58 protein-coding genes and 1 other annotated feature (2 of these 59 only partly in view) are annotated in these 57,671 nt (G+C 41.6%); of the genes, 14 read left to right on the top strand and 44 right to left on the bottom strand.

Features of this window, described 5'->3' with window-relative positions; all coding sequences use genetic code 11:
• From rph to BMZ22_RS03760, 4 genes are all read right to left on the bottom strand, one after another.
• Window positions 1–713, bottom strand: partial view of a ribonuclease PH gene (rph, locus tag BMZ22_RS03745; protein ID WP_090081612.1) — the 5' portion only. 55 nt of this gene lie to the left of the window's left edge; only the first 713 of its 768 coding nucleotides appear in the window; the start codon lies at window positions 711–713; its stop codon lies beyond the left edge, outside the window.
• Between the two features lie 191 nt (window positions 714–904).
• Window positions 905–2,005 (bottom strand): GerMN domain-containing protein, encoded by a 1,101-nt coding sequence (locus BMZ22_RS03750; RefSeq protein ID WP_090081616.1) that lies wholly within the window; start codon window positions 2,003–2,005, stop codon window positions 905–907.
• A gap of 115 nt (window positions 2,006–2,120) precedes the next feature.
• A complete protein-coding gene (gene racE, locus BMZ22_RS03755; protein WP_090081622.1) occupies window positions 2,121–2,945 on the bottom strand; it encodes a glutamate racemase in 825 nt (274 codons plus the stop codon).
• A 19-nt stretch (window positions 2,946–2,964) separates the two neighbouring features.
• Window positions 2,965–3,348 (bottom strand): MarR family winged helix-turn-helix transcriptional regulator, encoded by a 384-nt coding sequence (locus tag BMZ22_RS03760; RefSeq protein WP_090082088.1) that lies wholly within the window; start codon window positions 3,346–3,348, stop codon window positions 2,965–2,967.
• A 418-nt stretch (window positions 3,349–3,766) separates the two neighbouring features.
• Between BMZ22_RS03760 and BMZ22_RS03765 the strand changes: the two genes are divergently transcribed.
• Window positions 3,767–3,991: a helix-turn-helix domain-containing protein gene (locus tag BMZ22_RS03765; RefSeq protein WP_090081623.1), complete on the top strand. Its 225-nt coding sequence runs from the start codon at window positions 3,767–3,769 to the stop codon at window positions 3,989–3,991.
• A gap of 36 nt (window positions 3,992–4,027) precedes the next feature.
• Here the strand turns inward: BMZ22_RS03765 and BMZ22_RS03770 are convergent, their stop codons facing one another.
• The 4 genes from BMZ22_RS03770 to BMZ22_RS03785 all read right to left on the bottom strand — a co-directional run bounded on the left by BMZ22_RS03770 (window position 4,028) and on the right by BMZ22_RS03785 (window position 7,809).
• Window positions 4,028–4,471, bottom strand: a complete 444-nt coding sequence (locus BMZ22_RS03770; protein ID WP_090081627.1) for an acyl-CoA thioesterase — start codon at window positions 4,469–4,471, stop codon at window positions 4,028–4,030.
• An 82-nt stretch (window positions 4,472–4,553) separates the two neighbouring features.
• Window positions 4,554–5,318, bottom strand: coding sequence for a succinate dehydrogenase iron-sulfur subunit (sdhB, locus tag BMZ22_RS03775; RefSeq protein WP_090081630.1), 765 nt, complete (start codon window positions 5,316–5,318; stop codon window positions 4,554–4,556).
• A 2-nt stretch (window positions 5,319–5,320) separates the two neighbouring features.
• Window positions 5,321–7,084: a succinate dehydrogenase flavoprotein subunit gene (sdhA, locus tag BMZ22_RS03780; protein ID WP_090081633.1), complete on the bottom strand. Its 1,764-nt coding sequence runs from the start codon at window positions 7,082–7,084 to the stop codon at window positions 5,321–5,323.
• 104 nt (window positions 7,085–7,188) lie between these two features.
• Window positions 7,189–7,809 (bottom strand): succinate dehydrogenase cytochrome b558 subunit, encoded by a 621-nt coding sequence (locus tag BMZ22_RS03785; RefSeq protein ID WP_090081636.1) that lies wholly within the window; start codon window positions 7,807–7,809, stop codon window positions 7,189–7,191.
• Between the two features lie 271 nt (window positions 7,810–8,080).
• Here BMZ22_RS03785 and BMZ22_RS03790 point away from each other — a divergent pair, with 271 nt between their 5' ends.
• A complete protein-coding gene (locus tag BMZ22_RS03790; RefSeq protein ID WP_090081638.1) occupies window positions 8,081–8,518 on the top strand; it encodes a YslB family protein in 438 nt (145 codons plus the stop codon).
• A 36-nt stretch (window positions 8,519–8,554) separates the two neighbouring features.
• Here BMZ22_RS03790 and uvrC read toward each other — a convergent pair whose 3' ends face one another.
• From uvrC to zapA, 12 genes are all read right to left on the bottom strand, one after another.
• A complete protein-coding gene (gene uvrC / locus BMZ22_RS03795) occupies window positions 8,555–10,348 on the bottom strand; it encodes an excinuclease ABC subunit UvrC (RefSeq protein WP_090081642.1) in 1,794 nt (597 codons plus the stop codon).
• Between the two features lie 101 nt (window positions 10,349–10,449).
• On the bottom strand, window positions 10,450–10,767 hold the full coding sequence (gene trxA, locus BMZ22_RS03800) for a thioredoxin (RefSeq protein ID WP_090081648.1): 318 nt from the start codon (window positions 10,765–10,767) through the stop codon (window positions 10,450–10,452).
• Window positions 10,768–10,909: 142 nt separating this feature from the next.
• On the bottom strand, window positions 10,910–11,881 hold the full coding sequence (locus tag BMZ22_RS03805; RefSeq protein ID WP_090081652.1) for an electron transfer flavoprotein subunit alpha/FixB family protein: 972 nt from the start codon (window positions 11,879–11,881) through the stop codon (window positions 10,910–10,912).
• A gap of 28 nt (window positions 11,882–11,909) precedes the next feature.
• Window positions 11,910–12,683 (bottom strand): electron transfer flavoprotein subunit beta/FixA family protein, encoded by a 774-nt coding sequence (locus BMZ22_RS03810; RefSeq protein ID WP_090081656.1) that lies wholly within the window; start codon window positions 12,681–12,683, stop codon window positions 11,910–11,912.
• Between the two features lie 70 nt (window positions 12,684–12,753).
• Window positions 12,754–13,527 (bottom strand): enoyl-CoA hydratase, encoded by a 774-nt coding sequence (locus tag BMZ22_RS03815; RefSeq protein WP_090081660.1) that lies wholly within the window; start codon window positions 13,525–13,527, stop codon window positions 12,754–12,756.
• 17 nt (window positions 13,528–13,544) lie between these two features.
• Complete coding sequence (locus BMZ22_RS03820; RefSeq protein WP_090081664.1) at window positions 13,545–14,132, bottom strand: fatty acid metabolism transcriptional regulator FadR; 588 nt, start codon at window positions 14,130–14,132, stop codon at window positions 13,545–13,547.
• Between the two features lie 114 nt (window positions 14,133–14,246).
• Complete coding sequence (locus BMZ22_RS03825) at window positions 14,247–15,935, bottom strand: long-chain-fatty-acid--CoA ligase (RefSeq protein ID WP_090081667.1); 1,689 nt, start codon at window positions 15,933–15,935, stop codon at window positions 14,247–14,249.
• 248 nt (window positions 15,936–16,183) lie between these two features.
• Window positions 16,184–16,597, bottom strand: a complete 414-nt coding sequence (locus BMZ22_RS03830; RefSeq protein WP_090081670.1) for a DUF350 domain-containing protein — start codon at window positions 16,595–16,597, stop codon at window positions 16,184–16,186.
• A 24-nt stretch (window positions 16,598–16,621) separates the two neighbouring features.
• The gene (locus BMZ22_RS03835) at window positions 16,622–18,961 is read right to left on the bottom strand and encodes an endonuclease MutS2 (protein WP_090081673.1); all 2,340 of its coding nucleotides are present in this window, start codon (window positions 18,959–18,961) and stop codon (window positions 16,622–16,624) included.
• A 94-nt stretch (window positions 18,962–19,055) separates the two neighbouring features.
• Window positions 19,056–20,771, bottom strand: a complete 1,716-nt coding sequence (gene polX / locus BMZ22_RS03840) for a DNA polymerase/3'-5' exonuclease PolX (protein ID WP_090081677.1) — start codon at window positions 20,769–20,771, stop codon at window positions 19,056–19,058.
• Window positions 20,772–20,951: 180 nt separating this feature from the next.
• Window positions 20,952–21,491: a CvpA family protein gene (locus tag BMZ22_RS03845; RefSeq protein ID WP_090081681.1), complete on the bottom strand. Its 540-nt coding sequence runs from the start codon at window positions 21,489–21,491 to the stop codon at window positions 20,952–20,954.
• Between the two features lie 6 nt (window positions 21,492–21,497).
• The gene (gene zapA / locus BMZ22_RS03850; protein ID WP_090081685.1) at window positions 21,498–21,758 is read right to left on the bottom strand and encodes a cell division protein ZapA; all 261 of its coding nucleotides are present in this window, start codon (window positions 21,756–21,758) and stop codon (window positions 21,498–21,500) included.
• Between the two features lie 206 nt (window positions 21,759–21,964).
• Here zapA and rnhC point away from each other — a divergent pair, with 206 nt between their 5' ends.
• On the top strand, window positions 21,965–22,894 hold the full coding sequence (rnhC, locus tag BMZ22_RS03855; RefSeq protein WP_090081690.1) for a ribonuclease HIII: 930 nt from the start codon (window positions 21,965–21,967) through the stop codon (window positions 22,892–22,894).
• Between the two features lie 59 nt (window positions 22,895–22,953).
• On the opposite strand, the gene pheT is transcribed toward rnhC, so the two are convergent.
• From pheT to BMZ22_RS03870, 3 genes are all read right to left on the bottom strand, one after another.
• On the bottom strand, window positions 22,954–25,380 hold the full coding sequence (pheT, locus tag BMZ22_RS03860; protein ID WP_090081693.1) for a phenylalanine--tRNA ligase subunit beta: 2,427 nt from the start codon (window positions 25,378–25,380) through the stop codon (window positions 22,954–22,956).
• On the bottom strand, window positions 25,380–26,429 hold the full coding sequence (gene pheS, locus BMZ22_RS03865) for a phenylalanine--tRNA ligase subunit alpha (protein ID WP_090081698.1): 1,050 nt from the start codon (window positions 26,427–26,429) through the stop codon (window positions 25,380–25,382). Before pheS ends, pheT begins: the two co-directional genes overlap by 1 nt.
• A gap of 362 nt (window positions 26,430–26,791) precedes the next feature.
• On the bottom strand, window positions 26,792–27,529 hold the full coding sequence (locus BMZ22_RS03870) for a TrmH family RNA methyltransferase (protein ID WP_090081701.1): 738 nt from the start codon (window positions 27,527–27,529) through the stop codon (window positions 26,792–26,794).
• Window positions 27,530–27,629: 100 nt separating this feature from the next.
• On the opposite strand from BMZ22_RS03870, the gene sspI reads away from it, so the two are divergent.
• From sspI to BMZ22_RS03910, 8 genes are all read left to right on the top strand, one after another.
• Window positions 27,630–27,854 (top strand): small acid-soluble spore protein SspI, encoded by a 225-nt coding sequence (gene sspI, locus BMZ22_RS03875; RefSeq protein WP_090081706.1) that lies wholly within the window; start codon window positions 27,630–27,632, stop codon window positions 27,852–27,854.
• A 578-nt stretch (window positions 27,855–28,432) separates the two neighbouring features.
• Window positions 28,433–30,019, top strand: a complete 1,587-nt coding sequence (locus tag BMZ22_RS03880; RefSeq protein WP_090081709.1) for a DUF6583 family protein — start codon at window positions 28,433–28,435, stop codon at window positions 30,017–30,019.
• Window positions 30,020–30,035: 16 nt separating this feature from the next.
• On the top strand, window positions 30,036–31,256 hold the full coding sequence (locus tag BMZ22_RS03885; protein ID WP_090081713.1) for an ABC transporter permease: 1,221 nt from the start codon (window positions 30,036–30,038) through the stop codon (window positions 31,254–31,256).
• A complete protein-coding gene (locus BMZ22_RS03890; RefSeq protein WP_090081717.1) occupies window positions 31,253–32,371 on the top strand; it encodes an ABC transporter permease in 1,119 nt (372 codons plus the stop codon). The genes BMZ22_RS03885 and BMZ22_RS03890 overlap by 4 nt, the downstream gene beginning before the upstream one ends.
• The gene (locus BMZ22_RS03895) at window positions 32,364–33,035 is read left to right on the top strand and encodes an ABC transporter ATP-binding protein (protein ID WP_090081720.1); all 672 of its coding nucleotides are present in this window, start codon (window positions 32,364–32,366) and stop codon (window positions 33,033–33,035) included. The genes BMZ22_RS03890 and BMZ22_RS03895 overlap by 8 nt, the downstream gene beginning before the upstream one ends.
• Window positions 33,036–33,232: 197 nt before the next feature.
• Window positions 33,233–33,910 (top strand): lytic transglycosylase domain-containing protein, encoded by a 678-nt coding sequence (locus BMZ22_RS17350; RefSeq protein WP_090081724.1) that lies wholly within the window; start codon window positions 33,233–33,235, stop codon window positions 33,908–33,910.
• A 218-nt stretch (window positions 33,911–34,128) separates the two neighbouring features.
• Complete coding sequence (locus tag BMZ22_RS03905) at window positions 34,129–34,620, top strand: hypothetical protein (protein ID WP_245745187.1); 492 nt, start codon at window positions 34,129–34,131, stop codon at window positions 34,618–34,620.
• Window positions 34,621–34,738: 118 nt separating this feature from the next.
• Window positions 34,739–35,509, top strand: coding sequence for an SDR family NAD(P)-dependent oxidoreductase (locus BMZ22_RS03910; protein WP_090081728.1), 771 nt, complete (start codon window positions 34,739–34,741; stop codon window positions 35,507–35,509).
• A gap of 231 nt (window positions 35,510–35,740) precedes the next feature.
• Here the strand turns inward: BMZ22_RS03910 and BMZ22_RS03915 are convergent, their stop codons facing one another.
• The 4 genes from BMZ22_RS03915 to BMZ22_RS03930 all read right to left on the bottom strand — a co-directional run bounded on the left by BMZ22_RS03915 (window position 35,741) and on the right by BMZ22_RS03930 (window position 38,616).
• Entirely contained in the window at window positions 35,741–36,274 is a 534-nt protein-coding gene (locus tag BMZ22_RS03915) for a GrpB family protein (RefSeq protein WP_090081731.1), read from the bottom strand.
• A 225-nt stretch (window positions 36,275–36,499) separates the two neighbouring features.
• The gene (locus BMZ22_RS17460; protein ID WP_090081735.1) at window positions 36,500–36,802 is read right to left on the bottom strand and encodes a TIGR04104 family putative zinc finger protein; all 303 of its coding nucleotides are present in this window, start codon (window positions 36,800–36,802) and stop codon (window positions 36,500–36,502) included.
• A gap of 172 nt (window positions 36,803–36,974) precedes the next feature.
• Window positions 36,975–38,060 (bottom strand): M42 family metallopeptidase, encoded by a 1,086-nt coding sequence (locus BMZ22_RS03925; protein WP_090081738.1) that lies wholly within the window; start codon window positions 38,058–38,060, stop codon window positions 36,975–36,977.
• 70 nt (window positions 38,061–38,130) lie between these two features.
• Entirely contained in the window at window positions 38,131–38,616 is a 486-nt protein-coding gene (locus tag BMZ22_RS03930) for a dUTP diphosphatase (protein WP_090081741.1), read from the bottom strand.
• Between the two features lie 299 nt (window positions 38,617–38,915).
• On the opposite strand from BMZ22_RS03930, the gene BMZ22_RS03935 reads away from it, so the two are divergent.
• Window positions 38,916–39,308, top strand: coding sequence for a sigma-w pathway protein ysdB (locus BMZ22_RS03935; RefSeq protein WP_090081744.1), 393 nt, complete (start codon window positions 38,916–38,918; stop codon window positions 39,306–39,308).
• A gap of 58 nt (window positions 39,309–39,366) precedes the next feature.
• On the opposite strand, the gene BMZ22_RS03940 is transcribed toward BMZ22_RS03935, so the two are convergent.
• Both BMZ22_RS03940 and BMZ22_RS03945 read right to left on the bottom strand, forming a co-directional pair.
• On the bottom strand, window positions 39,367–39,939 hold the full coding sequence (locus tag BMZ22_RS03940) for a TVP38/TMEM64 family protein (protein ID WP_090081747.1): 573 nt from the start codon (window positions 39,937–39,939) through the stop codon (window positions 39,367–39,369).
• Window positions 39,940–40,002: 63 nt separating this feature from the next.
• Window positions 40,003–40,263: a DUF1294 domain-containing protein gene (locus BMZ22_RS03945; RefSeq protein WP_090081749.1), complete on the bottom strand. Its 261-nt coding sequence runs from the start codon at window positions 40,261–40,263 to the stop codon at window positions 40,003–40,005.
• A gap of 205 nt (window positions 40,264–40,468) precedes the next feature.
• On the opposite strand from BMZ22_RS03945, the gene BMZ22_RS03950 reads away from it, so the two are divergent.
• Window positions 40,469–41,383, top strand: coding sequence for a ketopantoate reductase family protein (locus tag BMZ22_RS03950; protein ID WP_090081751.1), 915 nt, complete (start codon window positions 40,469–40,471; stop codon window positions 41,381–41,383).
• Window positions 41,384–41,454: 71 nt separating this feature from the next.
• On the opposite strand, the gene rplT is transcribed toward BMZ22_RS03950, so the two are convergent.
• The 9 genes from rplT to BMZ22_RS03995 form a co-directional block, all read right to left on the bottom strand.
• A complete protein-coding gene (gene rplT / locus BMZ22_RS03955) occupies window positions 41,455–41,811 on the bottom strand; it encodes a 50S ribosomal protein L20 (protein ID WP_090081754.1) in 357 nt (118 codons plus the stop codon).
• A gap of 58 nt (window positions 41,812–41,869) precedes the next feature.
• On the bottom strand, window positions 41,870–42,067 hold the full coding sequence (gene rpmI / locus BMZ22_RS03960; protein ID WP_090081756.1) for a 50S ribosomal protein L35: 198 nt from the start codon (window positions 42,065–42,067) through the stop codon (window positions 41,870–41,872).
• Between the two features lie 28 nt (window positions 42,068–42,095).
• Complete coding sequence (gene infC / locus BMZ22_RS03965; protein ID WP_090081759.1) at window positions 42,096–42,599, bottom strand: translation initiation factor IF-3; 504 nt, start codon at window positions 42,597–42,599, stop codon at window positions 42,096–42,098.
• Between the two features lie 70 nt (window positions 42,600–42,669).
• Window positions 42,670–42,792, bottom strand: a sequence feature (ribosomal protein L20 leader region).
• A 149-nt stretch (window positions 42,793–42,941) separates the two neighbouring features.
• Window positions 42,942–44,888 carry a threonine--tRNA ligase gene (gene thrS, locus BMZ22_RS03970; RefSeq protein ID WP_090082097.1) on the bottom strand — a complete coding sequence of 649 codons (1,947 nt, stop codon included), beginning with the start codon at window positions 44,886–44,888 and terminating at the stop codon, window positions 42,942–42,944.
• A 412-nt stretch (window positions 44,889–45,300) separates the two neighbouring features.
• Window positions 45,301–46,155 carry a putative sporulation protein YtxC gene (ytxC, locus tag BMZ22_RS03975; RefSeq protein WP_425434267.1) on the bottom strand — a complete coding sequence of 285 codons (855 nt, stop codon included), beginning with the start codon at window positions 46,153–46,155 and terminating at the stop codon, window positions 45,301–45,303.
• A gap of 214 nt (window positions 46,156–46,369) precedes the next feature.
• Entirely contained in the window at window positions 46,370–47,302 is a 933-nt protein-coding gene (gene dnaI, locus BMZ22_RS03980) for a primosomal protein DnaI (RefSeq protein ID WP_090081763.1), read from the bottom strand.
• A 21-nt stretch (window positions 47,303–47,323) separates the two neighbouring features.
• The gene (locus tag BMZ22_RS03985; protein ID WP_090081765.1) at window positions 47,324–48,676 is read right to left on the bottom strand and encodes a replication initiation and membrane attachment family protein; all 1,353 of its coding nucleotides are present in this window, start codon (window positions 48,674–48,676) and stop codon (window positions 47,324–47,326) included.
• Window positions 48,677–48,787: 111 nt separating this feature from the next.
• Entirely contained in the window at window positions 48,788–49,258 is a 471-nt protein-coding gene (nrdR, locus tag BMZ22_RS03990; RefSeq protein WP_090081767.1) for a transcriptional regulator NrdR, read from the bottom strand.
• A gap of 263 nt (window positions 49,259–49,521) precedes the next feature.
• Entirely contained in the window at window positions 49,522–50,553 is a 1,032-nt protein-coding gene (locus BMZ22_RS03995) for a glyceraldehyde-3-phosphate dehydrogenase (RefSeq protein ID WP_090081770.1), read from the bottom strand.
• Window positions 50,554–50,723: 170 nt separating this feature from the next.
• Here BMZ22_RS03995 and BMZ22_RS04000 point away from each other — a divergent pair, with 170 nt between their 5' ends.
• Window positions 50,724–51,227 carry a GNAT family N-acetyltransferase gene (locus BMZ22_RS04000; protein ID WP_090081772.1) on the top strand — a complete coding sequence of 168 codons (504 nt, stop codon included), beginning with the start codon at window positions 50,724–50,726 and terminating at the stop codon, window positions 51,225–51,227.
• 882 nt (window positions 51,228–52,109) lie between these two features.
• Here BMZ22_RS04000 and coaE read toward each other — a convergent pair.
• From coaE to pnpS, 6 genes are all read right to left on the bottom strand, one after another.
• The gene (gene coaE, locus BMZ22_RS04010) at window positions 52,110–52,709 is read right to left on the bottom strand and encodes a dephospho-CoA kinase (RefSeq protein WP_090081778.1); all 600 of its coding nucleotides are present in this window, start codon (window positions 52,707–52,709) and stop codon (window positions 52,110–52,112) included.
• Window positions 52,710–52,718: 9 nt separating this feature from the next.
• The gene (gene mutM / locus BMZ22_RS04015) at window positions 52,719–53,549 is read right to left on the bottom strand and encodes a DNA-formamidopyrimidine glycosylase (protein ID WP_090081781.1); all 831 of its coding nucleotides are present in this window, start codon (window positions 53,547–53,549) and stop codon (window positions 52,719–52,721) included.
• 12 nt (window positions 53,550–53,561) lie between these two features.
• Complete coding sequence (gene polA, locus BMZ22_RS04020) at window positions 53,562–56,201, bottom strand: DNA polymerase I (protein ID WP_090081785.1); 2,640 nt, start codon at window positions 56,199–56,201, stop codon at window positions 53,562–53,564.
• 109 nt (window positions 56,202–56,310) lie between these two features.
• Window positions 56,311–57,000 carry an LrgB family protein gene (locus tag BMZ22_RS04025; RefSeq protein ID WP_090081790.1) on the bottom strand — a complete coding sequence of 230 codons (690 nt, stop codon included), beginning with the start codon at window positions 56,998–57,000 and terminating at the stop codon, window positions 56,311–56,313.
• Window positions 56,993–57,370, bottom strand: coding sequence for a CidA/LrgA family protein (locus BMZ22_RS04030; protein WP_090081793.1), 378 nt, complete (start codon window positions 57,368–57,370; stop codon window positions 56,993–56,995). Before BMZ22_RS04030 ends, BMZ22_RS04025 begins: the two co-directional genes overlap by 8 nt.
• Before the next feature lie 205 nt (window positions 57,371–57,575).
• Window positions 57,576–57,671, bottom strand: the final stretch of a protein-coding gene (gene pnpS / locus BMZ22_RS04035) for a two-component system histidine kinase PnpS (RefSeq protein WP_090081796.1). Its footprint extends 1,299 nt past the window's final position; only the last 96 of its 1,395 coding nucleotides appear in the window; its start codon lies beyond the right edge, outside the window — the gene reads right to left on this strand; it ends in the stop codon at window positions 57,576–57,578.

The raw sequence follows: 57,671 nt of genomic DNA on the forward strand, positions 1-57,671 counted from the left end.
CCAAGAATCGTTTTTTGAATAATATTCAATTCCTTTACACCTTCATTCGCCAGTCCGAGCATCGTTTGCAGCTGATCACCCGTGAATGTAGCTTCTTCACCAGTGCCCTGTATTTCAATAAATTCACCTTCGCCTGTCATAACGACATTCATATCAACAGACGCTTCAGAATCCTCCTGGTAATCCAAATCAAGCAACTCTGTACCGTCTGATGTAATGCCAACGGAAATAGCTGCAAGAAAATCGGTTACGGGCATTTTCTTTATTTTCTTATCTTCAATAAGCTTATGAAAAGCCAGCACTACAGCAACAAAAGCGCCTGTGATCGAAGCCGTTCGCGTTCCGCCATCAGCTTGAATCACATCACAGTCCACCCATACCGTCCGTTCACCAAAACGATTAAGGTCAACTACAGATCTCAGCGCCCGGCCAATCAGCCTTTGAATTTCCATCGTTCTTCCGCTGACTTTACCTTTGGAAGATTCCCGTATATTGCGCTGCTGCGTCGCTCTTGGGAGCATTGCATATTCTGCCGTTATCCAGCCTTTCCCCTGATTGCGCATAAAAGGCGGCACCCGATCTTCAATACTTGCATTACATATAACTTTAGTATCCCCGAATTCAATTAGAACTGAACCTTCAGGGTGTTTAATATAGTCCGGTGTAATCGTTACTTGACGAATTTTATTATTGCTTCTCTGGTCTTTTCGCAATGGACCTATGCCTCCTTATTTATCACGTAAACAGATAAAAAGCTCCCCTGTTAATTAAAGTTTCATTTTCGCATCCACGGTCATACTAACATATTTTTACCACTCAGACATGAAATATGAATACCATACAAAACAAAAGAAAAAGACTGCCGGGGCACAGTCTTTCTTAGGATTATCAAGGATATAACAGATTATAGTTTTTCAGTCGAGAAAAAGGATTGGGTCGTCACCGGTTCCGTATAAGGTTCTCCATTTTCATTAAACAGCGTTTCGACATCTTCCACTTTTACTTCAACTGCTTCAACCTCTTCATCCTGTGTTAAGGTGCGCACCAGTGTTTCCATAACTTCATTTGATATAACAGCATTATCTGTATCCTGCAGAACATCCTGGTCAAAAATGACTTCCAGCACGCCTTCATTTAAGCTCGGAGCAGTGGTCATCTCTGCAGAATTATTAAACACATGCTGCAAATTAGTTACAGTTTCAGGTCCTTCCATTAAGGTCTTAACCATTGCCCCGTACAACCCGCCATCCTCTACATTTATATGTTGTGTAACAGGGACAAAATACTGATTGTCACCTTGTGCCGAAGGGTAATATAATGTAACTGGCTTGCTATCTAATAAATCCACTTCGGACTGCATAAGATTTATGCCATTTACTCTGGAATAGCCTTTTCCTATCGGCGTACCGTCAACAGGCATTGTATCCTGGTTTTCTCCATTAATTCGCAGTTTCATATTTTCGACGCTGTCAAATTGTGTAACTGTGAACGTCATAGCCTGTAATATTTTTAACTCATTTTTTGCCTGATAATTTTTAAATTCCTCTGAAACATCGATTATCATCGTGCCGTTGTCTTGTATATTTAAAGAGTTAATTTGGGTTCCTGCCGGCAGCACAGCCTGAAAGCCATTAGGCAATAAAGAAGAAACCGGACCGTCTTTCACAAGATATTCCAACGCCTGTTTGGCAACTTCATTTGATTCTGCCTGTGGTAGCTGTAATGTCTGCGAGGCCACCATCCCATTTGCATCTAACAAGTAAAGCTGCCTGTCTACTGTTTCAGATGAGGCCGAATTATCATCCCCTTTCTTCTCTTCTTTATTATTCTTTTCCTCGGTATTTACGTTCGTTACTGCGTCTTCGTCCGTTTCAGCTGCTTCCTCATCATTAGGTGGCGGATCCATTTCTTCGCTGCCTAATGATTGCTCCCCTTGAAAACACCCGGCTAAAATAATAGTAAGTAACGCCATTAGGCTTAATAGCAATCGCCTGTGCTTTTGCATGTTTTTCCCTCCTGCGATGGTTTGTACTATTATATATACGAGCTCAACAAAATTTTAGACCAACCTGTCTGCAAAAAAATAGAATTCTTTCTGGATCTGGCCACCCAAAAGAATTCTAATTAATATGTGTGATCGTTGCTTTTTCAATCATAACTGACTGAAAGGAGTCAGTCGATTCTTTGAAAATTCTTTCTGTAATTTTTGCAAAAACTCCCATATTGCCTGTTGTATAAAACTGATGTGCTGGTGCGTGCAGCCCTTCATTTAATACTTCATTAAATTCAAGAATAGTGCTCGCTTCACGTGCCGTCTCTTCACTCGAAGAAATAAGTGTTACCTGACTGCCCAAAACTTTTTGTATGGTCTCTTTTATCAGCGGATAATGGGTACAGCCAAGAATTAACGTATCAATATTACTGTTTGTCTTCAGGGGGCTGAGTGAATTTGTTGCAATTTCATCAGCTTTAGCACCAGATAAAGTCCCCTGTTCAACCATTGGAACAAACAAAGGGCATGCCAGCGGGCTGACTTCGATATCCGCGTTTAAACTTTTTAATGCCTCAGTATAAGCATTGCTTCTGATAGTGCCCTCTGTCCCAATAACGCCTATTTGTTGATTATTAGTGCTTTTAATCGCAGCACGTGCGCCGGGACTGATAACCCCTACCACCGGGATGTTTAATTCATTCTGAAGTTCATTTAAAGTAAATGCTGTAGCCGTATTGCATGCAACCACGAGCATCTTAATTTTCTGATCAAGAAGAAAATCCACCATTTCCCATGTGAATTTTGTTACCTCCTCCTCAGATCTGGGACCATACGGGCACCTTAACGTGTCACCCAGGTAAATGAGTTTCTCTCGTGGTAACTGCCGCATCAGTTCATGAGCAACTGTCAGTCCGCCTACACCTGAATCGATAATACCTATTGCCTGATTCAAAAAATCGCCTCTTCCAGCTTTAGTTATGTTTTAAATGATGCATCTCTTCATATAGGTAGGTTAACATTTCATTTAATGTTTCGGTCTGCTCAACCGAAAAGTTTCCCAGTACGTTGCCTAAATACTGCTGACGTTTTTGGATTACTTCCTCTATAATCGTTCGCCCTTTTGACAAGATATGAATTCTTACGACACGCCGGTCACTTTCATCTTTGACCCGTTCGACTAAATCATTTTTCTCAAGGCGATCTACCAAATCTGTCGTTGTACTAAATGCCAAACCATTTTTATTTGAGAGTTCTCCAATTGTTAAATCGCCATCAACCAAGAACTGCAGCGCTAAAAATTGTGGGGAGGTTATCGGATAGTGGTTAAGTATTTTCCGGCCGTTTTGCTTGATCATGCCGGATATGTATCGCAATTGCTTTTCAAGATTTGCAATTGTTTCTTCTGGTATTTGTTCTTTCAAGGTTGGCGCCCCCTATATGTACCAAATTATTTCGCTATTGAAATGGCTCGACGGAAAACAACGGCCAACTGTCCTTAAATGCCCGATTCGCTTTTCCAACGTATTTTAACATATTCAGACAAAAATATCAGTTGACGCTTAATACACGGGGAGGGTCGGTGCGGTGTCACACTACTAAAAAAGTTAAATAAGCTATGAAACAGCAGGGAAACGGATTAAATTCGTTTGCTGTCATAATATTATTTGAACTGTAAAAATGTGCTCACCGTTTATACATAGTTTCATACGCTAATAGTGACTAAATAATTCACCCTTCATCTGCAGCTCTTTGACAGCAAGGAGGGGTTATCATTTGAAGGACGACACGTACAAACCGAAGCAATTATTGACCAGACGCGAAAAAGAGGTGTTTGAGCTCTTAGTACAAGATAAAACAACGAAGGAAATTGCCCAGGAATTGTTCATATCTGAAAAGACTGTTCGAAACCACATTTCCAATTCTATGCAGAAATTAGGTGTCAAGGGGCGATCACAAGCTGTAGTGGAGCTTCTCCGTATGGGGGAGTTAAAGCTGTAGTAATACCGGCTTTCTTTAAGAGAAAGCCGGTATTTATTACGTTGTAAGTAATTTTTCTTTTATTGACTCCGATAAAGGAACCGGTTTACCGCTTTCCTTATCTATGTAAACCATGCGTCCACGGCCTGTTAAGCAGATCTCTCCATTTTGATTTAATGCCATATAATGGATATCAAGTGACGTTTTTCCGATGTGATCAACCTTGACATATACCTTCAGATTATCATCAAAGTAAATTTGTTTATGATAATCACATTGAAGATCAGCCACGATAGGCATGCCTGTGCTGGAATTTTTATCGTCAAATAGACCGGTTGATTTCATAAACTCAATTCTGGCTTCTTCAAAATAGATGAATGGTGAAACATTATTCACATGACCAAACATATCCGTCTCAGAAAAGCGGACCTTAACCGGTATATGAAAAGAAAACCCCGATTGCCAATCTTCCATACTTTCGATATATGGAATATTTCTCAATTCAATCGTCCCCCTGGTTAAAATGACCCTTACCTAAAACTGGCAAGGGTCGTTGATAGATTAAAAGTAGATTCATAGATTTTTAATGAGCTTCATCACTGCCAAAGAAGTTTTTGAAAGCCTGGATATTTGTATCACGGTTCATGGCAGCAATCGAAGTTGTTAATGGAATTCCTTTCGGGCAAACTTGTACACAGTTCTGTGCGTTACTGCACCCGCCTATGCCCCCATCTTCCATTAAGCCTTCAAGTCGTTCGCTTTTGTTCATATCACCTGTTGGGTGTGCATTGAACAGACGTACTTGTGAAAGTGCAGCCGGTCCAATGAAATCAGACTTATCGTTAACATTTGGACAAGCTTCAAGGCATACACCACACGTCATACATTTTGAAAGCTCATAAGCCCACTGGCGTTTTTTCTCAGGCATACGTGGCCCAGGCCCGAGATCATAGGTGCCGTCAATTGGAATCCATGCCTTAACTTGTTTCAGAGCATCAAACATTTGCTCACGATCAACAAACAGGTCACGGATTACCGGGAACGTGCTCATTGGTTCGAGACGAATCGGCTGTTCAAGATCATCGATTAATGCTGCACAGGATTGACGGGCTGTTCCATTGATTACCATGGAACAGGCGCCGCAAACCTCTTCAAGACAATTCATATCCCATTGGACCGGTGCTGTTTGCTCCCCGTCTGCATTCACCGGATTTCTGCGGATTTCCATTAACCCGGAGATAACATTCATGCCCGGATTGTATGGAACTTCAAATGTCTCTTTATAAGGAGAAGAATCCGGACTGTCCTGACGCGTTATAATAAACGTAACTTTACTTTCTTCAGCCATCATCACTTACTCCCTTCGCTTTTTTTAGTGTAATCCCGTTTACGCGGCGTAATATAAGATACATCGACTTCTTCATAGGAAATAACAGGATCTCTGCTCTTTTCATCGAACTGCGCGATTGTTGTTTTCAGGAAGTTTTCATCATCCCGCTCAGGAAACTCCGGTTTGTAATGTGCACCGCGTGTTTCATCTCGCTGTAGAGCGCCATTGGTTATAACCCGAGCCAAATGCAACATACTTTCCAGTTGACGGGTAAACATCACCCCCTGATTGTTCCAACGGGATGTATCGTTGATGTTTATATTTTCCCAGCGTTCCATCAGTTCCTGGATTTTCTTGTCTGCTTCTTTCAGCTTATCATTATAACGGACAACGGTTACATTATCGGTCATTAACTCACCAAGTTCTTTATGAATTTGATAAGCATTTTCTGTACCGTCCATTTGCATTAGCTTCTCAAATCGTTCTTGCTCTTCTTTTTCTTTGTCCTCAAACAGTTTTGATGGTAAATCATCAACATGTTTTTCAAGACCATCAATATACTCAATTGCCTTCGGACCAGCTACCGATCCGCCGTAGATGGCTGACAGCAGCGAGTTCGCTCCAAGACGATTCGCACCATGCTGAGAATAATCACATTCGCCGGCGGCAAAAATGCCAGGGATGCTTGTCATTTGATCATAATCAACCCACAAGCCGCCCATTGAATAGTGGACCGCCGGGAAGATTTTCATCGGTACTTTACGCGGGTCGTCGCCAACAAACTTTTCATAAATTTCCATAATGCCGCCCAATTTAACATCGAGTTCTTTCGGATCTTTGTGCGACAAATCAAGATAAACCATATTTTCGCCGTTAATGCCCAGCTTTTGATGCACACAGACATCAAATATTTCGCGCGTTGCAATATCACGTGGCACGAGGTTACCATATGCCGGATATTTCTCTTCAAGGAAATACCATGGTTCACCGTCCTTATACGTCCAGACCCTGCCACCTTCACCGCGGGCAGACTCACTCATAAGGCGAAGTTTATCATCACCCGGAATTGCTGTCGGGTGAATCTGAATAAATTCACCATTAGCATATTTTGCGCCTTGCTGATAGAGAATACTTGCCGCAGAACCTGTGTTAATCATTGAGTTGGTGGACTTACCGAAGATTATACCAGGTCCTCCTGATGCCATAATAACTGCGTCTGCCGGGAACGATTTAATCTCGTGAGACCGTATATTCTGCCCCACAATACCGCGCCCTGTATTTTCTTCGTCAATAATAGCGCCGACAAATTCCCAGCTCTCATATTTATTGACTAAGCCTTCAACTTCATATCGGCGAACTTGTTCATCAAGTGCGTATAGAAGCTGCTGGCCTGTCGTAGCACCTGCGTAGGCTGTTCTATGGTGCTGTGTTCCACCAAACCGGCGGAAGTCGAGAAGCCCTTCCGGTGTACGGTTAAACATAACGCCCATGCGGTCAAGCATGTTGATAATGCTTGGGGCTGCATCACACATAGCCTTAACGGGCGGCTGGTTCGCCAGGAAGTCTCCGCCATAAACTGTATCGTCAAAGTGAATTGCTGGTGAGTCACCTTCACCTTTGGTATTAACTGCGCCATTGATTCCACCTTGAGCACACACAGAGTGAGACCGTTTCACAGGTACAATGGAAAATAAATCAACATTCACACCCGCTTCTGCTGCTTTGATTGTTGCCATAAGACCTGCAAGGCCACCCCCGACAACAATAACTTTACGACTACTCATTAGGATTACTCACTCCTTGTTCTCTCTGGATTAAGGTTGTCCCTGAATTCATAAAGAGACGGCTGCATTCATTCATTCCGTCCAATTATGTGGAAGAAACCTTATCATACTCCGTAAGCAAATTGAATTAATGCTCTGATACCGACATAACTAAGACCCAAGAATACAATCAGTGTAGCGTATGTAGCAAATTTCTGGGATTTTGGTGATTGTGTAAAGCCCCACGAAACAAGGAAGCTCCATAGACCATTTGCAAAATGGAATGTGGCTGAAACAACACCAATAATATAAAACCAAAACATAACCGGGTTGGAAAGAATATTTTCCATCAGATTGTAATCGAGATCTGCATTTCCCAGACCAATTTGTACGCGTGTCTCCCAAACATGCCATGCAATAAATACAAACGTGATAATACCGGTTATCCGCTGCATAAGATACATCCAATTGCGGAAATAACCATATCGCGATGTGTTGGCTTTGCCAGTAAGGACAATATAAACCCCTAAGATTGCATGAAATAGAATCGGCAGATAAATAACCAGAATTTCAAGTGCTAATCGGAAGGGCAAGTCGTGCATAAAGCCCGCTGCCTGATTAAAACTTTCCTCGCCATATACAGCAAAATGGTTGACAATCAAATGCTGTGTAAGGAAGATTCCGATTGGAACAACGCCTAACAGGGAATGGAGTCTCTTGTAAAAAAACTCTCGATGTTCTGCCATGTGTTTACCCCCCTCAGTTGAAATGTTAAATTTTCAGAAGGTACATCTTTCGACAATAGGCCCTATTTATTTTACTGTCAAAAAAATGTACAATTTATGACATGTTTATTGTAATGCTAACTATGAAAAGCGTCAAGAAAAGGGACGGGACTATTTAGAGAATTTTGCTGAAGCTTCTTGCACTATGATGCTATTCCATAGATAATGATATTAACTATCTTTGGATTAATTTATCTATTTTATGTGCAACAGTCTGGAAAGGATGACTTCAATGTCTAAAAACCACGATTCCATGCCAGTAACATTATTGGACGAGCTACATACTACCGGAGCAGGTTATGATATGCTCCGTTACATCGGCTTACCTGATATATTTGGACAAGAGTCCAACACGCTGCTGTATTTTATGGGAAAAAACATAGCAAGAAAATTTAAAATCGAATCAATATCCGATATTGTTTATGCTTTTGATAAACTGGGCTGGGGCCAATTAGAATTGTTTAAAGAAAGAAAATCAGAGCTGATTTTCCATTTAATGGCAGATTCAGTTGTTTATCGGCTTAAGGCCCCGCTGCAAACCGAGTTCAGGCTTGAGGCAGGATTTTTAGCAGAATCAATTGAGCAGATTAAAAATCGCTCATGTGAATGTAAAGAAGAACTGCACAAAAAGATTCATCAAATTGAATTTACTGTCATGTTTACGGATTAATCGCTAATGCGCAGATTAAAAAGGGAGATGACCAACTCACGTGGTTTCGCTCCCTTCTTCATTATTTAATTGCTCAAGAATTTTTTGCGCCACGTCCTGCGGAATACCAAGTTTTGTAATACTTTCCAGCGAGGTATTTTTAATTTCATTAACCGATTTAAAATGCGTAAGCAGCAGACGTCTGCGTTTTTCACCAACTCCAGGAATTTTATCCAGTTCAGATTTGAACAGACTTTTTCCGCGCAACTGTCGATGAAATGAAATAGCAAAACGATGAACCTCATCCTGAATCCGCTGCACAAGATAAAAAGCTTGCGATTTCCTGGACAATGAGACAACTTCCGGAATTTCGCCATAGAGCAACTCACTCGTTTTGTGCTTATCATCTTTAGCCAGGCCGCACAAAGGGACATCCAGCCCTAATTCATTTTCCAGGACATCGAGCGCCGCACTCATTTGACCTTTACCGCCGTCTACGATAATCAAGTCCGGAAGCGGCTGGTCTTCCTTCAGCACTCTGGTGTAACGCCGCCTGATCACTTCCCGCATCGTCTCATAATCATCGGGGCCTTCCACATTCCTTATTTTATATTTACGATAACTTTTTTTATCCGGTCTGCCATCTGTGAAAACAACCATGGCCGACACCGGGTCGGTCCCTTGAATATTTGAGTTGTCGAACGCCTCTATGCGGTGCGGTGTTTCAATATTCAACGTTTCGCCCAATTTTTCCACTGCTTGGATTGTTCTTTCCTCATCACGTGCAATTAAAGTGAATTTTTCATTAAGCGCAATGTCTGCGTTTTTCACAGCCAGCTCAACAAGTTCTTTTTTACCACCACGGAACGGCGTATGAACATTTATCTCCAGTAATTCACTTAACAATTCGGTATCCGTACCAATCGGCACGAGCAGCTGTTTCGGCTTTAAATGACTCTGATGTAAATAGAACCTTCCGATAAAACTGAGGAACGTATCGGCGGGATCATCAAAAAATGGAAAAATTGATACATCACGTTCGATTAACTTCCCTTGCCTTACAAAAAATACTTGAATGCACATCCAACCTTTATCATAACTGAAACCAAAGACATCACGGTCGACCTGGTCATTTAGCGTCATTTTTTGGCGTTCCATCACAGCTTCAATATGCTGGATGAGATCACGAAGTTCTTTTGCACGTTCAAAATTCAAATCATCACTGGCTTCGTGCATTTTTGTAACTAAGTCTTTTTTTATTTCTTTATGCCCGCCGTTTAAAAAAGAGGTTATATTTTGAATAATTTTTTTATAGGTTTCTTCGGGCACAGGTTTTTCACTGCAGGCAAGACACTGGCCCATATGGTAATATAAACATGGCCGCCCCGGGGGGTTGTTGCATTTGCGCAAGGGATACAGACGGTCAAGGAGTCTCTTCGCTTCTCTTGCTGCAAGCACGTTTGTGTATGGACCAAAATATTTTCCTTTATCTTTTTTTATGTTTCGGGTGATAAGCAGCCGTGGATGCCGTTCAGAAGTAATTTTTAAATACGGATATGACTTATCATCTTTCAAACGGACATTATATCTGGGGTCATATTTTTTAACCAAATTCATTTCCAGAATCAATGCTTCCATTTCTGATGACGTGACGATATATTCAAAATCCTGGATTTCCTGTACCAGGCGCTGTGTCTTTTGATCATTTGCACCTGTGAAATAAGAACGAACCCTGTTCCGAAGTTTTTTCGATTTTCCTACATAAATAACCGTGCCATTCTTATCTTTCATCAAATAGCATCCTGGCTGTGCTGGCAAAACAGCCAATTTTTCACTCAGTTGCTGATTCATCTGGAACCTCATCCCCTGTATATTATGCCCAATTATGCAGAATCCCCTGCCACAATTGTGACAAGGGATTAAAGTACCTTTGTGCGTATGATTATACTGCCTTAAGAGGCATGCTTATTGATTAGATCAACTAATGCTTCTTTTGGCTGAAAACCAACAACTTGATCGACAACTTTACCATCTTTGAATAGCAGAAGTGTTGGTATACTCATGACACCATATTTTCCTGCCGTTTCCTGGTTTTCATCAACATCAAGTTTTACAATTTGTACTTGGTCTTCCATTTCACCGTCTATTTCTTCCAACACGGGTGCAATCATTTTGCAAGGTCCGCACCATGGTGCCCAGAAGTCAGCAAGCACGAGACCTTCAGCTGTTTGTTCACCGAAATTTTGATCGGTTACATGTTCAATTGCCATTATTTATTCCCTCCTCATTCACTAAACTATGAGTTGAGTATATCATCGTTAGTAATTCCTCGCGAATACTTTGCTTATACGCTGGTAATGCGTTATATGCCAAAAGATCTGACCGGAATCCGCGTCAGACCTCAGGCAATTTTTAAACTGTCTGTTTAAATTGTTCAGTAAGTTTTGGAATTACCTCAAAAACATCGCCTACAATACCATAATCCGCCACATTAAATATGTTGGCCTCCGGATCCTTGTTAATTGCAACAATTACTTTCGAGTTGGACATACCCGCCAAATGCTGGATAGCCCCGGAGATACCGACCGCTATATACAAATCAGGTGTAACGACTTTACCCGTCTGTCCGATCTGCAGCGAATAGTCGCAATACTCTGCGTCACACGCCCCGCGCGAAGCACCAACTGCGCCGCCAAGGACATCAGCAAGTTCATAAAGCGGGGCGAAGCCTTCTGCACTTTTCACGCCACGGCCGCCTGCAATGATGACATTGGCCTCCGACAAGTCGACACCTTCAGATGCTTTACGGACAACATCCTTAATGATTGTCTGAATGTCTTTTACATCGACGTCTTTCGTCGCGACTTCACCCGTACGTGAATCGTCACGCTCCAACGCCGCGATGTTATTTGGACGGATTGTCACAAATGTTAAGCCGCTGGTAATCGTCTTTTTCTCAAACGCTTTCCCTGAATAAATTGGTCTGATAAACACAGGATCACCATCGTCATTTTCGATATCTGTGGCATCCGAAATGAGTCCGGTATCGAGTTTGGCTGCAAGCTTCGGTGTTAAATCTTTACCGATAGCGGTATGTCCCATCACGATGCCATCCGGTGACTCATCTTCAACAACAGCCATAACAGCCTGCGAATAACCCTCTGATGTGTATGCTTTCAAATTATCATGCTGAACAGTGACAACACGGTCTGCCCCATGATAAATAACCTCTTGCGCGGACGTGCTTAAATCATCACCGCCACACAGAACGCCAACAATTTCAGCATCAGAATCTATCGTTTTAGCAGCTGCGATTGCTTCAAACGTTACATTACGCAATTCGCCGTCTCTTGCTTCCCCTATGACTAACAGTTTATCGCTCATATTCTTTTAATCTCCTCTCCGTTTATGATTATAGTACTTTTGCGTCGTCTTTAAGCAGTGAGACCAATTCCTTCACCTGGTCATCAATCTCACCTTCAAGAATTCTTCCCGCTTCTTTTTCAGGAGGAAGATAGACTTCAACGGTTTCCGTTTTTGCTTCCACATCATCTTCATCAAGATCCAGATCATCCAATTCCAACTCTTCCAATGGCTTTTTCTTGGCTTTCATAATGCCGGGAAGTGACGGATATCTCGGTTCATTCAGACCTTGCTGACACGTTGCAAGCAATGGAAGGCCTGTTTCAATTTTCTCAACATCACCTTCAACATCCTTATCAATGTTTGCAGTATCACCATCAATTTCCAGCGCGGTTATCGTCGTAATATAATTAATGCCCAAAGCTTCAGCAAGGCGCGGCCCTACTTGCCCGCTTGCTTCATCAATTGCAACGTTACCTCCAAGAATGAGATCAGCTTCTTTATCATCAAAATACGCCTGCAAAATCTTGGCGGTCGAATACTGGTCGCCATCTTCCAAATCATCTTCAGTGTTGATTAAGACAGCTTTGTCTGCTCCCATTGCAAGGCCTGTCCTCAGCTGCTTTTCAGCTTCCTCATCACCGACTGTTACGAGCGTGACTTCGCCGCCATGCTCGTCGCGCTGTTTAATTGCTTCTTCAATCGCGTATTCATCGTACGGATTAATGATGTATTCAGCACTCTCATCTTCAATGCGGCCATCGGATACAATGATTTTCTCTTCTGTATCGAACGTTCTTTTCAATAATACGTATATGTTCATTTACGTCATCCTCCTTATATGTTCAGTTCCAAGCCAGCTTGTGCCACAGTTCTTGAACGTTAACGAGCCTTTATTTATCCTGAAAGTTTGGTTTTCGTTTATCTATAAACGCCTGGATGCCTTCTTTGGCATCTTCAGAACCAAAAATACCGGAAAATGTATCCGCTTCTTTCGTGACACCTTGCGAGAATTGCTCTGTTTTAGCATATGGAATCAAATCCATGACAGCATTAATCGTCAGTTTGCTTTTCACAGCAATTGTTTCAGCAAGTTTAAAGGCTGTATCAAAAACCGCTCCTTCTTGAACTGTTTGATTGGCAAGACCGGCTTCATTGGCTTCTTTTCCACTGATCGGCTTGCCGGTCAGAATCATCTCATAAGCCTTGGCTGTTCCCACATAATGCGGCAAGCGCTGTGTTCCGGCAAAGCCGGGTATAATGCCGAGTGTCACTTCAGGCAAACCGAGTTTTGCTTCTTCTGAAACAATACGAATATGGCATGCCATCGCAAGTTCCAGCCCCCCGCCTAAAGCAGCTCCATGGATAGCGGCAATAACAGGTATTGAAAAGTTTTCAACCCGGTCGAAGAGTTTTTGTCCTCTTTCGGCCAGCGCCTTGAAATCGGATGCCTCTTGAAGAGACGTGAATTCCTTAATATCTGCCCCGGCTGAAAAAAACTTTCCTTCCCCGTTCAGAACAACAGCTTTCACTGTGTTATCGGTTTCAATTTCATCCAGCTTTTCAGTCAAATCATTCAACAAAGCACTGGATAAGGCATTTGCGGGCGGGCTTTGAATGGTAAGCACCGCAACATTATCTTTCACTTCATAATTCAGCGTTCCCATTTTCAATCCCCCTTTGCTTAATTTTTTGCGGAAAGTCCGGACATAATAAATTCGTGTACATCGGAAGTCTGCTGAACCAGATCATATTTTTCTTCTTTCATTACCCAATTGGTAACGATCTCGTCCAGCGTTCCAAAAATCATTTGCCTGATTAGCTGAATATTCAAATTGTCACGAAAAATCTTATCCCGGGTTCCCTCTCTGATTATATCATCTATTACGGCGAGATAGGGCTTTAATATTTGATTAATTTTTAATCTTAAGTCAGTATTGGACTGCCGTAATTCCAGCTGTGTGACGATCGCCAGGTGATGATCTTCGGCAAGCTGGCGAAAATGCATTTCAATCAATGTAAACAACTTTTCGTTTGCATTGTTTTTTTCACCTATACCGTGCGCAATTCTTTCAATGAACTGGCCCATTTTCTCTTCAAAAACTGAAACCAATATGTCCTCTTTATTTCTAAAATAGAGATAAATGGTTCCATCCGCCACCCCGGCTTTTTTGGCTATTTTGGAAACTTGAGAAGCATGATAGCCGTTTTCTGCAATCACTTCAACGGCTGCTTCAATTATTTGGTTGTATTTTGGTTTGTTTTTTTTCATGACAATCTCCTTAGCTGACACAAAACCTTTTAAAAAATGAATGAATGATCATTCATGTTTTATTGTACATAGGTAACGATTATCTGTCAATATAGAGCCTGTTCAAATTCCACTTTAAACTGACTTGCTCTCAGTTATTTTTTCCTTCTCCTCGTCTATAAGCTGACGGCGAAGGATTTTTCCCACCGCAGTTTTTGGCAATTCATCACGAAATTCATAAATCCGTGGTGCCTTAAAAGCTGCCAGGTTTTTACGACAAAATGTGTTTAATTCTTTTTCAGTTGCTTCATACCCGGGCTTAAGTACGACATAGGCTTTAACCGTTTCACCGCGGTACGGATCAGGGATACCGGCTACAACGGCTTCCTGCACTGCCTCGTGTTCATACAATACTTCTTCGACTTCTCTCGGGTAGATATTATATCCCCCGGCGATAATCATATTCTTTTTACGATCAACGATGTAGAAATAACCATTTTCATCCATATAGCCCATATCTCCGGTGAACAGCCATCCATCCTTCAGAATATTCTCGGTTTCATCCGGTTTATTCCAATAACCTTTCATAATCTGTGGCCCTTTAACGGCAATCTCGCCAACTTCACCGACGTGTGCCTCCAACCCGTCTTCCATTATTATTTTAGCATCAGTATCAGGCCACGGGACACCTATACTGCCGTTAATACGCTTACTCCAGATAAAGTTTGCATGTGTGACCGGTGACGTCTCGGTTAAACCATATCCTTCCACGAGATTACCGCCTGTGACGCTTTCAAACTGTTCCTGCACCTCCAGTGGCAGTGGTGCTGAACCGCTGATACATGCATCAATTGAAGACAGATCGTATTTTTTCAAATTAGGATGGTTTAAAAGACCGATATAAATGGTTGGAGCTCCGGGAAACATTGTCGGTTTCTGCTTCTGAATTGTTTTGAGAACATCTTCAGCTTCAAATTTTGGCAGTAATACCATTTCAAATCCATACATAATTGACATATTCATAACGGTTGTCATGCCATAGACGTGGAAAAATGGCAGTACTCCGAGAATTTTCCCGCCAGGTTTCGTTTTATACAGCCAGCGCTGGCACATTTGAACATTTGCCACTAAGTTGTAATGGGTGAGCATAACCCCTTTTGGATGCCCTGTCGTTCCACCCGTGTATTGCAATAATGCCAAATCATTTTTAGGATCAATTTCAACCGGGGTATAGACACCGGAGCTACCTTTAATGATCGACTCCCAGACGTGTATGTCTTCTGATTGTTCAACTTGAACGACCATGTTGTACTGCTTTTTCTGGATAAACGGGTACAGTCTGTTTTTAGGAAATGGCAAATAATCTTTAATCCCTGTCACAATTGTATGTTTTAATGCCGTCTTTCTTCGTACATTTGTTACCCGGGGCAATAACACATCCAGGCAAACAATAAATTCTGCACCTGAATCATTCAGCTGATATTCAAGTTCTCTTTCTTTGTACAGTGGGTTAGTCTGTACGACAATCGCCCCGGCCATCAAAGCACCATAGTAACTAATCACAGCCTGAGGAGAATTCGGCAGCATGACAGCAACTCTGTCACCTTTTTCAAGGCCGAGGGATTGAAGATAGCCTGCCATTTTTTTTGCCTCTGAATAAACTTCGGCGAACGTCATTTCTTTCCCCATAAAATAAAGCGCTTTCTTTTTCGGGAACTTTTCAGCATTTGCTGCCAAAAAAGAATCAAGCGGTTTCTCATCATACACTATCGATGTCGGGATATCATCCGGGTAGTGCGCATGCCATACCTTTTCCTTCAGCATTTCATTTCCCCCTTTTTATATTGCATACTCTTATTATAGCGATAAATGTATGTTTTTTGAAATCTTATTAACCATATTTTCAAATTTTTTTGGATTTTTTAAAGCATTGCCTGCTCAATAACAACTGACAATGCTTTAATAACAAACAATTCAACCCCAGGGCAAATCTAAATAAAATAAAACACCCCGACAATTAGAAATATAACAGCTACAACAAACATGATTTTTGCGAGCCGTTCCAACAACATTTAATCTCCCCCAATACTTGCACCAATTACAAATGCCAAACCGACTGATATGAGCAATGAAATAAGTCCGACTGCACGATTACCGTTACCAATTTCCTCATCGACTTTAATAGATGGTGTCATAAATTCGAAAATGACATAGCCGAGCAGCAATAAAACGAACCCGAATGCACCCCAACCAATTGTCTCAAGCAATGTATCATTGTGCTGAATGGATGCCCGAAAGATCACTGCGAGTCCGAACAGCTTCCCTCCCGTTGCCATGGCTACCGCCAAGTTCCCTTTACGAATTTCGTGCCAATTGCGGTAGGAAGTCACAACTTCAAAAACCGCCAGAAATACAATTGTACAAAGTATGACCACACTGTACCTTGCTGCCGTCTCAACCAGGATATTTTCCCAAAATACCGTCATTTCAATAAACCCCTTTAAAACCAGCTACTTTAATTCCAGGACGGTGACACCACTTCCGCCCTCGCCTGCAGAACCGGGCCTTTCAGCTCCAATCCGTGGATGGTTTTTGGAAAATTCTTTAACACCTTTTCGAAGTGCGCCCGTTCCTTTTCCATGGATGATAAAGACTTTTGGATACCCTGCAAGCAGTGCATCGTCGATATATTTTTCAAGTCGGCTCAGTGCATCTTCGTATCGTTCCCCGCGTAAATCAAGCTCAGTTTTGACATGATAGCTAGATCCTTTAACGGTGGCCAGAGGCTTGTCCATTGCTTGACTTTTGCCTTTAACACGTTCTATTTCACTTCGTTTTACCTTAACTTTCATAATCCCCACTTGAACCAAATAGTCATTATCACCTGATTTTTCCAGGACTGTTCCACGTTGGTTTGCAGACAACAATTTAATCTCATCACCCGGCTGAAGTTCTTTAGCAGTATCACGTGCTTTAGGTTTGTCAGACTGTTTAGCAGATAGATCAGGCTGTGCTTTTTCAAGATTCTTGCGTGCATCAATCCATTCGTGTTCTTTGAGCTCTGCAGCAGTTTTCATATTGCGCAAGTCATCAACAATTCTTTCGGCCTCTTCACGCGCTTTTTGCAGGGCCTTCTCAGCCTTTTCCTCTGCTTTCCTGTAAAGGTCTTCCCGGTTTTTTTCAAATTCCTGCCATGCCTTCGTCAAGTCATTGTACAGTTTCTCACTGTCCTCCAGTATCGCGTGTGCATTTTCATAATCCGTCTCAGCCTGACGGTGAGATTGTTCGAGTGAAGCGATCATGTTTTCCACACTTTCCGAATTGACACCTACCCGACTTTTAGCCTGATCTATAACGGATTGCGCCAGACCCAGTCGCTTGGCAATATCAAACGCATTACTGCGGCCTGGGATACCGATTAATAATCGGTATGTTGGTTCCAGTGTGTCAACATCAAATTCGACCGATGCGTTAACAACATTATCCCGGTTATAGCCATAGGCCTTTAATTCCGGATAGTGTGTCGTTGCTACGATACGGGCACCGCGGGAAACAACATCATCCAAAATTGACATGGCCAGTGCCGCCCCTTCCTGGGGGTCTGTACCTGCTCCAAGTTCATCGAATAAGACTAACGATTTGTGATTAACGTCATTAAGAATCGAGACGATATTTGTCATGTGGGACGAAAAAGTACTCAAACTTTGTTCAATTGATTGTTCATCACCGATATCGGCAAAGACGTTATCAAACACAGCCATTTTACAGCCGTCATCAGCAGGGATTTGCAATCCGGATTGCGCCATTAAAGTAAACAGCCCAATCATTTTTAGAGTGACTGTTTTCCCGCCGGTGTTTGGTCCGGTAATGACAATGGACGTATAATCCTCTCCAATCGCCACATCGTTCGGGACCACTTCTTCTGCTGGGATTAATGGATGCCTCGCTTGTCTGGCATCGATTACACCCTCTTCGTTCATTATTGGCATGGCAGCCTTCATTAGTCTTCCCAGCTTTGCTCTGGCTACGATGAAATCGATTTTAGCAAGCACCGAAACATCTTCGGACAGAATAGATTCGTCATCCGCTATACGGGCGCTCAATTCTCTTAGTATTCTCTCAACTTCCTGTTTCTCTTTGACTTTTGATTCCTGTAATTGGTTATTCAGATCCACAACAGCTTTCGGTTCCATAAATAAAGTCGCGCCTGAAGTTGACTGATCATGTACGATACCGCCAACCGACCCCCGGTATTCCTGCTTGACAGGCAGAACATATCGGTCGTTGCGGATGGTAACAATCGCATCTGAAAGCATCTTCGTTTGGGATTTTGTATAACTTTCCAGTTTATCCCGTACTCTGCTCTCAAGCGTCCTGATGGAAGAACGGATTCCACGCAATTTCACAGACGCACTGTCCAACATATTCCCTCTGTCATCAATACAGCTGTTTATCTGACGTTCCAAGTCTCTAAGAGGTTCAATCTGTTCAGCAAAACCTTTTAAAATTGGCAGGTCCTCTTCAATGGTTTGCAGGAAGTTTTTAACCTGACGAGCACCATAAACTGTGTTGGCAACATTAAGACATTCCTCTGTTGTCAGAACGCCACCGATTACGCTTCGTTTAACACTTGCACGGATATCAGATATGCCACCAAGCGGCACAGCATAATTTAAACGTAAAATTTGACTGGCTTCATCCGTTTCAGCCTGCATTTTCTTAACTTCATCCAAATCGGTTGAAGGTCTTAACTGTGATGTGCGCTCTCTGCCAATCGACGTGGCCGTCTGGTTATTAAGTTGGTCGATTATCTTGCTGAATTCCAGCGTATGCAGTATTCGTTCATTCATGTGGATGTTCTCCTTTATTTTGCAATACATATCGCTCCAGGAACTATGATTAATCTTTGTCATGTCCGACTTTTAAATTCTGTCAAACCTTATTTTAATTACGTTCCATAAATGCCCTAAGTTTATCTATTGACCATGTATTAATGACAGTGCCCGCTTGAATCCAGCCTTTCCGGGCAGCACCGACACCGTATTTCATATGGTCAAGCATGAAATAATCGTGTGCATCCGTATTTATAGCTATCTTTACTCCGGCCTCTTGAGCTGCTTTTGCCCACTCACTCGATAAGTCCAGTCTATTGGGGTTCGCATTTATTTCCAGCGCTGTGTCCGTTTCTTTAGCCCGCTCAATCAGTTTCTCAATATCTGCTCTGTAACCTTTCCGCCGCCCGATCAGCCTTCCGGTAGGGTGAGCTATCAGGGAAACATACGGATTTTCCAAAGCTTCGTTTAATCGTTTCATTATTTTTTCCTCGGATTGGTTAAAGCTCGAATGAATGGCACCAATCACAAAATCCATTTCCTTTAGAAAATCATCCTTAAAATCCAGCGTCCCATCCGGGAGAATATCCATTTCCACCCCGGTAAATATGTGAATATCATCGTATTTTTCGTTTAGTTCGTTAATCATATCACGTTGCTTGCGCAATCGGGTTTCATTTAAACCATTCGCAACTCTGAGAAACTTCGAATGATCGGTGATTGTTATATAATCATAATGCTTAGAGCGCGCTTGATTAACCATCTCCTCCAACGATTGGGCTCCGTCGCTCCAGGTGGTATGCATGTGCAAATCCCCTCGTATATCATTCAATGTAATTAATGATACAGAATTTTGATATGCTTCTACTTCACCGGTATTCTCTCTTACTTCCGGGGGAATATAGTTTAAATCGAAATGGTTAAAGAATTCGGCTTCACTTTTAAATGTCAGGACTTCCCCTGTTTTTTCAACTTCCACACCATATTCATTTATTTTTTCACCTTTAGATTTAGCAAGCTGCCGCATCGCAACGTTGTGATCCTTAGAACCGGTAAAATGATGTAAAGTCGAAGCAAATTCTAGCGGTTCAACGATACGGAAATCCACATTTATATCATAAATATCTGCAATGGTTACTGAAACCTTGGTACTACCCTGGGCAATTATGTCTTTAACCCGCGTGAATTCCAATAATTTGTCCCGTACTTTTGCGGGTGCATCAGCAGCAATAATAAAATCGATATCTTTAACAGTTTCGCGCATGCGTCTAAGGCTTCCTGCCCGTGAATAGTCAATAATTTCCGGTATCGTGCTTAAATAATCTTCAATTTCTTCTGCAAGCGGAAGCATTGTCGCAATTGACAGGCGTTCCGGTCGCTGATTGGCTTCTTTTAGTGCTTGCAGAATTTTTTCAGAAGTTTTTTTGCCAAACCCTTCAAGCTGCTCGACTTCTCCTTTTTCGCATGCATTTTTTAATGAATCAGCATCGGTCACATCAAGTTCCTTATATAGCTTTGCCAGTTTTTTTCCGCCAAGACCGGGTAAATCCAGTAGAGGCACTAACCCCTGTGGAACTTCTTTTTCCAGCTGCGTCAGAGTATCAGATGTCTCATTTTGTATATATTCGGTAATCACAGACGCTGTTCCTTTGCCGATGCCATTAATTTTAGTGAAATCATCGATATCTGTCAGCGATCGGTCGTCCCTCTCAAGTGCTTGCGCCGCCTTACGATACGCAGATATTTTAAAAGGATTTTCACCTTGCAGTTCAAGGCGAACAGCGATCATTTCAAGTAATTTTATAACATCCTTTTTATTGACAGGCATTTGGTTCACCTTCTTTATGTAATGTTTTTCTGACCGGTTATTGTTCTAAACATAAACGTGCACGTTGTCATAAGAAAAGCCGATCCAAATAGGGCTACACTCATTGTACACAACATCGCGTTGTACTGCCCACTATTTGAACCAGCTTGTCGTCTGTCTTGTTTAATTGCCATTAAACAGTTAATCCATGCTGGTAAACCATAACGTTTTTATTTGCTCTGATAAAAACGGTGTGTGCTCGATGATAAACAATGCAATTGCCGAATCATTAACCCACGCTTGAATTTCAGTTAATGGCGTCAGTGCTAAAATATACAATACGATAAATATAATCAGATACATTTCTGCAAAACCGAGAATAGCACCAAGTATTTTGTTGAGAGAATTCAAGATTGGAAGCTCTGCGACAAAATCCAGCATCGAAGCAATAATTTGCAAAAGAACTTTAACCGCAAAAAAGATAATGGCAAACGATATAGCATTGTAAAACGCTCCTTCAAGCGGCAACGCCTGCAAAAAGTCAGCCCATGCCCCGTTATCTTCCAGTTCAGGATAGGGAATCCATAAAGCGAGCCGATCTGCCAATTCATCATAGTATAGTGCAGCAAGAATGAACGCGGCGATAAAACCGATTAAATGAAACGCCTGTAAGATAAATCCGCGTTTCAAGCCAATAAAAAAGCCAAAAATTAAAAGTAAAAATAAAATGAAATCTGCCATGTGCTATTAATCCTCTTTCTTTTGTTGTGACCCCAATAATTTTGCATAATCCTCTTTTAGTTTCATATAATCATTCATCGTATTTACTGCAGTCAAAACGGCCAATTCCGTCGTTGTCAGCTGCTGATTCAAACTGTGGATTTCACGTATTTTCTGATCTACTTGACTGGCAACCAGACGAACGTGTTTTGGATCTTCATTACCGACTACTGTATAATATTTGTTATATATCTCAACGGTTACCCGTGTCTTATCGTCCCCTGCCAAAACAAGACAACCCCCTATAATTGTTTGAAAACAATTTGTTAACGTTTGTCGTATGTTGCAATAAAATAATCCACTATATATTAACACAAAAACTGACGATCAGAAAATCTTTAAACGTATATATTACACTGACAAAAGCAGTTTTCATTTCATTCTTTTCAGCAATTTGCTATCGTTTATGTTAGTAAATCAAATGGAGGATTAAAATGCCACAAAATGTTTATGTCTTCCCGGAAGCTATCATTCAACAAATGAAACAGTATTACGCGGGGCAACTGCAGAATGCTCCAGCAGGGGCGCTTTTTCGGGCCAAAACAGCCAATGCCGTCATAACTGCTTATAAATCAGGCAAGGTTTTATTCCAGGGAAAAAACCCCGCAGGCGAAGCAGAGCAATGGGCTGATAATACGAGCGAGGTGCAAGCGAAACCAAAAAAGGCGTCGGAGAAATCCATTTATACGCCGCCGGATACTCTGCCCGCAAGCAGTCACATCGGCTCAGATGAAGCCGGAACAGGCGATTACTTTGGACCAATAACAACTGCAGCTGTGTTCGTTAAAAAAGAGCAGATTGAACTGCTCAAGGAACTGGGCGTACGTGATTCCAAGAATTTATCGGACGCTTCAATCCGTCATATTGCTCAGGATATACTTAAGCTTGAATTGCCTTATTCCTTGCTGGTTTTGCGAAATGACAAGTACAACCAATTGCAAAAACGCGGCTGGTCGCAGGGAAAAATGAAAGCCATGCTCCATCATCAAGCAATCAGCAATGTGCTTAAAAAAATAAATGCCGCTGATACAGAAGGCACACTAATCGACCAGTTTTGCGAACCCTCTGTCTTCAAGCGGCATATTGCTGCTGAAAATAAACAGCTGCACGATAAGACATATTTCATGACAAAAGCTGAAAGTGCCTCAATCGCCGTAGCAGCTGCGTCAATTATTGCCAGGACCAGTTTTTTAAAAGAGATGGAACAGTTATCACAAAGGGCGGGCATTACCTTGCCTAAAGGAGCCTCAGGGAAGGTAGACCAGGTTGCCTCCCGACTGATCAAATCTCACGGGCAGGCACATCTCAATTCATATGCTAAAACACATTTTGCCAACACAAAAAAAGCGCTCGATCGTTTATAACTAACCTTTATATTAGGGGAAAAAGCAAGAGCAGACACCTAAATGCCTGCTCTCTCTTTTTATGACCTGACGTAAGCGTTAAAATTCCGATTTACTGTGTCGACGATTTTCTGATAAGATTCTTCAACTTCCGCATCTTTCAATGTTTTCTCCAGATCCTGATACAACAAGCTATATGCAACAGATTTTTTACCTTCTGGCAGGTTTTCTCCTTTGTAAACATCAAAAATACGTACATTTTTCACGAGCGGTGACCCAGCTTCTTCAATCATGTCTTTTATCTCGCCGGCTTTGACGTCTTCATTAACAATAAATGCAATGTCCCTGGCAATTGAAGGGTATTTCGGTACCGGGCGGTAATCCGTATCAGTTGTAAACGCGTCAAAAATAACCTCCATATTGAGATCAAAAGCGTAGGATTCTTTTATATCCATTGTTTTTTCGAGCTTCGGATGAACCTGTCCCAAAAATCCGGCCACTTGATTATCAATTAATACAGCTGCACAGCGGCCTGGGTGCATATCGGCTAATTTCGTTTGTTCAAACGTTACCGGAATATTTAAGAAATCAAACAATCCCTCAACAATTCCTTTAACCAAATAAAAGTCGACTTTCCTTTTTTCCTGCTGCCATGAATGATTCAGCCACAGCCCTGACAGAACACCTGCTAAACGCAAATTTTCCTCCGGCTGATTAGATGGCTGAGATTCTTCTGACAAAAACACATTGCCCAGTTCAAAATAATGAATATCCGTTTGAGAACGTGCTTGATTATGTGCCAACGATTTCAGAAGTCCCGGCAGTACGCTCAAGCGCAAATATCTATGATCTTCACTCATCGGCATTGAAAGCTGAACAGGTTCCAGTGCTTTTTTAGCGAGTTCAGGGCTAAGCAATTTGTTAATACCGGCTTCATCGGTAAGCGAGTACGTGATGGTTTCCATCAACCCTGCGCTCTGTAAATATTTTTTTATTTCACGTTTGAGTTTTTGCTTCTGTGTCAACCCGCCGGCTTGAGGCGATCCTTCCGGCAGCGTATATGGCAAGTGTTCATAACCATAAATCCTGGCGACTTCTTCGACCATATCTTCGAGAATTGAAATATCCCCGCGGCGGGTTGGTACGTGAACGACAAACGAATCGTTTTCCTGTTCAAATGAAAACTGTAATTTATTTAGGATCGTGCTGATTTCTTCAGAAGTAATAGCCGTTCCAAGCCTTTTGTTAATTTCTTCAGTCGCAAAGGTTACCGTCTTTTCACCCCTGTCCATTTCATCAAACGAAACAGGTCCGGCTAAAATAGTCGCTCCGGCATATTTTTCAAGCAGATGGCACGCTCTTAAACCTGCGCGTTCCACACGATTTGGGTCAACCCCTTTTTCAAACCGTGTACTTGAATCACTCCGCAAGCCAGTATCGCTCACCGCTTTTCTAACAGCAGACGGATTAAAATATGCGGACTCCAGTAATATCGTAGCCGTATCACTGTATACTTCGGTATTCGCTCCCCCCATTACACCAGCAAGCGCAACCGGTTCCTTACCGTTTGTGATTACCAGGTTCTCATTGGTAAGCGTTCTTTCTTCCCCATCAAGTGTCATAATTTTTTCATTATCAAGAGCCCGCCGCGTCACAACTTTATCCGAACCAAAACGGTCATAGTCGAACGCGTGCAGCGGCTGACCATATTCGAGCAAAACATAGTTCGTAATATCGACAACATTATTGATCGGACGAATACCTGCCGCAATCAAATAGTTGCGCATCCACAGAGGAGATTGCTTGATTTCAACATTTTTGGCTATAAAGGCGCCATAATAAGGGTTCAATTCAGGGTCTTCTGCTGTGACCGTGATATAATCTTCAGCTTTTTCCTCCGACGGATGAATTGTTTCATCAGGGAATGTTACTTCCTCATCAAAAATGGCTGCAGTCTCGTATGCCACACCGAGCATACTCAGTGCATCCGCCCGATTAGGTGTTAAGTCAAATTCCAGCACCGCGTCATCCAGATTGAGGAGTTTCTCAACACTTTCACCGATGGTTGTATCCTCCGGGAATACAAAAATTCCTTCGGCTACATCAGACGGCACATATTTTTCGTCAATGCCTAATTCTTGAAGCGAGCAAATCATTCCGTTTGACTCTACTCCACGAAGCTTTACTTTTTTGATTTTGAAATTATTCGGCAGTACTGCCCCCGGTTTCGCGACTGCGACTTTTTGACCTTGTGTAACATTCGGAGCACCGCAAATAATCTGCAGCTTATCATCACCAGTGTTAACTTGACAAAGCTGTAATTTGTCGGCATTTGGGTGTTGTTCACACGATTCGACATACCCAACGACGACGCCGCTGGTTTTTTCTGCAACATATTCTATACCATCCACTTCGATTCCTGTTTTTGTGATTTTATCCGATAATTCTTCAGGTTTTATCGATTGGATATCAACGTAATTATTCAGCCAATTCAACGATACAAACATTACTGTGCCCCTCCTTGTGCATGGTGAAACTGTGTCAGGAATCGTTTATCATTCGTATAGAAATGACGGATATCATCAATGCCATATTTCAGCATAGCAATTCGGTCAGGTCCCATGCCAAACGCGAAACCTGTGTAAACTTTGGAGTCATATCCCGCCATCTCCAAAACATCAGGGTGAACCATACCGCCACCTAAAATTTCAATCCAGCCGGAGTGTTTACAAACTGAACAACCTGCCCCTTTGCAGACCTTACATGAAATGTCCATTTCAACAGATGGTTCGGTAAATGGGAAAAAGCTTGGACGCAGCCGAATCTCGCGGTCATTGCCAAAAATGCTTTTGGCAAACTTGTCCAGTGTCCCTTTCAAATCACTTAGTCGCACGTTTTTATCAACATAAAGTCCTTCAATTTGGGTGAACTGATGGGAATGTGTCGCATCGTCGGTATCGCGTCGGTAAACTTTTCCCGGGCAAATCATCTTGACCGGCTTTGCCCCGCCATATTGCTGCATGGTTCGTGCCTGTACAGGCGATGTGTGTGTCCTGAGAAGCAGCTCATTTGTAATGTAAAACGTGTCCTGCATATCACGTGCCGGGTGGCCCTTAGGCATATTCATTGCCTCAAAATTGAAATAATCGGTTTCCACTTCAGGTCCTTCTTTTACTTCATAGCCCATCCCGATGAATAAATCTTCAATTTCCTCGATTATACTTGTCAACAAATGAGGACCGCCGGCTTCAACAGGACGACCCGGCAATGTCACATCGAGTGTTTCACTTTCAAGTTTTGCATCGAGCTCTGCCTGTTCAAGCAATTCAGTTTTATGATTAATTTCTTCTGTTATCGCCTCACGCACTTTATTGGCAATCTCACCTACTACAGGCCGTTCCTCTTCTGAAAGTTTTCCCATTCCGCGCAAAACGCTTGTCAATGACCCTTTTTTACCTAAATACGTCACTTTTATTTCCTGAAGCTTTTTTAAATCGTTTGCTTCTTCAATTTTAGCAAGAGCTTCCTTCCGAATCATTTCTAACTGATCCTTCATGAAAATACCTCCCTATAGATTTTTGAATTCGTTCAAACATGAAAAAAGCCCCTATCCCTATAAAGGGACGAGGCTGTTATTAATCGCGGTACCACCCTTGTTGACACACGTATCGTGTCCAACTTTGCTATGATAACGGATGATTCGATCCGATGCACCTTTACTTACGTCGAAGGTCCAAGTGCCAGCTCCAGAGTGAAACGGCAGCAAACGTATCGGCAGAGGTGCTCTCAGTCTATGACACCTCTTCCCTTATTGCCGAACAGAATATTGTTGCCTGGCTCTTTCTCAGCTTTTTAAACAACACATATTTAATTTAATCAAATTTCTTTAATTATAGTTAATTTAAATAAAATATGCAACTAATTTACAAAAGCATACATCAATATACCGGCTGCAATACTCACATTGAGTGATTCAGCTTTGCCATAAATTGGAATTTTCACCGAATTGTCTGCCTGCCTGATAATTTCTTCTCGAACACCTGCACCTTCATTTCCAAGGATTAAAGCAATCTTGTCAGGCACTCTTACCGCTTTAAACGAACAGGCATTCTCTAAAGCTGAAGCCAGTACGGTAAACCCGTCGGCCTGCAATTCAGGTATTTTTTCGACTAGATTTGCAGAAAGTACTGGTATATGAAACAACGAGCCCTGAGTGGCTCTGATGACTTTGTCGTTATATAAATCAACGGTGCCGCTACCGGTTATAACTGCATCAAATCCTGCTGCATCCGCTGTACGAATTATTGTGCCGAGATTGCCCGGGTCCTGAATCGCATCAATTAAGAGCATTTTCGCTTCTCTGTCGATCTGAAGCTCTTTCATTTCAACGATTGCCGCCACTCCCTGTGGCGTCTCAGTCATTGTGATGTGCTGCATCACTTTTTTATTCACATTAATAATAGGGTATTGACTGAACCACGAGGGTTTATGTACATCATCCTCAATAATAATCTCATTTATTCGCCATCCGCTTTGATATGCTTCTTCGATTAAATGAAAGCCTTCAATCAAAAACTTGCCAAATTTGTTGCGATCTTTGCGTTTTTGTAATTTCGTCCACTGTTTAACTTTTTCATTTTGCAGTGAGGTAATCATTTTATTCAACCCACTTTACGATTTTCTTCTATTATCATACATACTTTTTACTTTGCGGGTCAAACTATCGTTAGTTTAATTAATTTTGTGAGGTGTTTTTATGGATTTGAACTTACGTAAAGCTATTTTATCCAATATCGCTGAAAATGATCACGAGCAGCTGGAAGCGACAATTGTTGATGCCATACAGGACGGTGAAGAAAAAATGCTCCCGGGATTAGGCGTCCTGTTTGAATTGATTTGGAAACAATCTGATGACGAGGAGAAGCAAGAGATGATCAAATCATTGGAGCAAGGCGTCCACCAAGCAAACCCCGGCTCCTAACGACGGACAAAAGACAGATGCATCCAGGCGTCTGTCTTTTTTTAAGAGTTTTGTTTTTCCCTGTTTGTCTATCGATGTAAAAGTGCCACGTAGTGAAAATTCTTCAGTAAGTGCTATACCACCGCTCCGGAAATACACGCCGCTCCTGCGGGAAAAGCAACGGCTGAAGACCCCGCAGGAAGCGGTAAGGTTCAAAGGCTAAGAACGCCACGTCCTGTGGCAACGCCTTTGTGACCAACATCGTGTTGGCCCGAGGCTGAAGCGTTGCCCGCGGAAAGCGACTGCCTGGAACGGAAATCAACCAGCACTTTGTCGCAGTTTATGGGTTTTGTGTAATAAACAACTACCTTTATGAAAACAGTTTTTCTTATAAATTCTTATATTAAGATAACTCTTCCCCCTAGAAAGGTAAACCGCTTTAATTCTGAAACTTGCTGGCTATAATCCTATTTATATATGCCGATTTACTTTTCCATGCTATTTCAATGATAAATAGAATAGTATATAATTAAATTATTGTATCAAGGATAGTCTTTACATATATATAATTATAAAGGTAAGAAGGGGGATAATAATCAATGGAACAGAATACCACCAAAAAAAGAATGCCCAAAACGTTAATAGCTATTATTGTGGCAGCAGTTTTGGTTATCGGAGGAAGTGCAGCAGCATTTGCTCTTATCACCGGGTCTCCAAAGGCTCAATATTTTCAAGCGGAAAAGAACACAATCGAATTTTTAACAGACAGCGTGAAGGAACGCTACCAGCCTGAAATGGACTGGAGAGAACATTCAATGGAAAATCCGACTGAGAACGCAGTGGAGTTATCCGCTGAATACAACGGCCCGCCAAGCAGTGGAATGGGCATGGGTCCTGAGCAAATTCTCAATAATTCAACAATTGCCTTCACCTCACAAGTGGACCAGGACAATCATCAAATGAATGCAGATTTACAAATGAATTTTGCCGGTATTGAAATAAATGACATCGGAATGTATCTCGATTCTGATAAGGCCAGATTGCAACTTCCATTTTTGGATGAAGCACTTCAAATTACAGATGAGAATTTAGGCCCGCTGTTGCAGGATGCTGACCCGTCCCTCAGCGAAATTAAGATTGATTTTGAGGCAATATTTAATCAGATGGAAGGAACTTTGCCTGAAGAAGACCGTGAATACATAGCAGATGAATATCTGAGTATGATTTACAGCGAACTGCCTGACGATGCCTTCACGGAAGAACAGGAAAAAGTGACCGTGCAGGAACAATCGATTGACACAACGAAAATAACACTTAATCTCTCAGAGCAACAATTAAAAGCGTTAATCACAACGGTTTTGGAAAAAATGAAAAATGATGACGACTTAAAAGAGATTATAGAAGAACAAATCAGAATGCAGCAATACGGCGTTTTTGCTTCCGATTCATTGCCAAATGACATGGAAAATGATGTAACGGCTGCAATGGACGATTTTGACCAATCCATTGATGATGCTATCAGCGGATTGGAAGATTACCAGATTCCTGAAGGACTGACGTCAACCATCTGGGTTCAGGATAACTTGATTGTTAAACGCGAGTTTTCAACGAGTTTAGCACCTGCAGAGGAGACGTTGACAACTTTAACAATAAGCGGCAATCAATTGTTAACTAATGAGGAACAAAACCTAAGTTATGAATTCACTGCTGATGACGACTCAACTGTGACTGTTGATGCCAATCTATCAAACAAGGAAAATCAGCTTGAAGATTCCATCACAATTGCTGCTGATGGGATAGAATTGTCCTATAACGGCTCCTCACAGCTACAGGATGGCACAAGAGAATTTGAACGGGTTTTTTCATTCAGCAGTCCGGATCCAAACGGCTCAGGAAGTTTGAACTGGAGCGGTGAAGCCACATATGAAAACGACCAGAAGCGTGCGGACCATACATTGGCTGTGGATATGCCCGATCTGCCTCAGGAATTTGTCAGTCTCAATATCAAAAATGATGCCAAAACTATTAATGAAGTAACACAGCCTGATGATTCCAACGTCAAACAACTTGGCGACATGTCTGCACAAGAAGTGGAGACGTATTTCCAAACAGAATTCGCTCAACAGTTCCAGCAATGGTTCATGGGGATGATGGGTGCCCCAGGCGGTAATATGAACAACTTTTAAATAAGGAAGTTGCATTATGGAATTTTTAAAACACACCTTCCTGTTCATCAGGAGCAACTTGAAGAAATTACAGAGGAAGTGGCTAGCGCTTCCTCTGTTTTTACTGTTTCCTGTTTTTATCGTTTCACTCATCGCAGTAGTCATTCTGTCCATCTTCATGCCTGATGAGACCGAACCGATTCAAGTCGGACTTGTTGACCAGGATAAATCGGATGAAACCGAAATGGTTGTCGACTTAATCGAGGAATCAGCACAGCTTGGAAGCTTTGTAAATATAAACGCTCTAACCGAGGAACAAGCAAAAAAACAAGTCAACGACCACTTAAGCGGCTACATAACTTTTCCAGAGGGCTTTACCGCAAATTTGTATAACGGCGAATCAGTTACCCTAACTATTACGGGTAATCCTGATAAACAAATGGAAGCTTATTTGATAAAAGAATTGCTGGATAGTATTGCACGGCATATTCGAACATCACAGGCCAATATCCTGACAATTAATTATTATGCCAAACAGCTCCCCATCGATAATGCTTCACGCGAAGACATGCTGTTTCAGCAATTTAATAACTTCCTGGTTTATGCTGTCGGCAAAGATAGAATAATAGATGATGAGGAAATCAGTAACCACGCTTCCGCTTCACCCTTCCGTTATTTTGGATTGGGAGCATGGTTTATGATCATCACAATCTGGCTATTTTTATTTTACGCATTTTTCACGAATGATGAACAACCCGGGATGCAAAACAGGATGCGTTTATACGGTGTCACCACACTTCAGCAATTGACAGCTAAAATTGTGACAACTTTGATTACTGCCGGTGTTTTAACTGGAGTGGCTCTTTGTACATACGTTGTGCTTACAGACCTTGACGTGTCAGCAGAAAATTATTTTCATGCAGCACTTCTGACAAAGTTGTACAGCTTAATATATTTGATCATACTGGCAATCCTGGACGTTATTTTTACAGGACAAAAGATTCGAATGCTCTTCCAATCAATCGTTTCACTGATTATTCTGCTGGTGAGCGGTGCGATTATACCAACCTTGTACTTCCCGTTATATGTACAAAACTTGCTGCCACACTTTTTTGCAAGTAACGGGTTCTATTGGCTGCAGGAAGTTCTATTAAGCGCCAGGTTTTATGCAGATTACGTGCCAATGATCATGACTCTAGCAGCTGCCGGGTTTATACTAATAGCTGCAGTAGCTTGGAAGGAGCGCGACATCCTATGAAACAAATCATCACAACGCGCTTAATGCACTGGAAAAAACAATGGGTCAGTCTCGTTTTTTGGCTTCTGTTCCCTTTGCTTGCCACCATTTGTATCACATTGATTGCTGCGGCGCTACAGGATGATACAAACGTTCCAGTCGGTGTTGTACTTGAGGAGGACACGGATGCTTCGCGGGAATTGGTTGAGGAGGTCAGACGGGCACCATTTATCAGACTGAAATTGCTTAATCAAGATGAAGCATTGTACGAATTGGAAAAACACGAGCTTGATAGTGTATTCGTCATCCATGAAGGTTTTAAAGAAAATATTCAGGAAGATAACCGAAACAAATTAATCACCAGCTATCAATCCGATCTATCATTTGCCTATCAGCCGGTCAAAGAGATGATTATATCCTATGTTCAGCAAGAAACAGGACGAGTAAAAGCAGCCTTTACCGTTAATCAGCTTGAACAGGAATACAATTCTCAGGCAAACTGGACGTTTGAAGAGATTGTCGCAAAAAGCAAAGAAATCCAGAAGAACGAAAATTTGTTAAATACCGACTTTTCATTTCCTGAATCACCGGCTGAAACAACTCAGAACACGCGACTCTTTTCCATTTGGGGCCTATGGGGCGTATTCAATCTTTTGTCAACATGGCTTCTGTTTGACTGGGTCATTAAGGAAAAGCGATCTAAAGCTATACTACGGTTGGCATTTACACGTTTTTCATTAAAAGCATATTTGATTCAAAATTTTCTTCATTATTTTATTTTAATTTTGTTAACTGATCTTTTGAGTGCAGTCATTTTCTATTGGATGTTTGGGGAATGGATCAGCATTGCAAATATATTGATTTATCGTTTTTTCGCGGCAGCTGCAGCATTTTTAGTCGCACATCTTTTTTCGAATACATTTGTATATTATACGAGTGCATTTGCATTTGTGCTGATCGTTTCAATTGGCAGTGGTGCCATACTGCCTGCAAGCTTTATTGGCGGGCTGGCTTGGTTTGACCTAATTAACCCGCTCGCCCCACTACTTTCCGGCGAATATATCAGTTTATGGACCGTGCTTATTACCATTTTTGCTTTTCTTTGGATTATCAGAAAGGACCGATATCATGCTTGAAGTTCAATCCTTATCAAAATCATATGGCGCAAAGCAGATTCTGGATAAAATTTCTTTTTCTGTGAAACCCGGTGAAATTGTTGGGCTGGTTGGAGAAAATGGTGCGGGAAAATCAACGCTTTTGCATATTCTGGCAGGCTTAATTAAACCTGCCTCTGGCGACATAACACTTAACAGTTATTCGTACGAATCCCGGCCAAAAAACATCCGTCGGCATATCGGCTTTGTCCCCCAGGAGATTGCATTGTGGGAAAACTTTACAGTGAACGAAAATATGGTATTTTTCGAACGGCTAGCCTGGAATAATACGCATAGAAGGGAACTCAGGAAGCTATGCCAAGATATGGGGCTTGAAAAGTGGAACGAGCCGGTGAAAGTACTTTCCGGCGGTATGAAACGGAAATTAAATTTAGCCATCAGCTTGATTCATAACCCTGACTTATTGCTGCTCGACGAACCGACTGCTGGAATTGATTTAAAGTCGCGCAAAGAGATCGGTGCCTATTTAACTAATTTAGCAAAAATAAATGGGAAAGTGATTTTATATACGTCACATGACATGGACGAAATTATACAGATATGTGACCAAATCTATTGTCTTGGAAATGACCCTTTTTACCATCAGGTTTTGAAAGAGTATGGCCGCCAGCCAATTCTATTATAAAGTAAATCTTCATTCAGCGGGATGCCTCTCCCCGCTGAATGTTAGATGAACAGAATCGGACATTTATGGGCAGTTAGCTGCCGTTCTTCGGCAGGTTACTGTCCATTACATGCGGGATAATATTTGTCCTAGTCGCTTTATTGCCTTTCAGCTATTTTAAGTATAAACTATAGTCAGGATATAAAGGAGTTGGGTTTATGGATATTCGCAGTCTGCAAACGTTTATTCAGCAGCAAGCACTGGCGACAATGACATCATCACTCTCCGGCAGCTCGAGAGAGAAGTCATCGGTAAGCGGTTTGCCATTCAAATTAATGCTTCAGCAGCAAATGCAGGTTAATAGCCTATCTGCTGGACAGGATGCTTCTCCTCTTAATCTAACCGGTCAGCCGCCTCTAAATTATAATGTAAATAATGTAACCAACTCCCTACCAAAAGCATTTTCCAGTGAGAATGCAATAAGCAACCTGCAGTACCCATCAGTTAACACACAAGCAGAAACCGGATTCGATTCATACATTGAAAAAGCTTCTGAGAAATACGGGGTTGATCGCAATTTGATAAAATCGGTGATTGACGCTGAATCAAATTATAACCCAAATGCAAAAAGTCATGCCGGTGCCCAAGGGCTGATGCAATTAATGCCGGCAACCGCTGCAGGGCTTGGCGTTTCCAATCCTTATGACCCAGCGCAAAATATTGACGGCGGCACAAACTATTTGAAACAAATGCTTGATAAATATAATGGAAAAATCGAAATGGCCCTTGCAGCCTACAATGCAGGGCCAGGAAACGTTGATAAATATCAGGGCATACCGCCATTTAAAGAAACGCGGCAATATGTCGAAAAAGTTATGAATCGTTATGTGACATAATCGCACATTCAAAATAAACCTCCCTTTCCTGGAAGGATGTGATAATAATTCATACAAGACTAAAAGGCACAGATTATGTATGGTATGCCAGCTATGGTTCAAATTTAGACAGAAATCGATTTTCATGTTACATCGAAGGCGGTAAACCTGAGGGATCTGGGAAAGTTGAAGCTGGCTGCAGAGATCAGTCGCCTCCCATAAAGGAAGCAACGCACATCATGCGTTATCCATTATATTTTGCAAAAGAATCAGCGCGCTGGCAACAGCAAGGCGTTGCCTTTATAGGGTTGGATAAAGATGAAAAACATTATACCTACAGTACAAAATATCTTATAACAGTGGAACAGTTTATGGACGTTGTAAAACAGGAAAATAACGGATTAAACTTGGAAATCGATTTAGAAACCGTTATGGTAAATGGACTTGAAGCATTTAGCAATTCATGGTACGGAATGATTTTGCACATCGGTGAAGCCGAGGGATATCCAATCTTTACATTTACGGCTGACTCGGAACCGGAGATAACCTTTAATAAACCCTCTGATGAATATTTAAGCATGATCATTAACGGTTTAAAAACAACGATAGGACTGGAAAATACCGAGATTACAAATTATCTCACCTCAAAACCGGGGATTACCGGAAATTGCGATCGAAAGGCTATTGAAAAGCTGGTGTTAAATTGGGGAGACAGGAGTATCCAGATATAGCGCTATGGTGTTTCTAATCCGTCTGTATTTCCACAATATTAAAGTAGAAACGCTTTTCATCCAGGATGTAATTATGCAGTAATCAAAAAAATTTTCATCATACTGAGGGGGATGCGTTATGGATTTGCAACTAGCGGGTAAAAAAGCGCTTATTACAGGAGGTAGTAGAGGAATTGGTAAAGCGATTACTCGTCAATTGGCCCTGGAAGGTGTCGATTGTGTAATATGTTCACGAAATGAATCTTCGTTAAAAGAAACTGCCAGTGAATTAATGAAAGAAACGGGAAGGGATATTAACCCAATCATGGCGGATATTGGAGACCCTGATTCGATTCAACAACTAGCGGAGAAAGCAGCAGAGACTATGGGTGGTATTGATATTTTAGTGAATAATGGAGCACGTGTCAGCGGTGGAGATCCAGAAGATTTCCACCATATAAACGATGAGCTTATTTTAAAAGATTTTGAAGAAAAATTTATGGGCTATTTTCGTTGTACACGAGCAGTTGCTCCTTATATGGTTAAAAACAATTGGGGACGGGTTATTAATGTAAGTGGTATGGCTGCGAGGAATGCCGGAAGTATCAGTGCTGGTGCTCGTAATGTATCAGTTGTTCATTTAACCAAGTCTTCGTCAGTTGAATTAGGAAAACATGGAATTACTGTTAATGCCGTTTATCCAGGTATTACGGAAACTGAGACAACTCGAGAAAGATTCCCAAATCAGGCCGATTTACTTGAGGTCTCTAAAATGAATTCGATCGGACGCTTAGTTAAAGCTGAGGAGATAGCCAACGTGGTTACATTCTTATCTTCACCATTATCAGTTTCTATTACAGGGGATGTTATTAATGTAACTGGAGGGACAGGCAACGCTGTTCATTATTAAAATATCAATCATTTTGAGGCAGATGGAGAAAGCTTGATTTTCTTCTTCAGCCTAAAAAAGTCGATTTTTCAAAGAAATCGGCTTTTTTATTTACCAATACAATAAATTTTATCTCCTCTGTACTGATTCTTGGTCACTTTGTGTTACATGGAGTATTCTTTACTAAAGAATGGCGACCGATTCTATAATATAAATTACTTGCTACTTCATCAAAAGGCATTTCTTCTCCCTTCATAAGAACATTGATTGTATCGTTCTTTGGTACCAAGTCATTGCCTTTTTTTCAATCTCCGAAACTAGCCGTTCTTTCCCACTTATGTATGCTTCAATATCATAGGGAAAGTGCTGGGACAATTCTTTTTTTAAGTTACTATATTCTTCTGCGGCACCAGGATGTGAGCGCAAATAATCGCGAAATGCCAGATGGCGTCCGATTTCGGAATTGCCTGCCTCATAAAAATGAATATGGTGAGTCCGCTCTTCTCCGCCCTTTTGGAAATATCGGCGCCCAGGAAGCCCGTTTTCTCCTTTTGCTTCATAACCACTATCAATCATTGCATTATTAAAGTCATCAATTCGATCAATATTCCTGACCACAGGCATTATGTCAATGATAGGCTTTGCCAATAGACCCTCTACGGACGTACTGCCAATATGATAAATTTCAATTATTTCGGACTCAAAAATCCTGCATAGTTTCTTTGCTTCTTCTTCAAACATTGAAGGCCAAGCTTGGTTATATGGTGTTATTTCGACCTTTCGCAACTTTAATCCCCCTTCTTCCTCTTGCCATAATATTTAACAATATGGCCTTTATATATGGAATGGGCTACAGGTTTTGTTCCGGATTGACACCCTCGAGTTGAACAATCTCCTGCTGCTAGTGATACCTCTCATAAAAGGTGGTAACATTATATAAAACTTCACCTGGTTTGTAGCTATAACTTTTATGAACGCTGAAGTGGGAGTCAAACCGGAAGACGTTTTTCATCATTCTGCTTGATCTTTATCGTATTTCAGAAAAAAAGGCACTATTAATGACAAACTAAACATCATTACAAACATAATCAAGAGGGTAACCATAGAAGTGAATGGTGATAAGAAGATTGCAAAATATAGTGGCAGAAGGGTAACAAGTGGGAGGACAAGGACGCGAAAATAAAAAGGAGTACTTTGTTTTCTACCACATGATTGGCAGATAATGCATATACCAAGCCAAATTTGCTTTAAAATTTGTCCAAGTTCAAATGTATTATCACAGTTTGCACATTTGGGTAAATACAAATATCCCACGCCTTTCTATTCTGATCTTCAGATCTATTTTAACATAATACTCGGGAAATATTTGGCAAAATTTTTCAAAATACATCTCTACAGTAAAAAAATTAGCGTACTAAAAATTATGTAATTTAGTACGCTAAATGTATTGTGTTTTTGCCTTTCTTCTATTAATAAAGCCCTGAGATTAACCGAGTTTAATCTCCTTTACCTTATCAGCATCCAATTTCTTGATTGTTGCAACGATCAGTTTTACGGCATTTTCAAAATCATCACGATGCAAAATCGCAGCGTGAGAATGAATATACCGTGTTGCAATCGTAATTGACAGTGACGGTACGCCATCTGCTGTTAAATGAATGGAACCCGAATCTGTTCCGCCGCCGGCAATGGAGGCAAATTGGTAAGGGATGTTTTGCTCTTCCGCCGTATCGACAACTAAATCACGAACACCTTTATTCGGTACCATAGAGGCATCATAAATAATAATTTGCGGTCCTTTACCGAGTTCACTATCCGCTTCTTTATCCGAAACACCTGGCATATCGCCAGCAATGCCAACATCGACACCAAAGCCGATATCAGGCTTAATAGCGTGCGCCGATGTACGTGCGCCGCGCAGCCCTACTTCCTCCTGAATCGTTCCTACGCCATAAACTACGTTAGGATGTTTTTCTCCTTTCAGCTGTTTGAGTACTTCGATTGCAATTGCACAGCCGATACGGTTGTCCCACGCTTTAGCCATAAGCATTTTTTCGTTTTTCATTTGCGTGAATTCAAAATAAGGGACGATCGAATCACCGGGACGTACGCCAAATTCCTCTGCCTCTTCTTTGCTGGATGCACCAATGTCAATAAACATATTTTTAATATCAACAGGTTTCTTGCGTTCTTCAGCACTCAGGACATGAGGCGGCTTAGAACCAATCAGGCCTGTCACATCTCCCCGTGCAGTCATAACGGTTACGCGCTGGGCAAGCATAACCTGATTCCACCAGCCACCAACCGTTTGGAAGTAGATAAAACCTTTGTCGTCAATACGGGTAACCATAAAACCAACCTCGTCTAAATGGCCCGCGACCATAATTTTCGGACCATTCGCTTCGCCGGTCTTTTCAGCTATAAGACTGCCCAGATTGTCCGTATACACCTCATCAGCATAAGGTGTAATATATTGACTCATAACTTCTCGTGGTTCTTTTTCGTTGCCGGGAATCCCGCGGGCGTCTGTTAGCGCTTTAAGCATGGTATTTGTTTCATCTAAATTTGCCATATGTAAGGACCTCCTTCTTTTCCTCTTTAATTATAACGCTAACATATAAAATAACAAAATAATATTTCTTTTAATATCCCTCGTCCTGCCGTTTATAATTAATTTTGTTTTTGCTCAAATAGGCATCCTTTACTGCTTGTTCATCAAATCCCAGCAGATAACCCAGCTGCAGGTAATTATCAAATAGTTTATTATAATTTTCTTCAAGCGGCTTCCGATAAAAGGAAATACATGCATCATAAACACGATTAAATTGTCCTGTTTCATCGTCTTCAGGTTGTACTAATGAATTGGAACTGTAACGATACCCTTTTTCCAGTCCTAACGATAAAATAAAGTGAATACCATCAACATATTCTTCCAAAATGACAGATTGCTTATTCCTTGGTTTTGTACTCCAGAACTTAAAACAGCGTGTTTCATTAGCAAGTTCTCCCAATTCGACAAGCAAAGCTAAATATTTCTCGCGGAAGACATCTTTGTTGGCAAGTTCATGCTGGTCTTCAATATAAGAATCCAGCTGTTTTTGCATCGTGTAAAGCTCCGACCAGTCCATTATTATTTCCCCATTTCAATTTATTTTTTATCCCGCATGTAACTGGCAGTACGACCCCCATGCGTATACAATGACGATTAGGTGGGGATCAACTGCCAGTAAATGTCCGATTCGTTCATCTAACAATCAGTGGGGGAAGAAAGCCGCCCCACTGATTGAAGATTCACTCTATCCCGCATGTAACTGGCAGTACGACCCCCATGCGTATAAATTGTAGCATGAAAGTACACCAATAGTGAAACCTCTCAGCTATCTTATTCGTACTCAATACTATCAAACAAGGCAGGGAGATTGTTAATATGGTTGTTCTATTATTCCGAGTGCTTATTCTCATCGCCTTTATCATGGTAATCTACACCCTCGTCCAATATTTCCGGAATCCGGATAGAAAACTGCAAATCGCAAAGGCGGCAAACACATTTTATATGGTTGATGATCAAAACAATTCCAAAAAAAATATTCAATTTGTATATAAAGGCTGCCATTTTGAAGGTGAAAAATATATTGGAGCCACTGAAGAGGCATTTGAAGTTGTTGACGTCCATATTTTTGCACGGGATCAGCATGAACTTGAGGGCATAACTCGTGACGACTTGTATTTTATTGAACAAGAAATCCTGATGCGGTATCCTTATGCAGCTGTTACATGGAAGTACCCGATAAGTAAGCTGATTTTAACACCTATTGAGTGAGATTCAGTTGCTCATGCAGCGAAAAAAGCACATCCCACATAAGGATGCACTTTTTTCGTCATGTGCTGACTTGGAAGAAATCATTCCATTTAATTATAATTTCTTTTCTTCGGAGAATATACAAGATCAGCAGTAATATTGCCATTAATAGGAGGATGTAAAATGGAGATAAACTTGAAAGCCACTTTCCAATCGACGTGTAAACAAACGCTATTGGGATATTTGTAAGGATTGAAGACTTGGTATAATCCCGAAAGTTTTCCGAGATTTCGATTAAGCATAATGATAACAAATGAAAATGAATAAACGGTATAAGCCTTAGAAGAGCGATTTGCGGTGCGGTGAATTCAGAACTGTCTCCCATTAACTTTCGCTTTAAATTAATAAGTGTGTTAGCCGTTCCCGGCATCCAGCGAATCACAGCATAAAAAACAATACTGGATAAGGTAATGCCGATCAGAGAGTACAATGTGCCGGCAACAGTTCCGAAAAGTACACCGCCTGAGATACATATAAAAACAACCGGAAGAAAAAATAAAGGCCTTAATAAATGAAAGCTGATAAATAAAACCGGTGCGAGCAGCCCGCCTGTTTCAATGAAAATCATCATGTAAGTCCCTAACTGCTCCATGTCTGACCTCCTTTTTCACCTCCAATACCACATCTGTACATGTATATGACATGAGACGAGCCCTTATGACAAGAAGCTGTACCAGACTAACAAAACAGCCTGTATAATAATCAAAAGCGGCACGCCAAATGTAAATAACCGGTGCTTTGTTTTATGCCGGAACTGCCTCATGCCTGCCAACACACCAAGTGCTCCTCCCAGAATTGCGAGTCCCCAAAGGGTCCTTTCAGGTATGCGATACGTTTGCTTTTTGGCTTTTTGTTTGTCGACAGCCATTATTAAAAAACTGATTATATTGACACTGATAATATAAGCACTGATCATCGTTCGTTTCTCCTTTAGTATCCAACTTGACTTACATGCGCGGTATGTCTTTTGCGCTTTCTCCATTATACGTAAAACAGACGGGGAACACTATAAGATTATGAAAAACTTAAACGCCTGCCAGTCAAAAACCTGCCACCAGCCGGAAATGATGATATAATGACAAGCAACATACATATAACCGACGACACTAGGGGGATTTGCTATGGAAATTAAAAATGTTTCTATCATTGGACTTGGCGCACTGGGAATAATGTACGGGCACCATCTTTCCAAAGTGTTACCGAAAGCAAAACTGCGAATTATAGCTGATCAGAACCGTATCGAAAAATATCAGCATGAGGGGATTTTTTGCAACGGTGAACGCTGCAATTTTCGGTATGTTACACCAGAAGACTCCGTAGAACCAGCAGACCTATTAATCTTTGCTGTGAAATACAGCGGACTGCAGGAAGCCATGAGAGCAGCCCAAAATCATATCGGTGCCAAGACGATTATTTTGTCGACTCTAAACGGCATTTCCAGCGAGAAGGATATCGGTTCACATTTTGGTTATGACAAAGTACTTTATTGTGTAGCGCAAGGAATGGATGCAGTGAAAACGGGAAACCGCCAAACATATGACAATTTTGGTCTCCTCTGTTTTGGTGACAAACACGGCATTGATTCGGAAAAGGTCAAACGGCTGACGAACTTTTTCGATAAAGTGAATATGCCCTATGAATTGGACGCCAACATGGCTAAGAGACAATGGGGAAAATTCATGCTGAACGTCGGTGTCAATCAGACAGTTGCAGTATTTGAAAGTGATTACGGAAAAATCCAGCAGGACGGTGATGCTCGTGAAATGATGATTGCTGCAATGCGGGAAGTTATACAATTATCCAAGTATGAAGGCATTCATTTAACTGAAGAAGACCTGGCGTACTGGCTCGAGGTTATTGGTAAGTTAAGCCCGCATGGTAAACCTTCGATGCGGCAGGATATGGAAGCCAGACGAAAAAGTGAGCTCGATTTGTTTGCCGGGACGGTTCTCGAGCTGGGCAGACAACACGGTGCAGCAACACCTGTGAACGAGGAGCTCTACCGGAAAATCAGCGAGATGGAAAAGGCGTTTTAGGGGGACAGCAATCCCGTCCCCTCGTCCCACAAAAAAACCAAGCCCGCTTGAGATGGACTTGGTTTTTTGCTTTATTTAAGGGCTGCTTTTGCTTTGTCAGCCAGTTGTGCAAATGCTTTTTCGTCATTTATAGCAAGGTCTGCCAGCATTTTACGGTTAACTTCAACACCAGCTTGCTTCAATCCGTGCATTAATCTGCTGTATGAAATATCGTTCATGCGTGCTGCAGCATTAATACGGGCAATCCACAACTTGCGGAAGTCACGTTTTTTCTGTCTGCGGTCGCGGTAAGCATATTGACCGGACTTCATAACCTGCTGTTTTGCTTGTTTAAATAACGCTCGTTTCGAGCCATAATAACCTTTTGCTAATTTTAATACGCGTTTACGACGTTTACGCGTAACTGTTCCACCTTTGACACGTGCCATGATAGTTCCCTCCTAATACAATTGAAAATCTGATTATTAATTTATATATACGTTCGTTTTATTTATACGGAAGCATTGTTTTGATACGTCTGAAATCACTTTTCGAGACAATAGCGGATTTACGCAATTTGCGCTTTTGTTTCTGTGATTTATGAGCAAACATGTGGCTTGTATAAGCGTGTCCGCGTTTCAATTTTCCTGTACCTGTTTTGCGCAGTCGTTTTTGTGAACCTTTATGGCTTTTCATTTTTGGCATATTGGTATCCTCCTTGTATCGTTAAAAACTACTTTTCGTTTATTGGTGCAAGCATCATAAACATATTGCGGCCTTCCATTTTTGCTTTGGATTCAATCGTCGCAACATCTTTCGTTTCTTCTGCAAGGCGATCAAGAACTTCCCTGCCGAGATCTTTATGCGTAATAGCACGCCCGCGGAACCGGACAGAGGCTTTCACTTTATCACCTTTGGATAAGAACTTTCTTGCATTCTTCAGTTTGGTGTTGAAATCATGTTCGCCAATACCCGGAGTGAAACGCACTTCTTTAACATTAATGACCTTCTGCTTTTTGCGCGCTTCTTTTTCTTTCTTTTGCTGTTCAAAGCGATATTTACCGTAGTTCATAATACGGCATACAGGCGGTTTGGCATTTGGCGCTACCAAAACCAAATCCAGCTCGCGTTTTTGCGCAATGTCAAGTGCTTCGTTACGTGATTTCACTCCCAGCTGATCACCGTTTGAATCGATCAGTCGTACCTCCCGGGCACGAATCTTTTCATTGACGTTCATATCTTTGCTAATTTAAAGCCACCTCCAAAAAATTAAATTCATGATCTGTCATTGACAAGTCGCTAGTATCGCAAATAAAAACGTGTCGGTACATACTGCACCCACACGTCTCCAATAGTAAATTGAAAATTTAAACCAGCCGACTGCATAAATGCGTCGATCAGGTGAGAAGCGGGTGCTTCTGCTTGTCTTCAGATCGTTTTATTCAACTTTTACAGAATAGCATCAATTAATTATTGTGTCAATAGCTAACCTGACCAGTCTGCAAAAGCTTCACTTTCAGTTTACCATGACTGCAATTGAAAAGAAAGCCCAGACACTTTGAGGCGTCTGGGTGAAACATTATTTCTTATGCAAAACCTTTTGGTCAATTTCTTCTTTAATCATCTTCTCAAACGCATCATAGCTTATTGTTTCTGATTCTTTCTCGCCATATCTGCGGACGTTCACGCTCTCGTTTTCAATCTCTTTATCACCAAGCACTAAAGCAAAAGGTACTTTTTGAGTCTGTGCTTCCCTGATTTTATAACCAATCTTTTCATCGCGTTCATCCACTTCGATGCGGACTCCCTTGAACCGCAGCTCGTCGGCAACCTTTTTAGCATAATCCATATGAGCATCCGGTGAGACCGGAATAACTTTCACTTGCACAGGTGCCAACCAGGTTGGAAAAGCCCCTTTATATTCTTCGATCAAAAATGCCACAAATCGTTCCATCGTGGACACAACACCACGGTGAATGACGACAGGCCGGTGTTCATTGCCGTCTTTTCCGATATAAGTCAAGTCAAAGCGTTCCGGCAAGTGGAAATCCATCTGCACAGTTGATAACGTCTCGTCTTTGCCGAGGGCTGTTTGCACTTGAACATCCAGTTTCGGGCCATAAAATGCCGCTTCGCCTTCTGCTTCAACATACGCAACGTTCATCTCTTCCATCGTTTCTTTCAGCATTGCCTGCGCTTTATCCCACATCGCATCATTATCGACATATTTTTCTTTATCGTCAGGATCACGATAGGATAGACGGAAGTAGTAATCATTTATACCGAAATCTTTATAAACCCTTTGCACCAATTCAACCACGCGGATGAATTCTTCTTTCAGCTGATCAGGTCGGGCAAAAATGTGTGCATCATTCAAGGTCATCGCTCGCACACGCTGAAGACCTGCCAGTGCTCCTGACATCTCATGGCGATGCATTGTGCCAAGCTCAGCAATTCTGACCGGCAGATTGCGATAACTGTATAATTGGTTTTTATAGACCATCATGTGGTGTGGACAGTTCATCGGGCGAAGCACCAAGTCTTCATTGTCCATTTCCATTGTCGGAAACATATCGTCCTGGTAGTGGTCCCAATGCCCGCTTGTCTTATATAAATCCACACTGCCGAGAACCGGTGTATAGACATGGTCATAACCAAGGCGCTCCTCGATGTCTACGATATACCGCTCAATGTTACGACGGATGGTGGCACCTTTTGGAAGCCATAACGGCAATCCTTGGCCTACTTTTTGCGAAACAGTGAAAATATCAAGTTCTTTGCCCAGTTTGCGATGATCACGTTCTTTACGTTCTTCCAGAATGTGCAAATGATGGTCAAGCTGGCTTTGTTTTTCAAATGCTGTTCCATAAATTCGCTGGAGTTGCTTGTTATTACTGTCGCCGCGCCAGTAGGCACCGGAAACACTCAATAATTTAAAGGCTTTGATTTTACTCGTGGATGGCACATGAATGCCACGACATAAATCAAAAAACTCGCCCTGACGATAAATCGTTACTTGTTCACCTTCTGGAATATCATCGATTAATTCTAATTTCAGGTCATCGCCAATTTCCTGAAACATTTTTTTTGCTTCTTGACGTGAGACTTCAACGCGTTCGATTTCCAGATTTTCATCAACGATGCGTTTCATTTCTTTTTCAATTTTTGGAAGGTCTTCAGGTGTCAATGTATGGCCCATGTCGATATCATAATAAAACCCTTCTTCAATAACAGGCCCCACGCCGAATTTCACATTATCAAACAGTCTTGTCACCGCCTGTGCCAGCAGATGGGCGGTTGAGTGACGCAGGATATCAATGCCCTCATTATTTTTATAGGTGATGATTTCAATAGCCCCGCCATGAGGCAGCTCCCGTCTTAAATCAAACTGTTCGCCATCCACCTTGACAGCAAGTGCCTGTTTTTTTAACCCCGGTGAAATTGAGCCTGCTATGTCTTCGCCGGTTGTTCCTTTAGGGAATGCTTTACTGGCGCCATCTGGAAAAGTAATTGTTAAATCTGCCATATCGATCGCTCCTTTTATAGATGTTTTTAAGTGAAAATTTTTGACCATTCCAAGCTGTCTGAAGTACACAGGCCCAACAGGAAAGCCCTCTGAAAATATAAAAACGCTCATCCCCTGCTTTTAAAGCAAAGGGACGAGCGTTAGTCACGTGGTTCCACCCTAATTCCCGCACGAAAATGCGGCTTCGTTAATCTGTAACGCAGATGATGCGCTGCTGTTTACTGCAATTTTCAACAACAGAGTTTAAAGGGGGTAGTCATTAGCTTGTGCAGTGGAAGTTTCCAGCCTCTGACTTCCTTCTCTGTTCTGCCCAATCATCTAATAACCATGTCCTCATCGGCACTTTTATCATACATGAACTTATATAAATGGTATTATAGCTTCTGTTAGACGTAAAATCAACCACTATTATTTACTTTTTTAAATAGGACCGAAAAGGAAATTTGCTGATTGATTCAAATGTGGCTCTTTCCTGAAAGATATTAATGACCGTTAATGTTTTTGGATCAGCGGGATTATCACCATAGATCTTTATCTTTCCCGGGGCCATCGCGATCAGCGGTGACAAATTCATTTCCTCAGTATCAAGACCAACAATATAAAGCGGTTCTTTTTGCATAAGTATTAATAATTCCATTCGTGATAACTTTTTACCATCCGGGCTAAAAAAAGTGAAAGCCTCACCCTGCAAAATATAAATCGTGTTTAATTTCGATTGCCGCTTCCTGATGTACCCTCTGAGCGAGTCAATAAATGCCTGATGCTCCTCTTCACGTTTGAATTCATCAATGGCAAGCCCAACGTAATTAATAATCTGTTCTTTAAACGTCTTCAATTGAAAACTGACAAGTGAATCGAAATGGATAGTGGACGATTGGTTTATATGCTCTAACAATAATGAAAAAAGCAGCTTGCTGGGATCTTTGTTATTCCGTACCATTTGGCTGTCTTCGTCGTCCCCGGTGCAAATCCAATGTGATAAATCCATTATGCGTTCAATCTCATCCGCATTCGTATAATAATAATTGCGCCTGATTATGCTGTTAATCATGTTTGTCAGTCGATGGGCAACAAACACACCGGACATTGCCCGGGCAACGGTCTCCATGAAGTTGGTGCCCGGTGTCCGGTGCTCCAGCTGCAGATAATTTCCCCACGCTTTGGTTGTTTTCCAGTGTAATTCAATTTCTTTATTAAGTTGGAATAAATTCTCACAGAAGCTGATCGCCTCTTTATCGGATTCAAAATAAACTTCCAGCAAAAACATCACCCTCATCCAAGACCAAACTGTTACATTATATGGACGTGCATGTGAAAAAATGTCACGTCGCCTGAAACTAGTAATAATCTATGGTCTGGCTATCAATAAGGCTCTGTTCTTTTAATTCTATTCTGCATCACAATTTTAAAAAGACATGTCCGTCGTTTTAGGAACATGCCTTTTGTGAGACTTGTTTGATTAAAAATAAAAGAAAGTGCGGTTAATTGTCCCGACGGTTTTCGCCGAACAATTCCACCCCTTTACTGACTTGTTTAATGCGCTCAATAATACGACCGGCTTTAACCATTTCACTGCCGCCACGGTTAGTAGTGGCAAGTTGTTCTTCCAATTGCTCCATACTGTAATTGGATGTAAAGAATACCGGCAAATTTTCCATCATTCGATACTGCAAAATAGAACCGAGTATCTCATCCCGGAACCAGGCTGACTGTGTTTCCGCTCCTATATCATCGAGCATTAACACGTCGGTTTTCTTAAAATAATTTATTTTATCGTTAATTGAATCATCCTTGATGGAACTTTTCATTTCCCTTACGAATTCAGGCATGTAGATCAGCATGGATGATATATTGAAATGCTTGAGTTCATTTGCAAGTGCGCCAAGAAAATACGTCTTTCCGACGCCAAATGGTCCATGAAAGTATAACCCTTTTGATGGAAGTGCGGTTTTGGTTTCTTTTAAAAAAGTTAACATCTCATGGACAACCGGTTTTCTTTGGCTATCAATATCAATGCTGTCAATACTTGCATTTAAAATATCTTTTGGCATGTACAGACTTTGAATCAAATCCCGCTGCTCTTTCTGTCTTTCATAATCCACGCGATTATGACACTTTTCATAGACGAGGTGTATTTCTCCATTTTCTGTTCGCAAAATAGGTGAATAGCCTTGAATCATATTAATGCACGTTCCGAAACTTTTACACTTGTCACATTGTTTGGATTGTGTTTTATATTCATAAAGTTTGATAAGATTTTTTTCTATCTCTCTTTGGGTCAGCTGTGGATTAAGCGATAAAAATTCACTGATTTCGGGATCGTTCAGCACTTCTTCCTTTACTTTCAAATAGTTTTCTTTAAAATTCTTATTTTGCTTCATCCATTTTTGAATCTCGGATTGGACTGGCTTCATAATCAACACCCTTGCACCCGATTATTGTTTACCGTTTGAAAATTCACGGAGCAATGCCGCGAATTCTTCATTACGCTGTGCCGTATTTGGACTGTTTTGTGTAGTTTCCGCTTTTTTCTTTTTTCGTTCTTTAAACCAGTCAGGAACCACTTCTTTTGAAACAGGTTTACGGGGATTTTTTGGGTTGTTCTTACGTTCCTGATATTGGGCTTTTTGGTTTTTGGCAAATGCCATAGCATCACGTGCTGTTTGCAGATTGGCCCGAGACCAGTGACTCGCAATTGTTTCCATGTAAGCTTTTGACAACTTCATATCAGACTGGAGCAGGACGTAGTGAATGAGTACATTCATGACCGGTGAAGGCAGCCCTTGAGTGGTCATCACTTCGCGAATCATTTTTAAATCCTGGCCGGAAGCTTGCCCGCCACTGGATAGATCTTCCAGAAGCTGTCTTGGGGAAATGTTTTCCAGTTTTAAGATCAGCTGTTCTTCTTTCGTGGTCGGCTTATAATCTGGTTCGTGTGCTTCATTTGTATTTTGCTCAGAATTGACATTTTTCTCAGTCAGCCTGATCGACGGCTCATTATGCTTTGACTGAAACAAATCATGGCATGCTTCCTTGAACTCACTGACTGAAAGTGTGTTTTCTTCCGTTAGCGCCCAAAGGACAGCCTTTTCTACTTCGAATTCCGCCAAACCGTAGAGGTTCATCATTTGAGATATCAGCCGTTTGTTTACTGCTGTTAATACTTTTTTCACAGGTATCATCTGTTGTTGCAGTGTCTGTTCCATCCAGGTAAAGTCGATCGATGGATAGCTGTCTTCGGTTAATTGACCGCTCCCCGGTGCTTCTGAGTCCGGCAAATGATTTGTATCCGGCTGAAACGTCTGGAAAACTTCATTGAACGAAGCGGTAATATTTGTCCCTTTATCAAAACCATACGAATGAAAATGTTCTTTCAAAACTTGGAATTTGGACTCACCGATGTGATGATACAACAATTGAGCAAGCATATCATCGGCAAAAAACTCAGCCGGGGCAAACGGAGGTAGAAGTTCATATGTGTATGTACCATTTTCATCGGTTTTTTGCTCGAAAGTTTTCAGCAAACCAATGCCTTCAAGTTTTATTCTCGATCTGTATATCTGATCCAATGGCAAATTCATATAATTCATCAATGTATGATGTGTTTGTGCTGCCGAACCTTTCTGGAAAGCCAGCTCATTGATTAAAGTCTGGTACAATGAAATCGCTCTAACACCAATAAGCGGCTGGTACAGATGTGTTAATGACGTTGTATAATCAACCGGCAGACTCCCTTTGAATGTAACCCGATAGCCTTCGATTGGCAAAATTTTTCCGATATCACGCATTATGCTAACCCTTTCTCTTCTCTTTGGTGCCTTTTTCTCCGGCATGTAGCCCACGCAGCCTTTGTTATCTTAATCAATGGGGAAGCAAGCCCCCGCTGATTGAAAATCCCCTTATTCCGAGCGTTCCTTATCAGATTTTATTAAATCTTTTAGTTCGTCCAAAAAAACGGATAAGTCTTTGAATTGGCGATAGACAGAAGCAAAACGGACATAAGCGACTTCATCGACTCCGGATAGACGCGCCATCACCATTTCTCCAATTTCATCACTTTCAACTTCTGACGCACCTGTGTTTCTAAGCTCTTTTTCCACCTCGAGCGCAATGTCCTCAATTTGCTCCATAGCAACAGGACGCTTTTCACACGCTTTAATTAAACCGCGGATAAGCTTTTCACGGCTGAATTCCTGACGTGTGCCATCTTTCTTAACCACAATAAGTGGAACTTCCTCGATCCGTTCAAACGTTGTGAACCGAAAACCGCATTGTTCACATTCTCTGCGTCTTCGAATTGAACGGCCTTCCTCAATCGGGCGGGAATCTAACACTTTTGTACTTTTATTTTGGCAATTTGAACACCTCATATTTGTTCAACCCCATTCATAACTGCCTTCCAATATCTATTTTTTATCTGCAGTAAATTTTTATCAGCACATGTATATTAATTAAGGCGTCACTCTATCATTGAACAATGTGCCTGATTGCAGATAAATCGATTATAATTAATCATGTGTTCTTTATTGTAACACGTTTCTTATACCTGCAGTAAACAAAAGAAAAGATTGACACATCTTTTTTAAAGCGGTCAATCTTTTTGAATTATTTTGCGTTATCTAACATTCACTTATTATGAAACTTTGACATGTTTTTTGCTCATATAATTTCCAACATAGCGTGCAAGGTCAACAACGCGTTTTGAATAACCCCACTCATTATCATACCATGCTAATATTTTAATCTTATTATCCTGCATAACCATTGTCGATAAGCCATCGATAACAGCAGAATAGTCACTTGTCGTATAATCAATTGAAACGAGCGGCTCATCACTGTATTGAATAATGCCTTCCATGTCATTTTTTGAAGCGTCGCGGAAAATATCATTTATCACTTCAGGTGTGGTTGATTCTTCCACATCAATAACCAAATCAACAAGCGAAACATTTGGCGTCGGAACTCTCAACGCTGTTCCATGCAATTTCCCATGCAAATGCGGAAGCACCTCTCCCAATGCTTTGGCGGCTCCGGTCGATGTTGGAATAATTGATTGCGTGCACCCGCGTGCCCTGCGCAAATCTTTATGCGGGTTATCAAGATTCTTTTGATCATTTGTAAATGAGTGAACGGTTGTCATCAAACCATTTACAATTGTAAAATGATCATCCAATACTTTCACCACAGGCGCAAGGCAATTCGTAGTGCAGGAAGCATTGGAAATAACTTCATCACTTTCAGGGTCATATGATTGTTCGTTGACGCCCATTACCAGTGTATTGTCCACTTGCTTGCCGGGTGCCGTAATGACTACTTTTTTTGCGCCTGCCTGAATATGGCGGCCCGCCTCTTCTTTGGTTTTGAATTTCCCTGTAGCTTCGATGACAACATCAATCTCCAGTTCTTCCCATGGAAGCTTTTCCGGTTCACGCGAACTAACGATTTTAATAAGCTTGCCATCCACTTCAAGACCTGCTTCCACTGCTTTCACTTCACCGTCAAAAATACCGTGAATACTATCGTATTTAATTAAATGTGCAAGCGTTTCAGGAGGATAATTAGCATTGATTGCCACCATGTCTAATTGTCGATCTTTTACAGCCTGCCGGAATACCATGCGGCCGATACGGCCAAATCCATTAATTGCAACTCGGGTTTTGTTCATTTTCCATCCCCCAATTTATGTTATACTTTTTTAATCATTATTTGCGATTAGTATAACATATTTAAATGAAAATGTGCTAAATTTTAACGAAAAATATTCAATTCATCTTCTTTTATTGACACAATGAAACGAAACAAATGGTAAACTTAAATTGTCAAGGGGGATTCTGAGTGAATATATCAATTATAAAACCGAAAACAGAACATGCAGAAGCAATTGCTGCAATATGCGCTGCGGGCTGGAGGCAAACAGTCGAAGGGAAGCTAAGCGAAGAATACCAGAAAAGGAATGTTTCGTTTTGGTATAACCACGAACGGGTGACTAACGACATCAATAGAGGAGCTTATACGCATGCTGCACGTATCGATTCAGCACTTGCCGGCGTTATTGGCGGCGGAATGACCGGTCCAACTACTGGCGAAATATTTCTGCTTTATGTTGAAGAAACATATCGGTATCAAGGAATCGGCAAACGTCTGCTTGAACAACTGACTCGGGAGCAAATTGACCTGGGCGCAACCGAGCAATGGGTATCCGTACAAGAGGGTAATCAACGCGGTATTCCTTTTTACGAAGCAAGGGGTTTTATTTATAAAGCGAAAAGAGTAACATTAACCGAAACCGGCGAAGAACAAGTTTCTTTAAGGTATGCAAGACGGTTACATAAAACTTGAGAAATTTTCATAAGCTGTCATAATAAAATTCGGGTTGAGACAAAAACGTTTTAAAGTAAATGAAAAGACGAACTATTTTTAAGAAGCAGGTTACACTGCTCCGGAAACCTCGTTTAGTTCGTCTTTATATTGGCTGTTTTCGCATAGATTGTATTTATCTGCTCCACACTCGATGTAAAGTGCGACGTGGTGAAAATTCTTCCTTCTGTTTTTCGTTAAGTTTTAAAAGCTGCTCCGGCAATATACTTCGCTTTCCATGGGCACGGCCTCGGGCCAACACGATGTTGGTCACAAAGGCGTTGCCACAGGACGTGGCGTACTTAGCCTTTGAACCTTATCGCTTTTCAAGGTGGCTTCGGACACGTGCTGTTCCCATAGGAGTCTGCGTATATTGCCTGCGCTAAAAAGTGCTTACTGTAGTTTTGTCTATTTAACGATTAATGCAACATTATTTAAACACTAACGTAAGCAGCTGGAATATGCGAGACTCCTGTGGGACAGGCAGGCTAAGTTCTCAGACGTCAATCGCTAACGCCTGCACTAGCACGTCCGGTGCGTCGGAGCAAAGAGACCCCGCAGTGAGCGGTTTTTGCTCACGAGGAGGCTCGTGGGGAGCCCACGGAAAGCGACGAGCAAATCTTCCACCGAATCCGCTGCGAGTTGCGAGGAGTGCTGCGTACAGAAGAGCATGCAACACGACGAGCACCATGTATATTCCAGCTGCGTCTCAAGAAAGTTATCCCAAACGATCCAATCAAACTTTACGTCGCAGTTTATGTTAACTGTGGGGGTTACATAGCAACAATGTTTACTAAAAGAGCCTTTATATCATATTATAAGTTATTTTCTAACTGTAATTTTAAAGAATTATTTCTCAGACATTCAAATAACTTCCCATTCCCGCAGTAGTGATTCCAGCTGCTGGTATGTGTCGCGCCTTGTACCATTATTGTCAATAATGGCATCGGCAAGTTCAGCCTTCTTCTTAACCGGCATCTGTGCATTAATTCGCTGATGAGCCTCTTCCTCTGAGTAACCATCGCGCTCCATAAGCCTAGCCAGCTGCACATCCTCGTCAACATAGACAACGATTGTTTTTTCAACAAAACCTTTTAATTTACTTTCAAACAACAATGGAATATCGAGCACGACACTTTTCTCACCTGATGTTGTGTATGCATCTCGCCTTTCAAGCATCTTCTCCCTTACTGCAGGATGTACAATATTATTCAGTTGTTGCCGTTTCTCCTCGTTTTTGAACACGATCGCTCCTAGTTTCTTTCGGTCGAGTGACTTATCCTCCCGCAAAACTTCCTCGCCAAATGTATCAACAATCTGCTCATATGCTTTTTCGCCTGGCATGACAACTTCTCGTGATATTTTATCGGCATCGATTACCGGGATGTTAAATTCATCAAACATGAGTGAAACTGTACTTTTGCCGCTTGCAATACTTCCTGTCAATCCAATAACACGTGTCATATGCAATCCTCACTTCATTTTTTGGCACGATACGCATACATGCGTTCCTCTACCGCCAATTTTCATTTTTACAATCGGTTTACCGCATGTTTTGCATGGTTCATTTTCCTGTCCGTAAACAAATAATTCCTGCTGAAACATACCCATATCGCCCTGCGAATTAACGTACGAGCGTATGGTGGTTCCTCCCTGGGTGATCGCTTCTCTTAATGTGACAATAGCCGCTTCCCAAATAGCTGCAGCTTCTTTTTTCTTAAGTTTATTTGCTTTTCGTAAAGGATGGATATTTGCTTTAAACAATGTCTCATCAACATAAATATTTCCAAGCCCTGCGACAATGCTCTGATCCAAAAGAACTGATTTTATGACGCGCTCAGTTTTCTTCAGTTTTTTATAAAGATAATCAGTCGTGAACGTTTCATCAAAGGGGTCAGGACCTAATTGGTTCAGCGGTTTGTTGGTGAGTTCATCCCCTTTTTTGAACAAATGCATCGTCCCAAATTTACGTACATCATTGTACCGAAGCTCTTCGCCGTTACTAAATGAAAAAATAACGTGTGTATGTTTCGTTACCGGCTCCCGGGAAGGGTGGACACTATACTTGCCTTCCATTCTTAAATGGGAAACAAGGATGGCATCGTCCAGTTCAAAAAGCAAAAATTTACCTCTGCGGTGTATATCTACGATTGATTGACCGGGCAGTAAGCTCTTAAATTGTTCTGCATCCTCCGGGCGTTTAATGATAGTTGGCCAATACACAGCTACGTCTGATATGGTTTTATTGATGACAAATTGTTTTAACGTTTCTTTAATTGTTTCCACTTCTGGTAATTCCGGCATATAATTTTCCCCTTATTTTGCGTCAAACCAGCTATCACCATATTCATAGTCGACCTTCAACGGGACATCTAAATCCACGGTTTTTTCCATGATTGCTGGCACGATTTCTTTAAGTTGTTCAACTTCTTCTTTGGGTGCTTCAAGGATTAATTCGTCATGGACCTGCAGGAGCATGCGTGCTTCGAGTTTCTCCTCTTTCAGTTTACCATTTAGATCGATCATTGCCTTTTTGATAATGTCCGCGGCGCTACCCTGAATCGGTGTGTTCATCGCGGTACGCTCAGCGAATGAACGCCGGTTGAAATTACGGCTCGTTATCTCCGGCAAATAACGTCTGCGTTTCATTATTGTCGTAACATATCCATTGTGCTTGGCTTCCTGCACAATCTCATCCATGTACGCTTTCACATCAGGATAACTTTCAAAATAACGTTCGATGAACTGCTTGGCTTCCTTCCGGGTGATTCCTAGACTTTGCGAAAGTCCATAGTCGCTAATGCCATATACAATTCCGAAATTAACGGCTTTTGCCTGGCGACGCATGTTTGCTGTAACCTCGTCACGTTTAACATGAAATACGTCCATTGCTGTCTGGGTATGGATATCAAGGTCGTTTCTGAATGCTTCAACCAATTTTTCATCTCCGGCAATATGTGCGAGGACACGGAGTTCAATTTGAGAATAGTCGGCCGCAAACATAATCCAATCTTTTTTGGACGGCACAAATGCATGTCTGATTTTGCGTCCCTCTTCAAGTCTGATAGGTATGTTCTGCAAATTGGGATCAACTGAGCTCAAACGGCCAGTCTGTGTCAGTGCCTGATTAAAACGCGTATGGATTTTGTGCGTGTCTTTATCAACCACTTTTAAAAGTCCGGCAATATAAGTCGACTGAAGCTTGCCAAGTTGCCTGTAAAGAAGCAGTTTTGGAATAATGGCATGTTCGTTTTGCAGCTGTTCCAGCACATCCGCAGCTGTCGAATAACCTGTTTTCGTTTTCTTGATGACAGGCAGACCTAGTCTTTCAAACAGGATCGGTCCCAGCTGTTTAGGCGAATTTATATTGAATTCCTCTCCGGCCAGCTCATATATCTCCTCTTCCAGGTTGTTCAGCCGCTGCTTCAAATCATCGCCCATTTCTCGGATACGTTCCACGTCAATACGAACACCGCTATGTTCCATCTCACCCAGAATAAGGGCGAGCGGCATTTCAAGTTCTTTTAGCAGTTCATATTGTTCATTCGTTTTCAATTGCTGTTGCATGTCATCTTTTATTTGAAACATAACATTCGCTTTTCGGGAAACATGTTCACTGAGCTCTTTCTGACCAGGTACTTTCATCTTGGCCCCTTTTCCGTAAACCTCTTCATCAAACAACACATCTGCAGTCCCCATCCGATGGGCAATCGCAGGAATATCATGGTTATTTTCAGCGGGATTGATGAGATATGAAGTAAGCAGCATATCAAACGTAATACCTTTTATATGGATATTTTTGTTAAGTAATGCTACAAGCGTTTTCTTCGCATCAAAAACGACTTTTGATTTGCTGTTGTCCTCAGCCCATGATTTAAAGGCTTCTGACTCGATCGCCGTGTCGGTCGGTATAAAGTATGCTCCCGATTCGTTCACGACGCCGATGCCTTCCACCTTGCCATAATGATAATTGTCTTCAAGCATTTCTACAACCACTGCCGCTTCACTACCCAGCATATCTTCATCGACATGATCTACAATGGTATAGTCAATTTCATTAAGGTCAGCTCGTTCTTCACCATCTCCCCCGCTCTCGCCATCGATACGGTTCAATAGTGACTGAAAGCCCAGATCCTTGAAAATGGCGCTGACATCCGCTTGCGGGTACCCATTATACGTAATCCTATCCAGCGAAACGTCAATCGGCGAATTGCGGTCTATAATGACAAGTTTCTTGCTCATGAACGCATCATCTTTATGGTTTTCCAGCTTTTCTTTTAACTTTTTGCCGCTCACATCTTCCAAATTTTCATATACGTTATCGACCGTCTCGAACTGTTTGAGCAGTTTGAGTGCTGTTTTTTCCCCAACGCCGGGAACGCCCGGGATATTATCGGAATTGTCGCCCATTAATGCTTTCAAATCGATTATCTGCTGCGGCGCTATGGACATCTTTTCATACATAAAATCAGGGGTATACGGTTCAATGTCACTTATGCCTTTTTTGGTCAAATTCACCGTTACGTTGTCAGACACAAGCTGCAGTAAATCTTTGTCGCCCGATATGACAGTAACGTCCCATTTTTCGTCTTGAGCCTGTTTTGAAAGTGTGCCGATAATGTCATCAGCCTCGTACAAATCAAGCTGATAATGTGAAATGTTAAAAGCATCAAGAACTTCTTTTAAAAGTGGAATTTGTTCGGATAATTCCGGCGGTGTCTTTTGTCTTCCGCCTTTATATTCTTTATACGTTTCATGGCGGAAAGTTGTCTTCCCGGCATCGAAGGCAACGAGCAAGTGGGTTGGCTTTTCATCCTCCAGAATTTTCAAAAGCATATTGGTAAAACCGTAAACAGCATTCGTATAAACGCCTTTATCATTATTCAGCAATGGCAGAGCAAAAAACGCCCTGTAAATGACGCTATTTCCATCAATAAGCACAAGTTTATTACGCATTAACATATCCTCCGTTCACGACAATATAATCATTGACTCTATTTTATCATAGTATAACAAAAAGCAGCGTCAGTTAAGCGTAAAGGTTTCCTCACTTGCCGTGTATCACCTATACCCACAATTCAGCAAGCAATGGCGCCAACACCGATACGACTACCGCACTCACGACCATGGCGATGGTACTTACCGATCCCTCCAAAGAATCACGCTCCATTGCAATGGCGGTCCCGATGGCATGGCTTGCACTGCCGATACCGACACCAGATCCGATGTAATGATCGACACGTGTAAATCTAAGAACAAACGAACTGAGCATCGATCCGCCAATCCCGGCAATCATGACAAAGACAGCTGCCAGCGGCTCGATTCCTCCCATGCCGGCTGCTACTTCCATTGCAACGGGGGTCGTAGAATTTTTTGGGATTAATGAGTAAATGATTTCCTTGTCCACACCTGCCCATTTGCTAAGCAGTATGCCACTGGAGATGCCCACTAGTCCTCCAATGACTGTTCCGCTCAAAATGGGAATCGTCAGCCGTTTCAGCGTGTTTCGGTGTTCATACAACGGGTAGGCTAAAGCAACCACAGCCGGGCCAAGCAGATGATTAATCCATCCCCCGCCAATCATATACATGTCATATGGAATTTGAAAGAAGAGCAAAATCAAAATAAGTATCAACGTCGCAATAATGACTGGCGCCATAAATGTATAGTTCCATCGCCGATAAACGCTTAGCCCTATAAGGTAACAAACAATTGTCACAGCCACTGCAGATAAGCCGATGATAACGTCACTCATACCTGCGACGCCTTTCTTTCTGCTTAATCAGCAATTGACTGACATGACCGGCTGAGACCATAACCATCAATGTACTTAACAGCCCAATGACCACTAACAGTAATCCTTTGCCTGAAAACAGGTTTAGATAATTGATGATACCAACTGTCGCAGGGATAAAAAACAGAGCCAGATGCTTGATAAAAAAACGAGCACCATCTACTATCCAGGAAGCGTTCATGACCCCTGTCATCAGAAAAATAAATAAGAGGACCAAACCAATAATACTTCCCGGAATGAACAGGTCGAACGTTTCCTGAATCCATGCCCCCGTTAAATATAGAACATACAGCACGCCAATATGAAGAGCTATTTTCATAGCATTTTCCATCAGGGTCACCTCAATTTTTTAATACATGCCTATAAGTATAGCAAAAATGCTGAACGCACAGAAATAATGAGACGTGTTATTTTAAAATTCGTGGGTGGAAGACAATTGTATCGTTTTAGTAACTAAACACAAAATTGACTGCCAAATAAATTTGCAATTTGGCAGTCATTTTTGCTTCTTTCTTTAATTCCCGTTGGAGGTGACATCAACCCATAGACTGTGAGGATACTTCTTCGGATTTTGGCAAATAGACATGAAAGACTGACCCCTCACCTTGTTCACTATCGACCAAAATAGTTCC

It is taken from the genome of Lentibacillus persicus (assembly GCF_900112705.1).
Lineage (GTDB): Bacteria > Bacillota > Bacilli > Bacillales > Amphibacillaceae > Lentibacillus > Lentibacillus persicus.

Coding starts and splice junctions, on each gene's coding strand:
- BMZ22_RS03750 (WP_090081616.1), bottom strand. CDS start 2,005: ATGCAAAAGCACAGGCGATTGCTATTAAGCCTAATGGCGTTACTTACT.
- BMZ22_RS03760 (WP_090082088.1), bottom strand. CDS start 3,348: ATGATCAAGCAAAACGGCCGGAAAATACTTAACCACTATCCGATAACC.
- sdhB (WP_090081630.1), bottom strand. CDS start 5,318: ATGGCTGAAGAAAGTAAAGTTACGTTTATTATAACGCGTCAGGACAGT.
- sdhA (WP_090081633.1), bottom strand. CDS start 7,084: ATGAGTAGTCGTAAAGTTATTGTTGTCGGGGGTGGCCTTGCAGGTCTT.
- BMZ22_RS03785 (WP_090081636.1), bottom strand. CDS start 7,809: ATGGCAGAACATCGAGAGTTTTTTTACAAGAGACTCCATTCCCTGTTA.
- BMZ22_RS03790 (WP_090081638.1), top strand. CDS start 8,081: ATGTCTAAAAACCACGATTCCATGCCAGTAACATTATTGGACGAGCTA.
- uvrC (WP_090081642.1), bottom strand. CDS start 10,348: ATGAATCAGCAACTGAGTGAAAAATTGGCTGTTTTGCCAGCACAGCCA.
- trxA (WP_090081648.1), bottom strand. CDS start 10,767: ATGGCAATTGAACATGTAACCGATCAAAATTTCGGTGAACAAACAGCT.
- BMZ22_RS03805 (WP_090081652.1), bottom strand. CDS start 11,881: ATGAGCGATAAACTGTTAGTCATAGGGGAAGCAAGAGACGGCGAATTG.
- BMZ22_RS03810 (WP_090081656.1), bottom strand. CDS start 12,683: ATGAACATATACGTATTATTGAAAAGAACGTTCGATACAGAAGAGAAA.
- BMZ22_RS03815 (WP_090081660.1), bottom strand. CDS start 13,527: ATGGGAACGCTGAATTATGAAGTGAAAGATAATGTTGCGGTGCTTACC.
- BMZ22_RS03820 (WP_090081664.1), bottom strand. CDS start 14,132: ATGAAAAAAAACAAACCAAAATACAACCAAATAATTGAAGCAGCCGTT.
- BMZ22_RS03825 (WP_090081667.1), bottom strand. CDS start 15,935: ATGCTGAAGGAAAAGGTATGGCATGCGCACTACCCGGATGATATCCCG.
- BMZ22_RS03830 (WP_090081670.1), bottom strand. CDS start 16,597: ATGACGGTATTTTGGGAAAATATCCTGGTTGAGACGGCAGCAAGGTAC.
- BMZ22_RS03835 (WP_090081673.1), bottom strand. CDS start 18,961: ATGAATGAACGAATACTGCATACGCTGGAATTCAGCAAGATAATCGAC.
- polX (WP_090081677.1), bottom strand. CDS start 20,771: ATGCCTGTCAATAAAAAGGATGTTATAAAATTACTTGAAATGATCGCT.
- BMZ22_RS03845 (WP_090081681.1), bottom strand. CDS start 21,491: ATGGCAGATTTCATTTTATTTTTACTTTTAATTTTTGGCTTTTTTATT.
- rnhC (WP_090081690.1), top strand. CDS start 21,965: ATGCCACAAAATGTTTATGTCTTCCCGGAAGCTATCATTCAACAAATG.
- pheT (WP_090081693.1), bottom strand. CDS start 25,380: ATGTTTGTATCGTTGAATTGGCTGAATAATTACGTTGATATCCAATCG.
- pheS (WP_090081698.1), bottom strand. CDS start 26,429: ATGAAGGATCAGTTAGAAATGATTCGGAAGGAAGCTCTTGCTAAAATT.
- BMZ22_RS03870 (WP_090081701.1), bottom strand. CDS start 27,529: ATGATTACCTCACTGCAAAATGAAAAAGTTAAACAGTGGACGAAATTA.
- sspI (WP_090081706.1), top strand. CDS start 27,630: ATGGATTTGAACTTACGTAAAGCTATTTTATCCAATATCGCTGAAAAT.
- BMZ22_RS03880 (WP_090081709.1), top strand. CDS start 28,433: ATGGAACAGAATACCACCAAAAAAAGAATGCCCAAAACGTTAATAGCT.
- BMZ22_RS03885 (WP_090081713.1), top strand. CDS start 30,036: ATGGAATTTTTAAAACACACCTTCCTGTTCATCAGGAGCAACTTGAAG.
- BMZ22_RS03890 (WP_090081717.1), top strand. CDS start 31,253: ATGAAACAAATCATCACAACGCGCTTAATGCACTGGAAAAAACAATGG.
- BMZ22_RS03895 (WP_090081720.1), top strand. CDS start 32,364: ATGCTTGAAGTTCAATCCTTATCAAAATCATATGGCGCAAAGCAGATT.
- BMZ22_RS17350 (WP_090081724.1), top strand. CDS start 33,233: ATGGATATTCGCAGTCTGCAAACGTTTATTCAGCAGCAAGCACTGGCG.
- BMZ22_RS03905 (WP_245745187.1), top strand. CDS start 34,129: ATGCGTTATCCATTATATTTTGCAAAAGAATCAGCGCGCTGGCAACAG.
- BMZ22_RS03910 (WP_090081728.1), top strand. CDS start 34,739: ATGGATTTGCAACTAGCGGGTAAAAAAGCGCTTATTACAGGAGGTAGT.
- BMZ22_RS03925 (WP_090081738.1), bottom strand. CDS start 38,060: ATGGCAAATTTAGATGAAACAAATACCATGCTTAAAGCGCTAACAGAC.
- BMZ22_RS03930 (WP_090081741.1), bottom strand. CDS start 38,616: ATGGACTGGTCGGAGCTTTACACGATGCAAAAACAGCTGGATTCTTAT.
- BMZ22_RS03935 (WP_090081744.1), top strand. CDS start 38,916: ATGGTTGTTCTATTATTCCGAGTGCTTATTCTCATCGCCTTTATCATG.
- BMZ22_RS03940 (WP_090081747.1), bottom strand. CDS start 39,939: ATGGAGCAGTTAGGGACTTACATGATGATTTTCATTGAAACAGGCGGG.
- BMZ22_RS03945 (WP_090081749.1), bottom strand. CDS start 40,263: ATGATCAGTGCTTATATTATCAGTGTCAATATAATCAGTTTTTTAATA.
- BMZ22_RS03950 (WP_090081751.1), top strand. CDS start 40,469: ATGGAAATTAAAAATGTTTCTATCATTGGACTTGGCGCACTGGGAATA.
- rplT (WP_090081754.1), bottom strand. CDS start 41,811: ATGGCACGTGTCAAAGGTGGAACAGTTACGCGTAAACGTCGTAAACGC.
- rpmI (WP_090081756.1), bottom strand. CDS start 42,067: ATGCCAAAAATGAAAAGCCATAAAGGTTCACAAAAACGACTGCGCAAA.
- infC (WP_090081759.1), bottom strand. CDS start 42,599: ATGAACGTCAATGAAAAGATTCGTGCCCGGGAGGTACGACTGATCGAT.
- thrS (WP_090082097.1), bottom strand. CDS start 44,888: ATGGCAGATTTAACAATTACTTTTCCAGATGGCGCCAGTAAAGCATTC.
- ytxC (WP_425434267.1), bottom strand. CDS start 46,155: ATGTTTTTGCTGGAAGTTTATTTTGAATCCGATAAAGAGGCGATCAGC.
- dnaI (WP_090081763.1), bottom strand. CDS start 47,302: ATGAAGCCAGTCCAATCCGAGATTCAAAAATGGATGAAGCAAAATAAG.
- BMZ22_RS03985 (WP_090081765.1), bottom strand. CDS start 48,676: ATGCGTGATATCGGAAAAATTTTGCCAATCGAAGGCTATCGGGTTACA.
- nrdR (WP_090081767.1), bottom strand. CDS start 49,258: ATGAGGTGTTCAAATTGCCAAAATAAAAGTACAAAAGTGTTAGATTCC.
- BMZ22_RS03995 (WP_090081770.1), bottom strand. CDS start 50,553: ATGAACAAAACCCGAGTTGCAATTAATGGATTTGGCCGTATCGGCCGC.
- coaE (WP_090081778.1), bottom strand. CDS start 52,709: ATGACACGTGTTATTGGATTGACAGGAAGTATTGCAAGCGGCAAAAGT.
- mutM (WP_090081781.1), bottom strand. CDS start 53,549: ATGCCGGAATTACCAGAAGTGGAAACAATTAAAGAAACGTTAAAACAA.
- polA (WP_090081785.1), bottom strand. CDS start 56,201: ATGCGTAATAAACTTGTGCTTATTGATGGAAATAGCGTCATTTACAGG.
- BMZ22_RS04025 (WP_090081790.1), bottom strand. CDS start 57,000: ATGAGTGACGTTATCATCGGCTTATCTGCAGTGGCTGTGACAATTGTT.
- BMZ22_RS04030 (WP_090081793.1), bottom strand. CDS start 57,370: ATGGAAAATGCTATGAAAATAGCTCTTCATATTGGCGTGCTGTATGTT.